Below are 55,562 nucleotides of genomic sequence, written 5' to 3'. Positions count from 1 at the left end.
GCGCCGCGCCCGGGCGGCGGCACGCAGGACGACCATCCAGTCCGGGCCGGGGACGACGTAGGCCACCATGACGACTCCGGCGAACGCCAGCAACACCCCGATGCTCATGTCCCGCCCTCCCGCGGTACCGGATCCGATACGGTCCGTAATCGATTACCCACGTTCGCGGATCTCAATCGCGCGGTTCGGCGAGCGGGAACCGGTAGAGGACTTCGGGGTCGTGCCCGCCGCCGAGGTCGGCGCTCTCGAACAGCGTCGACACCTCGGGGGTGCCGCCGTGGTGGCGCGCGAGCTTGCGGATCAGCATGATGACCGCCCGGTTGCCGGGATTGACGGTGGTTTCGAACCAGCGGGCCCCGGCCCGCCGCGCCCGCCCGGCCACCTCGGTCATCATCGCGAACGCCAGCCCGGGCCGGGTCAGCGCGGGATCGACGGCCGACTGCCAGGCGAAGTAGGTGCCCGGATCCCGCGGCGGCCGGTAACCGGTGACGAACCCGGCCAGCCGGCCGTCGTACCGGGCGACCACGGACGTCTCGGCGAAGTCCCGGCACCAGACAAGGTAGGCGTAGAGCGAGTTGACATCGAGCGGCGGCGACCGCACGACGAGCTCGTGGATCGCGGCCGCATCGGCGATCGTGGGCGGGCGCAGCTCGATGCCGGGCAGCGCCGGGGTGTGGAGGTCGGGCGTGGTGGACACGGGGGGGGTCACCTTTCCGGTGGTAGGGGTTTCGGGCAGAGCGTGCGGGCGATGGTGGTTGGCTGTGGCGAGTTCGCCGACGGCCACCGAAGCGGGGCTGTCGCGCGCGCGGCGGTCGTGACGAGTGGCCAGCCACGCCGACGCCACCGAGGCGGAGCCGTCGCGCGCGGCGCTGGCGAGCGCTAACGGCCGCCGAGGCGGGCCGTCATGCGCGTGGCCAGCCCGTCCAGAGCGTGCTCGGTGTTCCAGCGGACCGCCCGGTCCAGGCCGGTCGCCAGGCTCTCCTCGTGCGGCGCGTCGAGCTCGCGCTTGAGCTGCGCCAGTACCGCGCCGGGCTGGGCCCGGACGCGGCCCGAGAACGCCGTCAGGTCGGCCGCTCCGCCGTTGACCAGGCCGATCCGCTCGGCCCGGGCGGCGCCGATCCGGCCGCCGCCGAGGACCAGTTCGCGGACCACGCCTTCGCCGAGCAGGCGGGGCAGGCGCTGGAGCCCGCCGAGGTCCGCGACCAGCCCCAGCTCAGCCTCCGGCAGCGAAAACCAGGCGCGGGCCGAGGCGTACCGGACGTCGCAGGCGCAGACCAGCTCCAGGGCCGCCCCGGTGCACTCGCCGTCGATGTCGGCGATCACCACGCGGCCGCTGCGGGCCAGCCCGGTGATCGCGTCCTGGAGACGCCGGGCGTCGGCGGCGAGCACGTTCCCGCCGCGCCGGGCTGCCCGGCGCAACCGGGTGACGTACCAGCGCAGGTCGAGGCCGCGGGAGAACACTCCGCCGTGGCCGCGCAGGATGAGGCTGCCCGGCCGGTCGGTGGCCTCGGCGAGCGCCACGACCTCGGCCAGCTCGGTCCAGAACGGGCCGCCGAGGACGTTGCCCGCACCGGTCCCCCGGATCGTCACCCGCAGGTCGCCGCCCGGCGGCCAGGTGACCTCCAAGGTCTGCCACTCCCGCGAGGCCGGCGCCGCGAGCGCGACGCTCACCGGACGCCCGCCCGGTCGACGATCGCGGCGAGGTCGCCGACGCGTTCGAGCGTGTCGAGGTCCTCGTCCTCGACGACGCAGCCAAACCGTTCCTCCAGCTCCGAAAGCAGGTCGACCACCTGGGCCGAGTTCAGCCCGAGGTCGTCCTCGAGCCGGGACTCGGCGGTGATCCCCGCGGGCGGTGTCCCGTCGAGATGGCGGGCGAGCAGGTCCGCCACCTCGGCCACAGCTGTCGTCATGTCGTCCTCCTCGGGAGTCAGTCGCTCGCACCGGCGGCCACGAGCACGGCACCGGTGAGGGCTTGGGCGGCTTCGTGTTCGCGCTCGGCGAGTTCGGTGAACGCCGCGCGCACGAGCGTGGGCCGGGATCGGCCGCGTCGTGCCGACGTCGCGGCGAAGCGCAACGTGCGCGGCAGCTTTTCCCAGCACTTCATGGCTTCTTCGAGCGCCGAGCGCCGCTGTTCGCTCGTGGTCCGGAACCCCAGGTGCCGGCCGAGGCGCCGGTGGCTGCAGAGGTGGTGCTGCGCCGCGGCCCAGCAGTCGTCGACGACGTCGGGGTCGCGGACCAGCGCGTCGCTGTCGGCGAGGTGCGTTCCCAGAGCGCCGAGGGCCTTGACGGTCCCGGTCACCCAGTGCGCGGGCAGCGGGTTCGGGTGCACCGGCCGGGACTTCCGGCGCAGCAGCAGGTGGCGGCAGCCCGCCGGGGCCGGGTTCTCGAAGCCGAACGCGAGGGTGTTGCGCAGGTGGTGCTTCGCCGGTTCCGGCCCGTCCCGGCGCGTCAGGCGGTCCAGGTCGGGCTCGCCGATCCAGCCGGTGAACGGTTCCTGGTGCTGCCCCGACGTCATCAGGCCGGTGAACCGGTCTTCGACGTGCCAGCGGCCGTCTTCGAAGCCGTCGACCAGCAGGAAGTGCGGGGCCGCGGTTCCCTCCCGCTGCGCCGCCCAGGGCAGCTGGGTGCTGTAGCCGACGACCAGGGCGCACCCGTAGTCCCGCAGCTCCCGGTCCAGGTCGGCGCGGAACCCCGCGAAGTCGTCGTGGCCGCGGTAGGTGAGCCGGGTGCCGTCGCCCATCCGGTCCAGCGGGCGGTCGTGGTGCGAGACCGCGACGAGCCCGTCGGGCCGGCGCAGGTCGACGGCCAGCCGCACGGACACGGCGATCGCGTCCGCGGCGCCCGGGGTGCCGTGGTGTTCCAGGTAGGCCGCCAGGTTGGCGGTGTAGCAGCTCAGGCCGTCGGTCATCGCCCCTCCGTTCGATCGGCGTAGGCGCAGCAGAGGGCGAAAGCGCTGGCGCGGTCCCGCAGCTGCGTCCACGTGAGGTCACGCCAGCGGCCGGACGCGGCGGCCGCGGTGACGGGAATGCGCCAGGGCCGGCCCGCGATCCCCTGCCCGGTCGCCTTGACGCAGGCCTCCTGGGCGGCCCACACGCGGGCGAAGTCCCGCCCGCCCGCCGCCGGTTCGGCCGCCATCCGCCCGGCTTCGCCCGGGCAGCACCGCCGCAGCATCGCCGGCCCGGGCAGGCCCGCCTCCTGCACGTCGACGCCGACGTCCCGGCCGCGGGCCAGCGCCACCGCGACGACGTCGTCGGAGTGCGCCAGGCTGACGTGCAGGTCCGGTCGGCCGGACACGACCGGTCTTCCGCGGTCCGTGCGGTCCAGCGGGTGCGCCGAACCCTCCACTTCGGACAACAGAAGCACGTACAGCGCCCGCACGGCCAGGTATTCGCGGGCCCGGCGCGGTGCCATGGCCCGGGCCTCGCGCTCGGCCCAGGCCGGCACCGGCAGCTCCGCCAGGGCCGCATCGGCCGGCGTCGCCGCCAGGTGCACCCCGGGCGCCACCTCGACGGCGGTCACGAGACAGCCTTGAGCTCGCGCCGGTGCACCAGCAACGGGTCCCGGTCCTCGCGGATCTCCGTCCAGGTCGGCGCGCCGACCAGCAGGACGTGGTCCGCGTACGGCAGCTCGTCGTCGAGTTCGCAGGTCAGCGCCGCCACCCCGCCGGTCGGCAGCGGCAGCCCGTCGACCTCCCGCAGCTCGGTCGCCGAGAAGCGTTCGGTCAGCGGCAGCCGCGCGAAGTCGGCGCACAACCCGGCCTGGGCGGAGCTGAGCACGGTGATCGCGAAGCGGCCCGCCCGCCGGATCGCCGCCAGCGTCGCGCTGCGGGCCAGCAGCGAGACGACCACCAGCGGCGGACTGTCCGAAAGGGACATCAAGGCGCTGACCGTGCAGCCGGCCGGGCCGGTGCCGTCCGAAGTGGACACGATGGTGGCACCGGTCGGCCACTGGGCCATCAGGGTCCGGAACGCGAGCCGGTCGCCCGCCACCGCGGTCACCGCCGGCCCGCCCAGGCCAGTGTGACGCCCCGGTCCAGCAGCGCGATCGCCCCGTTGGCGTCGTAGAGCCGGTCGTTCGCGTAGTTGAGGCTCGCCGAGCGCAGGTCCCGGTGGACGCGTTCCAGCGGCAGCGCGGAGTCCCGCATGTACCCGTGCCGCAGGCCGGTCAGCTCGACGAGCTCGTCGACGACGGCGGCGCAGCGTTCCGCCGCGTGCACCTTCAGGCCGTTGAGCCGCAGCTGCACGTCCGGTGCTTCGGCGTCGGGAGCGTCGGCCGCGTCGCGGATCACCTGCGCCAGCAGCGCCGCCACGGTGTCCAGGTCGAGCCGGGCCCGCGCCAGCCGCCGCCGCAACAGCTCCGACGTCGGGTCGAACGACCCCCGCGTGCGCGGGTCGCGGATCATGCCCAGCACCGAGCTGAGCGCGCCGCGCGCGGCGCCGAGCCAGCAGGCGGCCCAGCCGATGTGCCCGGCCGGCACGAACGTCCGCGTGGCCACCGTCCGGAACCCGCCGGGCTCGCCGACGAGCTGGTCCGCCGGGACGTCCCCGGTGATCCCCAGCGGGACGCTGTGCGTGCCCCGCATGCCCATCGGGTTCCAGCTGCCGCGACCGGGCTCGGCGGTGACCTGCCCGCGGTCGGCGTAGACGAGCGAGACGTCGTCGTAGCCGGCCTCGGGCGAGGCCCGCATGGTGATCAGGAACCCGTCGGCGACCGCGCCGCCGGTGACGATCGGGGCGTCGCGGTCGATGCCGAGCCGGTCACCGTCCGGGCGCAGCGGCGCTTCCGCGGTGAGCAGGTGCCCGCCCTTGCCGCGTTCGCTGGTGACCGAGGCGACGTAGACCTCGCCGCGGGCGATCCGCGGCAGCAGGTCCGCGCGCAGCCGTGGTCCGGCGTGGGTAGCGATCGCGGCGACCTGCTGGCCGTGCATCGCCCAGATCATCGCCGTCGACAGGCACGCGCCGCCGAGTTCCGCGGCGGTCCGGGCCAGGTCGGTGAGGTCGCCGCCGAGGCCGCCGTGCTCCACCGGCACCAGCAGGCCCATCAGCCCGCTTTCCCGCAGTGCGTCGAGGGAGGCGACCGGGAACGTGGCGCTGTCGTCGACCGCCCGCGCGTGCTCGGCGAGCACGTCCACGACCCCGGCCGTGCGCTCGGCGAGCGTGGGCGCGGCGGGGGCGAGCGCCGTCACCGCGCACCCGCCGTGGTGTCCTGGGCCTCCCGCACCCGGTCCAGCAGGGCGTCACGGGTGGCGAACGTGTCGTCGGTCATCGCGTCGTCGGGCAGTTCGACGCCGAATTCGTCCTCGAGGTCGAAGAGCAGGTCGATGGCGCGCATCGAGTTCAGGCCGAGGTCCTTGAGCCGGGCGTCGGCGGTCAGTTCCTGCTGCGGGGCGAGGTTCTTGAGGTACTTGCGCAGGATCGTGTCGAAGCGTGCGGTGTCCATGGTCTTTCCTTTCGTCAGAGCGGGTTGCGGGTCACGTGCAGCCGGGACGCGGACTCCAGGCGGCCGCCGTCGACGACCGCCTCGGCGGGTGCCGGGTGGCCGAGGAACGCGAGCAGGCCGGCGGTCGGGCCGTAGGCGCCGGCGTTGGGCACGCCGACGAGGTCCCCGATGCCGGTGCTCGGCAGCCGGGCACCGCGGGCGAGGACGTCGAGCGGGGTGCACAGCGGGCCCGCCACCGTCACCGGCTCGTCCTCGACCTCGACCTCGCCGGAAGCCAGCACGTCGGCCGAGATCGACGGGATCCGGCGCAGGCCGGACATGCCGCCGAGGTGGTGGACGCCGGTGTCGAGCAGGACGTACCGGGTGCCTTTGGACTCCTTGACGTCCACCACCCGGCTGAGCAGCACCCCGCAGTCGCCGACGAGGTAGCGGCCCGATTCGAAGGACACGCGGGGCGCCCCGTCCCGCCACCCGGGCAGGCGGTCGTCGAGCAGCGTCTCCAGCGCCGCCGCGAGCCCGGTGAACCGCGGCCGCTCCCCCGCCCGCGCGTACGGCAGGCCGAACCCGCCGCCGAGGTCGATTTCGCCGAGGTCGGGGAAGAGCACGGCGAGCTTCTCCGCGATGCCGATCCCGACCTCGAACTGGGCCAGCAGATCCTTCTCCTCGGTCAGGTTGGTGCCCATGTACAGGTGCAGCCCGGTGACGCGGGCGTGCCCGAACCCGGTGAACCGCGGCGTCTCGGCCAGCACCCACGACAGGTCCGCGCCGAACTGCGACGACGTCCCGGTCATGCTGAGCCCCGCGCCGGGCACCGGCTCGTCGGCGTTGACGCGCAGCGCGCACCGGGCTTCGGTCCCCGACCGGCGCGCGAGGTCGTCGACGCGGGCGAGGTCGTCCGGCGAGTCGACCGAGAAGCGCGTGACCCCGTGGGACAGGGCGTGCGCGACCGTTTCCGGGGTCTTGGCCGGACCGGTGAGCAGCACGGCCTCCGGCGGCACCCCGGCGCCGAGCGCGGCGTCGATCTCGCCGGTCGAGCTGACTTCGGCTTCGCAGCCCAGTGCGTGCAGCAGCGCGATGATCCGCGGGTGCGGGTTGGCCTTCACCGAGTAGTACACAGTGGACGGAGACGGCAGCGCGGCGGTCAGGTCGGCGTGGGCGCGGCGGACGGCGTCGAGGTCGTAGACGAACGCGGGCGTGCCGTGCCGGTCCGCGATCTCCTCGTGCAGGGGCGTGATCACAGGGCGGCCTCCAGGGCGCGCTTGTCGATCTTGCCGTTGACGCCGTGCGGGAGCGCGTCGACGACTTCGATCCGGTCGGGGATCTTGTGCGGTTCCAGGCGTTCGGCGAGCCCTTCGCGCAGTTGCCCGGGGTCGAGGGTGCCGGTGACCGCGAGAACGGCCGGCCGGTCCCCGGCGGGCGGGAGCACGGCGGCTTCGGTGACACCGTCGACGTCGGCCGCGGCGCCTTCCACCTCGACCGCGCTGACCCGGAAGCCGTCCTGCTTGTACTGGTCGTCGTCGCGGCCTTCGAAGTACAGGTAGCCCTCTTCGTCGACGCGGCCGCGATCGCCGGTCAGCAGGGTCGCGCGGCCGTAGGCGTCCCGCGGGAATCGGCGCGCGGTCTGCTCGGGCGCCCGCCAGTAGCCGGCCATCACGTTCGGCCCGCGGACGGCGAACTGGCCCACCTCGCCGGGCGGCAGCTCGGCGCCGTCGTCGTCGAGGACCAGGACCTCCGTGCCGGGCAGCGGCCGCCCGACCGAGCCAGGGCGGTCCAGGTACGCGTTCGGCTCCTCGATGGAGACGCGCTTGCACTCGGTCAGCCCGTACATGGCGACGACGTCGAGGCCCGGCGAGAACTCCCGCAGCCTGGCCGACAGCGAGGCCGGCAGGGCGGCGCCGGTGTTGGTGACCAGGCGCAGCGCGGCCGGGAACCGCCCGGCCCGCGCGGCCAGCCGGGCCAGGGTGGCGCCGAGGCCGGGCACGAGCGGCAGCACGGTCACCCCCTCGCGCTCCACAGTGGACAGCAGGGCCGGCCCGGCCGCGGCGTCGTCGCCCAGCACCAGGCAGGCACCGGCCTCGGCGGCGAGGAAGACCTGGTAGAGGCCGTAGTCGAAGGACAGCGGCAGGCAGCAGAACACCCGGTCCTCGGCCCGGTAGCCCAGCCGCTCGGCGATGGCGGACACCGCGAACAGCACCTGCTCGTGCGTCGAGACCACGGCCTTCGGCATGGCTGTGCTGCCCGAGGTGTAGATCAGGCTGAGGATGTCGACGCCGGTGGCGGGGGACGCGGGGACCTCGGCGTCGCCGGTGGCCGGGAGTTCGCTCAGCTTGTGCACCTTCGCCGTGCTGCGCGAGACGGTTTCGGCCGCGGCGTCGGCGGCCAGCACCAGTTCGGGCTCGCTGTCGGCGAGGATGTGGTCGAGGTGGAACGGCCGGATCCGGTCGCTGACGACGACGTAGGCCGCGCCCAGCCGTGAAACCGCGTAGAGCAGCGCCACCGTGTCGGGGTCGTGTGGCGCGGCGACCAGCACCCGGTCACCGCGGCCGACACCCTTGCCGCCGAGCCAGGCGCTGAGCGTCCGCGACCGGCGGGCGAGGTCGGCGTAGGTCCAGCGCAGGTCGTCGCGGGCCAGCGCCGGGGCGTCCGGCGTGGCGGCGGCGCGCCGGTCGAGCAGTTCGTGCAGCAACCGCGGGATCACGGGTGTGCTCCTTCCGGGAGGGCGGTGTCGAGCAGCGACCGCAGGGCGGTGAGGCTTTCGAAGGCCTCGGGCACGATCTCTTCGGCCGGCACCTCGACGCCGAGGTCGTCTTCGAGGCGTTCGAGGACCGAGACGATGGCGATCGAGTCGAAGCCGGGCAGGTCGAACAGGGAATCGGCGGACAGGACGTCGGTGGCGGGAACGCCGAGCACGTCGGCGACGGTCCGGGCGAGGGTGTCGGTCATCGCGGGTCTCCCTCGAGCGTTTCGGCCAGCACCCGTTTCGCCGTCTTGCCGGTGCTGGTGGTGGGCAGGGCCGCCAGGACGTGGACCCGGGACGGCACCATGTAGTGCGGCAGCCGGGCGCGGCAGTGGCGGAGCAGTTCCGCGGGCAGCGTCTCGTGGTCGGCGCCGGCGCGCGGGACGACCGCGGCGTGCAGCCGGTGGGTGGTGGCCGGGTCGGGCAGGGCCACGACGGCGACGCCGTCCACGCCGGGGTGCGCGGCGAGGTGGGCTTCGACGTCGCCCAGTTCGACCCGGTAGCCGCGGGTCTTCACCAGCCCGTCCGCGCGGCCCAGCAGGTGCAGCGTCCCGTCGGCGTCGCGGCGGGCGATGTCGCCGGTGCGGTAGCAGCGCAACTGTCCGGAGTGGACGATCGCGGCGGCGGTCAGGTCCGGCCGGCCCAGGTAGCCCGGGGTCACGCAGTCGCCCGCGACGACCAGCTCGCCTTCGCCCTCGCCGTCGAACCCGACGTGCCCCTCGGTGTCGCGCAGGCCGATGACGGCGCCGGTGACCGGCCGGCCGATCGGGAGACGGCTGTCCGGGTCCGGCGGGCCCGGGAGCCGGTGCGCGGTGACGACGTTCGTCTCGATGGGGCCGTACAGGTTGGCCGCGGCCGCGCCGGGGACCAGGGCCATCAGCTCGGCGAGCGCGGCCGTCCGGAACTCCTCGCCGGCGAACAGCAGCTGCCGCAGCTCCGGCAGGTCGCCCGCGGCGAGGCCGCCGCGGCGGGCGAGCGCGGCCAGCGCGGTCGGGACGGCGTAGATGCTGGTGATGCGCCGCTCGCGCAGCAGCCGGGCCAGCGCCGCCGGGAAGAGCGCGGCCCGCTCGGGCACCAGGTGCAGGGCGGCGCCGCCGCGCAGGCCGGCGTAGAGGTCGTAGACGGGCAGGTCGAAGTGCAGCGGCGCGTGCACCGCGACCCGGTCGTGCGGGGTGAGCGGGAATTCGGCGGCGGCCCAGTCGGTGAACGCCGCCGCGTTGCGGTGGGTGATCACGACGCCTTTGGGGGTGCCGGTCGAGCCGGAGGTGTAGAGGACATAGGCCTCGTCGTCCGGGCCTGGTGCCGCCGGCTCGCTTTCCGGCTTTCCTTGCAGCGCATCGAGGTCTTCGAGGTCCAGGAGCGTTTCGCAGCCGGCGTCGGCGAGGACGAAGTCGCGGCGGTCGGCCGGGTGGGCGGGGTCGATCGGGACGTAGGCGCGGCCGGCCCGCAGGCAGGCGAGGAAGGCGACGACGGTGCCGATCCGCTTGCGGCTCACCACGGCCACCCGGCCGGGCCGGTCGCGGAGCTGCCCGGCCAGCCCGGCGGCGGCGCGGGCGAGCTCGCCGTAGGTGATCGACGGGCCGTCGTCTTCGACGATCGCCACGGCGCCGGGCGTGCGCCGGGCCTGGGCGAAGAAGTGCTGGTGGATGAGCATCAAGCGCGTCCTTCCGGGTGGTCGAGGGAGGTGCCGGCCAGCTCGGCTTCGGCGGCCAGCGCGGCTTCGAGGGCCGCGTGGACGGCCGGCGGCGCCGAGCGGCCGGCTTCGACGCGGCGGATCGCGACGTAGGTGAGTTCCTGGAGCTTCTGCCAGCGCGGGAGGACCGTTTCGTCGAAGGCGCGGGAGAAGCCGGGTGCGGGGGTGCCGGGCAGTTCCCGCAGCCAGAGGCCGTGCAGTTGCCGGTCACGGGTGATCAGCCAGCTCTGCAGGGCCAGCCGGTGCAGCGCGACGGCGTCGGGCTCGCGGTACTGCCCGGCGAAGGCGGCCGCCGTGCCGTCGGCGTGGGAGGCGAGGATCGCTTCGCAGTTGGCCCGGACCTCGCGTTCGGCGTCCAGCGGTTCGGCGGGCCCGCACGGTTCGAGCACCGCCCAGGCGCCCTGGTCGAGGGCGTGGCCGAGGTCGCCGAGGACCACCTTGGTCGTCGTCGGCCGCGCGTGCCCCCACCGTGTCCGGTTTTCATAGGGATCGACGACGTGCAGGACGGATTCCCGCCCTCCTTCGACGCCTTCGACGACGAATCCGTGCTCCATGTGCTCATTTCCGCAGTACGGAAGCCACGGCAGGAAAAAGGCATCCGCGGTGACGGCGACGGCGTTGCCCCGGCCGATCTCGGCCGCCCACGAATCAACGCATTCCGCCGCCGTCCCATTGGCCGTCCATTTCGGACGAAATCCGGTGAACCGCGCAACGGACCGATCCCGCGCTCGCGGCGGCAGGTCGGGCTCGAGCACGCCATCGATTCCGCCGACGACCCGAAACGCCCACTGGTAGGCGAAAGGGGTACGCACATCGGCCACCCCGGCGTGCGCCAGCAGCAGCGCCACGACGTCCGACACGCAGTCCATACAGGCGGAATCGACCCGTCCCATGAGACGGGCACAGGAAACGAAGGCGTGGCGATTCGACACGGATCCCCCAGGGAGGCAGCGATGGTCAATTGCATTCATTCGCCATTGGCGAAGCGGTGTGCAATTACTTTCTACCGCACCGGAAATTGCCGGGCAACGCGGCCCATTTGCCGGTCAACCGACCGGAACCGAGGTGGATCCCCACGCATCGGAAGCCCCAAACCCGGGCAAGCGCAGCAACCCGGGCGGCAAACGGAGTAATTTCGCGACGCTGTCCGGCCCAGTGGCGTTTCAGAGTTCACCCGCTCGGCGGACGCTCCGCTGGAGGTGTACACGTCAGCGCTCCGACGACGTCCACGCGTCCGGCCCAGCCCCTCGGTGACCGAGCCGGCACACGCTCCTCACCATGACTTTGGCCACGCAGGTCGGCGTCGACCCTGATGTCGTAGAGGTTTCCGGACACTCTGTCCGGACACGATGTCTTGACAGCGCGTCCGAACGAGCTCATCCTGGTCGGGACCGACAGGGAGGCGGCGATGAATTCCATGGTGTTTCGTTGCACAGCAGGAGAAGCCCGGTGACCGCGGTGCTCTGGGTGGTACTCGGCTTGGCCTGGCTCGCGTTCGCCGGCACCACGTGGCTCTGGATCCACCTGGCGCGGCAAAGCCGGCGCGGAGACACGGCAGCCGACATGATGGCGCTCAGCCTGTCGCCCTTGTGGGCAGTCGACTTCCTCCTCGCCGTGCTGGGCACGGCTGCGGGCGGCTGGCTCACCGTCCGGCTCGACGGTCTCGGCGCCCGGCTGACCGCCGGCATCGGGGCCGCGGTGCTGCTGGCCCGCATCGCGCTCGGAGCGGTGCAGACGTGGCGGGCTCGCTCGGCCGAGTGACTCGCCGCGCAAACGTCACCGCGGCAACGTCTGCTTCTGCCGACGTGCGTGTTGAGGCGAGAACGGCTTGGCAACCCGCGGTCAATCGCCGATGAACCACAGATACCAGTGCGTTCCGCGTTCGACGACCTGGCACAGCTCGCGGGCATGCCTCACCCAGTCACCAGCGCACCGTGCAGGAACCCGGTCAAGTTCGGCCAGCAGCAGTGGCACCTGCCGCTGGTTGAACACCGCATCCCCGTACGGTGTCAGAGCCCAGAGCATCGGGAACTCGACCGGGTTCAGCTCCGCGAAAGCGGCAGTTCACTCCACCCCGCCCTCGGCCCGGGCAACGACCCTGCCGCTGTCACCGCGCACTGCCATATCGATCACACGCCAACCATAACCGCACTCATCCGGACACCGGCACGGTCACGATCGGTGGACCCGCTGCGACCGCATCGGCCCCTCAGCTGGACACCACCGACGCCGGCCAGGTGCTGTCGAAATCGGCCCGCCGCAACCTTCCCCGGAATCGTTGGTCCATCCGGCGGAACATCGTTCCTCCCGTGTCACGTTTTCTTTGATCGAAGCGAGTCACGATGGGCGAGATCTCTCGAATAACGAGACAGAGGCGAATATGACACCGATCCACCGTCGAGCAACCAGTGCTCTCGTGGCCGTGATCGTCCTCCCCTGGCTGACCGCAGAAAGCTGCGAACACGACACACAACCCCACCCGGACCCCTCGGCGCAGCAGAGCACCGGAACACCGGCCGCTCCCGGCGGTACCCGTGATATCGGCGGCGATTCCGTGACCACGAGTCCGCTGGTGGGAACTCCGCCTTCCGAGGACAGGCCTGAAGCCACCGGTCTCACGATCACCCAGCCACCGGCGAGCAGCACCTCGCCGTCTCCGACGACACCTTCTGCCGTGGAGTCGTCGATTGCCGGTACCTCGTCGGCGCCATGACGAACCCGACGACGAAGAAGCACGCTGATCAAAGCGGTCCGTGGGCCCGCATCTCGACGTTGCTGTCGCAAACAGTGCTGCTGTCAGCCCTCTTGTACTACTTCGGCTGGGTTCGCACTCAGGCCGTGTGGGACTACTTCGGGATAGACACGAGCCTGTTGGGATTCTCGACGCCGGACTACGCCTTGCGGAGTATCAACTCGACCATTCTGCCGCTGATCGGCTTCGGCATCCTGGCTTTGTTCCTGGTGGCACTTCACCGAACGGTGTTTCTCCCGGCGGCCACCGCGGCACGGTCGACCTCTCGGCGAAGAGTGGTCGACTATGCAATCATCGCCTGCTACACCGTGGGCGGCCTGACACTTGCGGCGATCGGGATCGGCTTCCTGATACCCGCAAGTGTGAACTGGGTCCCGACCAACGCTCTCGCCCTCATGTTGCTGACAGGCACCGGCCTCGTTGCCTACCTGGATCACCTGCGATCCCTGCAGACACGGATGACCAGCCGCCGCCCACGCGAGAAATCATCGGTCCGGCCGTCCGTACTCGCCGCTTTGGCCATGATCGGCGCACTGTGGTTGGTCTCCTCGTATGCCCGGACCAATGGCGAGCAGTCTGCCCGTGACATCGCCGGCCACTTGGATTCACGCCCAGCGATCGCGCTCTACAGCGTGGGCCGGCTTGCCGTATCCGGCCCGGGCATCTCGGCCACCGAGATCAGCCAGAAAGACTCGAAGTACAAGTTCTGCTACACGGGCCTCGTCTCCTTGATCCACACCACGGACAAGTATCTGCTGATCTCGCAGCGATGGAGACACGGACGGGACGCCGTGTACGTGATCCCGATCAGTGGTGATGTACGAATTGACGCGATCGCACAGTGAGTTGTCGAAGAGCGGCCATGACCACAGCCGTGGATGTCCAGCGCCTGGTAGAAGCCGCCACGGGGCTCGACATCCAGCCGCGCGCCCGCCGGTGGGCGCATCTGCCGGTGTGCGTGCTGGACGCGGTTTTCTCGATCAACGCCCGGTACTCCAGCACCATCGCCGTCTGCGACCGGTACGCGACGCACCAGGGTCTCGTACCCCACCTCGTCGACGTCGCCGACTTCGCCACCGTGGCCGGCACCCCCGCCGAGCAGCCCGTCGACGCGCTGGCGGAACTGGGCCGTCGGCTGGGACCGGACCAGCTCACCGCCGACGTCCTGGAGAACCGGAGCCGCACCAGCACCCGAGGCGGCGTGCTCAAAGCGGAAGCCGCGGTGCGCTACGCCGAATTCCTCGCCGCCTCCGGCGTGCACACGCTCGGCGACGTGACCACGCTCCTGTCCGACCTCACCCGGCTCGGCGCCGTGGAAAGCCGGCTGCGGGCCGTCCCCGGCAACGGCGGGCACGACGTCCGGCTCGGCTACCTCTGGATGCTGGCCGGCGCCGACGAGCAGGTGAAGCCGGACCGGAAGGTGCTTCGCTGGTTGAGTCGCCACCTCGGCCACCAGGTCGACGTCCCATCCGCGCGGCGGCTGCTCGCCGACGCCGCCGCCGAACTGGGCCGGACGCCCTGGGAACTCGACCACGCCATCTGGAAGGCCGTCTGACCGGAGAACCTCGGCCAACGGACGAACAAGCTGCCGAGTACCAGTCGTCGGCAACCTGCAAGAGGCGCACTGCGTCCACCTCCAGGACGAGGTCGACCGCCCGCTGGTCACCGACGACCGGCCGACCGTGTTCCGGCCGCTGCGAGACGAATGCTTCCGACCGGGCAGGAGAAGTGATGCGAACGTGGTGGTCGAGGCGTCGACGTGCGCCGCAGCCGTCCGGGCTCGGGGTGTTTCTGCTCGGGATCGGGATCGGAGTGCTCACCAACCTGGTGACCGCGAGCCCGGACCGGTGGCCGGGGTGGGCTCAGCCGATCGTCAAGTGGTCGTGGCTGATCGGCGCGGCGGTGGTCGCGGCGGTCAGCGTGCGTGCGGGATGGCTGTGGTGCCGGGCGCGGTCACCGGCACCGGAATGGACCGGCGAGAACCCGTACCCGGGCTTGGACTCGTACGACCGTGACCGGGCGCCGGTCTTCTTCGGACGTACGGACGACCGGCGTGACCTGGCGCGACGGGTACAGGGGGCCACTGCGCCCTCGCTGCGGTTCGTGCCGGTCGTGGGGCCGTCGGGCAGCGGCAAGTCCTCCCTCGTGCTGGCCGGGTTGCTGCCGGCGCTCGGCAACCGGTGGACGGTTCTCGGATCGATCACCCCGGGCACATCCGGTGTGGACGAGCTCACGAAGCTGCTGGGGACGGAGGTTCGCGGGGCGGCGGAAACCGTGTTGGCGGCGGTTCAGGACGGCGGGCCCGCACCGGGACCGGAGCCCGTGTTGCAGGCTCTGCGGGCGGCGAGAGGGACCCGGCCGCGCGTGCTGCTGCTCGTCGACCAGTTCGAGGAAGCGGCGGTCCGGCACACCGAGAAAGAGCGAAACCTGTTCCTGGCGCTGCTGTACGCGCTGGTGACGCACGATCACAGGCTGCACGTGGTGGCGACACTGCGCTCGGAATGGGTCGGCCGGTTCCAGGACGGCCCCGGCGCCGGACTGTTCACCGACCCGTTCATGGTGAACGTGCTCGAACCCCAGCGGATCCGCCAGGTCGTGGCCGGACCCGCCCGCCTGACCGATACGACGTTCGAGCCCGGCCTGGTCGAGGAAATCGTGCGCGACACCGGCCGCGGTGACGCGCTGCCGCTGCTCAGCTCGCTGCTCAGCGAGCTGTACGACGGCCTCGGCCGCGACCGATACATCAGCCGGGCCGACTATCTGACTGCCGGCAAGGTGGGCGGGTCGGTCGCCGGACGCGCGGAGGCGGCCGTGGCCGCATCGGGACACGATCTGGACACGACGCTGACCACCCTGCTGCTGTTCGTGGACCTGCAGGGTGAGGAAGCCACCCGCCGACCGGTGTGGGACGACGCGCTGGCCGCAGCGCAGCGCGAGGTCGTGATCGCGTTCGTCCAGGCGCACCTGCTCACGAGCGACACCGGCAGTGGCGGTCGCGTTCGCTACGACATATCGCACGAGGCATTGCTGCGACAGTGGCGACCTTTGGCCGACCACATCACGACACACCGTGGCACGCTGCAGCGGGTCACCGAACTGCTGGCGCTCGCGAAGGCGTGGGTGAACGCCGGGAGGTCCGCCGGCTACCTGGTCCCCGCCTCGCGGTTCGCCGACCTGACCGCGAACACGGCGGTGGCGCTGCCCGAGCCGCTCGCCGAGTTCGCCGCCGCATGCACGGACAACGACGAAACCGATCACCGGCGCCGCGCGGACGTGGCAGCCGAACGAGCTCTGGAAGTCCTCGACCACGACCCGGCGACCGCGATCAGCCTGTCGCTGGCCGCGTGCACCGAACTGACCCCGACCGCGGCCGCGAGCACCGCGCTCTACCGGTCGCTGGCCACCGGCCTGCGGCACGTCCTCACCGGGCACACCGCGGACGTCTGCTGTGCCCGCGTCGCCCAAGACGGTCGCGTCGCCACGGCGGACGAACACGGCACGATCCGGATCTGGTCCGCGGATGGCACCCTGCTGCACGACCTGACCGAAGACCGGGAGCCGGTCAGTGCGCTCACGTTCGCGCCGGACGGCCGGCTCGCCTCCGGGAACACGGCGGGACGTGTCACCGTGTGGGACGCCCACGGGAAGGTGATCCACCACCTCGACGGCACCCTCCACCAGGTCACCAGCCTGGTGTTCGCCGCCGACGGCCGGCTTGCCGCCGCAGGCCGGCACGCGCTGTGCCTGTGGGACCCCGATGGACAGCTGATCCGCCGGTTGACCAGTGACGGAGAGCGGACAGCAGTCGTGTTCGCGCCCGACGCCCTGCTGATCACCACCGGCGAGGACGGGGAGATTCGGATCTGGGGCAGCAGCGGCCCGGAACAACGCTGCTTCCAGCCGACCGAGGGGTCGTTGGTCACCGCGCTGGCGGTGAGCGTCGATGGGTGGATCGCTGCAGGTCACCGGAACGGTGCGGTGCGGGTCTGGGCGCCGGACGGCGCTCTCCCCTTGTCTGACGGCTCAGAAGCGGGCATCTTCGTGAAGGTTGCCGGGCCGGTGCGTGATCTCGCCTTCTCCGAAACAGGTCATTTGCGCACGATCAACGGCATCGGGAGCGTGGTCACTTGCCGACCGAACGGCCCGTACCCCAGGGTCGCCGAACCCGGCTATCCCGACATGACGGGGTTCGCTTCGGTGGTGTGCGGACCGGATGAGCTGCTGGCCGCTGCCACGAACGGCGAGGTGCGGTTGTGCGTTCCCGAGGGCATGGTCGCTCGCATCAAGATGGCGGACACGGCTTACCTGACCGTCCTCGACTTCAGCGCGCACGGCTGGTTGGTGACGGCGACGTCCAGCACGGTGCACGTCTGGGACGTCAGTCGGCTCGCGCGGTTGCTGACCCGAGCTGAAGGTACCGCTCGGTTCGAAGAGCTCGCCGTATCGGATCCCGGCCTGATGACGGATGCGGTCAGCGTTCTCCGCGCCGGTTTCGGGCCGTGGGCAGTCGGCCCGGGACGTCGCCGCGCCGATGCCGATGGCACGAACGTGAAAGTGCGGGGCGCCGACGGCACCCTGATCCACACGCTCGCCGGACACCGGAACCTGAGTGTGCGGCACTTGGCCTTCGCCCCCGACGGGCGCCTCGCCGCGGCGTTCGACCGCACGGTGCAAGTCTGGGACTGTGCCGGCAAGGTGCTGCACGTCCTCGACGCGCACGAATCGGCGGTGGGCCGGATGGGCTTCGCGCCGGACGGCCGGCTCATCACCGCCACCACCAGCGGAGCGCTCCGGATCTGGAACACCGCGGGTGAGGTCCGCGTGCTCGAAAAGGCCGAAGACAACAAGGGAACTCTCGCTTTCACGTTCGCCGAAGACGGTCGGCTGGCGGCCGCATCGGCCGGCAACACCGCCCGCATCTGGGACCGCGACGGTGTCCCGCAACACGTGCTCACCGGTCACACCCAACCGGTTGAACACCTGGCCTTCGCCCCGGACGGCGCCCTGATCACGGCAACCGGGGACGGTGACATTCGCCGCTGGAGCCGAGACGGGTCTTCCACACGGATGCTCGGCGGCGGCAGGATCGGCGCGCTCGCGGTCACCGATGAGGGATTGGTCGTCGCCGGCGGCGGCTGGGATCACACCACGTGGGTCTGGGACTCAGCCGGAGGGCTGCTGTACGAGCTGCTCCCCCGCGACCGCAGCCTCGGAATCAGCCTGCTGGCGTGTGGCCCGAGCGGCCGGCTCATCACGGCCGGCGTCGACAGAGTCCGATACTGGCCAGGCGTGCTTCCACTGGCAGATCTCATCGCCGACGCCAGGCGACGCACCCTGCCGCCCCTCGCGCCGGCCCTCCGTCACCGTTGCATGTTGCCGGACACTGAGCACTCCGTGCGCCCCTAAAACAACGTCGCGGGCTCCACCGGCTCCGGCTCCGGCAACGCCGCGACGCCGGGCACCAACGCCCGCACCTCGTCGTGGAACCGCCGCGCCAGTTCACGTGCCTCGTTGTTGTCCGGCGTGTGGACGAACACCGTCGGCGAGCGGCCCTCGCGCAGCCAGCCCGCCACCACCTGCGTCCACGGCTGCCACCCCTCGACCGTCTCCGCCACCGCGTCGCGGCCCAGATACCGGATGATCGGACGGTCGGTCAGGGCTCGCGTCCGGCGGGGCAGGCGCGGCTTCTTCGCCCACGCCTCCTGCTCCGCCTCGCTGACCGGCGGGGTCCCGAAGAACACCGTCGTGTCGAACGGGACCCACTCCGCGTCCGCCACCCCGAGAGCCCGCTCCAGCAGCGATGTCGACGCCGCCTCGGTGAAGAACTCCGGGTGGCGCACCTCCACCGCACGCCTCAGACCGGGCGGCAAGCGGCGCAGGAACCGGACCAGCGCCTCGACGTCCGCGGGGCCGAACGAGCCCGGCAGCTGGGTCCACAGCACCGCCCGGTCGCCGAGTGGCTCGATCGCGTCCAGGAACGCCCGCATCTCCGTCTCGACCCCGGTGAACCGGCGCTCGTGCGTGACCAGCTTGGGCAGTTTGACCACGAACCGGAAGTCCGGGCCGGTCTGCTGCGCCCACGTCTCGACGGTGGTGCGAGCCGGGGTCGCGTAGAACGTCGTGTTGCCTTCGACCGCGTTGCACCAGCCCGCGTAGGCGCGCAGCCGCTCGCGGGCCGGCACCGAGGGCGGCAACGGCCACGCCTTGTGGGTCCACATCGCGCACCCGACGTGCAGGGCCGGCACCGAGCTCATGCGGAAAACCTACCGGGCCGGCACATCGGGATCGACCAGGCCGAGGAGCCACGCGCTCCACGCCGTGTCGGCGCGCTGCTCCGGCAGCTCCAGTGCCGTCGACACCGTCTGGACCAGGCCCGTCGCGAAGAACGTCCGCACCCGCAACGCATCCGCGCCCGTCAGACGCGCGATCGTCGCCATCAACGCCAGGTGCCGGCGGCGGACCGCCTCCCGGACCGGCTCGTCCGCCGACGCCGCGTAGCCTTGCAATACCACCAGGCCGACCGTCGGATCGCTTTGCAGGAGCCGCACATACGCCACACCCAGTGCGGACAGCGTCGGCTCGGCGCCGGCGAAGGCCGCTTCGATGCGGTCGTACGCCGCGTGCAGCACCTCGAGGAACAGCTTCCTCTTGGAGCCGAACATCTGCACGATCCGCGGGTGCGAAATCCCGGCCCGGCCGGCGATGGCCTCCAGGCGGGTGCCCGCCAGGCCGTTCGCGGCGAACTCGGCGTCGGCCGCCTCGATGATGCCCGCCCGGCGGGCCGCGGCGGGCAGCCGGGCCGGGCTCGCGTCACCCACCGAGCTGGCTCAGCACGAACTTGTTGTCGTACAGGCAGCGGTACGCGTGGATCAGCCCGTCCTCGCCCAGTTCCAGCCGGTCGTCGCCGTGGAACTCCACGACCTGGCCCGTCTTGGCGAACGTGCCGGTGAAGCGCCACGCGACGAGCACCGCGCGGCGGGTCACCTCGGTGTAGAGCCCCCTGCGGGCGAACGAGTAGTCCGGGTAGGCGTGCGCCATGCGCGTCACGAACCGGCGGATGGACTCCGGCCCGTGGGCGGTGTGCCCGAGCGCGGGTTCGTCGTAGACGAGGTCGTCCGCGCACATCGCGGCGACCGCGTCGGCGTCGTGGCCGTTCCACGCCTTCTCCCACTGGGCGCTGAGCGCCTCGGCCTCGTCGGCCGTGAACGTCGTCATGCGTTCTAACTTACAAGTAAGTAAGAACCCAAGACAAGACATCACATGTCTCCTGGTCGAAACTGGTGAATCAGCCACCCTTGCGCAACACCGATGCCTCCTTAGCACGCATACATCATATGACTGCTAGACTGATTCCCTAGACGAGGAGGGCCATGGCGAAGTCGCTGACCGACGAAGCGATCGACCGGATCCGGGAGTTCGTCCGGTCCGGCCGGTTCCCGGCGGGCGCCAAGCTGCCCCCGGAACACGAACTGGCCACCGAGCTGGGGATTTCCCGCAGCCCCACGCGGGAGGCCGTGAAAGCGCTCGCGCTCGCCCGGGTGCTCGAAGTCCGCCGCGGCGACGGCACGTACGTCACCAGCCTCGCGCCGAGCCTGCTCCTCGAAGGCCTCGGCAACGCGGTCGCGCTCATGCAGGGCGGCAGCGTCCTCGAGCTCACCGAGGTGCGCCGGCTCCTCGAGCCCGCGGCGACCGGCCTGGCCGCCACCCGGATCACCGACGCGCAGCTGCGCACCGTCGGCGAGCTGCTCGACGCCATGCACGAAGCGGTCGAGGACGTCGAACGCCTCACCGTCCTCGACGCCGCCTTCCACCGGGCCGTCGTCACCGCGACCGGCAACGAGACCCTCACCGCGCTGCTGGACGGGATCTCCTCCCGCACCCTCCGCGCGCGGGTCTGGCGCGGCACCGTCGAACGCGGCGCGACGCACGTGACGCTGTCGCAGCACAAGGCCATCTACGACGCGCTCGCCGACCGCGACCCAGCGGTGGCCACCGCCGCCGCGCTGATGCACGTCGACACGTCCGAACGCTGGCTGCGCGCGCACCTGGCCGAGGTCCGGGAGCTCGACGGCGGAGCGCCGTGACCGGAGCCCGGTCACGGCGCCCGGGAATCCGTCAGGCAACGGAGATCGACCAGCGGAGGTTGGGACTGCCGTCGTCGTTCCACACCTTCAACGGCGAACCCGACGGCACGTTCCCGCCGCCGTCGAGCACGAGCCCGGTGACCCGGTTGGCGAGCACGAACACGCCGCCGCCGGAGTCGGTGACCGACCACTGCTGGCTCGCCGCGCCGGTGTAGGCCGACTGCACCGGGTTGCCGCCCGCGGTGGTCGCCCCGGCCCCGTCGATCACCAGGCCGTTGGTGCGGTTGGTGAGCTTGACGAATCCGTCGCCGATGTCCTCGATCCCGAACTGCAGGTTCGGGCTGTCGTCCGGGGTCCAGATCTTCAGCCTGCTGCCCGCCGCGACCGCTCCCCCGCCGTCCACGGCCAGGCCGTTGGTGACGTTGACGATCCGGAACCACCGGGCGGGGTCGAACGCCACGCGCAGCGAGACGATGGCGGACGCCGGCACGTCCGGGGTAACCACGGCGAACCGGCTCGGCGTCCCGGTGAAGTCGTCGGCCGGGTAGCCCAGGGCCTGGTAGCCGTCCCCGGGCCAGATCGCGGAAATCGGCGCGGCCAGCGCGCTCTTCAGCCGGGCCGCGGGGTAGCTGCCGACGCCCAGCGTCGCACTCGCGCCGCGGAAGCCGCGGTCGGCGAACACCTTCGCGCCGGACGCGGGGCCCACCACCGGGATCTTGCCCGCGAACGTCAGCTTGAGCACGTAGGCGGGCGAGTCGTACGGCTTCGCCGGCAGCGTGACGTGCAGGGCACCGGCGTCCTGCGTGTACTTCAGCGCGCCGGGGGCGCCGAGCAGTTCGACGCGCTCGAGGCTGCTCAGGTCGATCCGTTTGCCGGACAGCGTGGTGAGGTCCGCCGTGGCGCCGGGCCAGGCCAGCACGGTCGCGTACAGCACGCGGCCGGCCTTGTCGCGGGTGAACCGGAAGTCCTTGGCCGTGCCCACCTTCGGCGAGACGAACGAGCCGCCGCCCATCTTGGTCGGTCCCTCGCCGTAGACGTCCCAGACGCGCGTGGCGTAGATCGACTCGCCGACGCGGCCGAGGTAGGTGCCGATGTCGGCGAGCACCGCGCGCTGCTCGGCCGGGATGGTGCCCTCCAGCGTCGGGGAGATGTTGAGCAGCATGTTGCCGCCCTTGCTGACCCGGTCGATCAGCGCGTGGATCATCTGCGTGCTCGAGTAGTAGCCGATGCCCTGGGTGTAGCTCCAGCTGCTGCTGGAAATCGCGTCGTCGGTGAGCCAGTACGGCGTGACGATGTCGGCCGGCCCGCCGCGCTCGTAGTCCGCGACCTCACCGCTGGTGTTGAACCCGTGGTCGAAGTGCTTGAACGTCGAGACGACGTCCTTGCCCCACTTCCGCGCCTGGTTGTAGTAGTAGGCCAGGAATTCGAGGCGCTGCCGCTCCCCCACCGCGCACGGGCCGCTGTTGATGCAGTAGCCCGGCGAGTTCAGCGAGAAGTCCTGCCAGAGGACGTCGGGCTTCGCCCGGTCGATCACCTCTTTGAGCTTGGCCAGCCAGAGCGCGTCCTCCTCGGCGCGCGGCAACTGGCCGTACAGCTTGCGCAGGGTCGGGGTGGCCTGCGGCGGGGCGAAGTCGTAGAAGCCGTTGTAATTGAACGCGTGGTGCATCGCGACCAGCAGCTTCAGGCCCTGCCCGCGGATCGCGTCGGAGAACAGCTTGAGCAGGTTCAGCCGCGGCCCGCGGGCCACCGAGTTCCACTCGTTGACCTTGCTGTCCCACATCGAAAACCCGTCGTGGTGCTCGGCGACCGGCCCGGCGAACTTAGCCCCGGACGCCTTGACCACGCGCGCCCACTCCTCCGGGTCGAACTGCCCGCCCCGGGAAACCAGTTCCGGGGCGAACTGGACGTGGTTGCCGGCCACGTCCGTGCCGCCGTCGATGAACCGGTCGTAGCCCCACACCGCCGGGTCGCCGTAGGTCGCCTTGTGGTGTTTGTTCTCGCCGCTGTCCGGGATGTACATGTTCCGGCCGTACCATTCGCTGCCGTACTCCGGCGTGGTGAACGCGCCCCAGTGCCAGTAGATGCCGAACTTGGCGTCCTGGAACCACTCCGGCGCGGGCGGGTGCCGGTCGACCGACGGCCAGGTGGGCTCGTAGCACCGCGCGGCGGCCGCTGCCGGACCGGCCAGCGCGGGCGGGACGGCGGCCGCGGCGAGCCCGGCGGCCGCGAGGGCACCGAACTGCCGGCGCGACAACGGATTCTGGGCAGGGAGCGTCATGGCACTCTCCAAGGGGTGCTGGGGAGCTAACAGGAAACCAATCGGGACAACAGCTCCGGCGGGACCTCGCGGCGGAAGGCGTCGAGGTTCGCCCGCACCTGGCCGGCGCTCGTGGCGCCGACCAGGACGGAGGTGACGGCCGGGTGCGCGGCGGCGAACGCGAGCGCGCACGCGGCCAGTTCGTACCCCGCCGACGCGGCGGCGTCGCGCATGCGCTGCGCGCGGGCCAGCAGGTCGGCCGGCGCCGGGGCGTAGTCGAACCAGGCACCCGGCCGGGGGTCGATGAGCAGACCGGAGTTGAACACCCCGCCGAGCACGACGTCCACCCCGCGTTCGCCGCAGAGGTCGAGCAGGCGCTCACCACCGCGGTCGAGCAAGGTGTACCGGCCGGCGAGCAGGACGACGTCGACGTCGAGCCGTTCGACGAACCGGGCGGGCATCTGCCACTGGTTCATCCCGACGCCGATCGCGGAGACCACGCCTTCGTCGCGCAGCCGGCACAGCTCCGGCCACGCCTCGGTCGCGGCCTGCTCCTCGTGGTCGTCGGGGTCGTGCAGGTAGACGACGTCGACGCGATCGCGGCCCAGGCGGTCGAGACTGCCCTCGATCCCCCGGCGGACGGCGGCCGCGGAGAAGTCGAAGTGGCAGCCACCGCCGGTGAGCGTCCGGCCCACCTTCGTCGACACCACGAACGGGCCCGCGGGAAGCGCCCGGCCGAGCCGGCGCTCGGCCAGCCCGAAGCCGTAGTACGGCGCGGTGTCGAAGGAGCGCACCCCGGCGCCGGCCGCCGCGGTGACGATCTCCGCGGCGGCTTCGGCGCCGACCTCCCCGAAGACGTTGCCCAGGCCCGCGGTGCCCAGGCCGAGGTCCGCCATCAGGTCTGCCGCTTGCCGCTGGTGATGCGGGACATCACCAGCGCGATGAGGATGATCGCGCCGTTGAGCGCACCGATCCACTGGGCGGGCACCCCGGCCAGGGTCAGCACGTTCTGGATCATGTACAGCAGCAGGATGCCGGTGAACGCGCCGAAGAGCGTGCCGCGGCCGCCGTTCAGGCTCACGCCGCCGATGACCGCGGCGGCGAACACCGTGAAGATGTAGCCGTTGCCCTGCGCCGCGGCCACCGACGCCAGCCGGCCCGAAAGCAGCAGCCCGCCGAGCGCGGCCAGCACGCTGGCCCCGATCAGCACGATCCACACGATCCGGTCGGTCCGGATGCCGGCGGCCTTCGCCGCGTCCTCGTTCCCGCCGATCGCGTAGAGGCTGCGGCCGAACCGGGTGTAGCCGAGCAGGACGATCCCGCCCGCGAACAGGAGGACGCAGATCCAGATCGACGCCGGGATCCCGGCCCACAGCGTGGTGCCGAGGTAGAGCATCGAATCGGACATGCCGAAGAACGTCTGGCCGCCGGAGATGCCGGTGAGCAGGCCGCGCAGCACGATCAGCATGCCGAGGGTGACGACGAACCCGCTCAGCCCGAACCGGACGATCAGGAGGGCGTTGAGGGCACCGACCACGACCCCGACGAGGAGCACGATGGGGACCCCGGTCCAGGACGGCAGCAGCCCGAGGGAATGGCCGCCGGTGATCGTCAGCCAGGCCGCCACGCCGGGCGCGAGCCCGAACGTCGATTCCAGCGAGAGGTCCATCTTGCCGACGACCAGGACCATCGTCTGGGCGAGCACCAGCAGGGCGATCTCGGACATCGTCTGCAGGATGTTGATCACGTTGTCGTACTGGAGGAACACCGGGTTCACCAGCTGGCCGACGACGGCGATCGCGATGATCCCGGGCACCAGCGCGAAGTCGCGCAGGCGGGCCAGGGCGATGCGCCGGGGCGCGGCGGCCGGTCCGGTCCGCGGCGGGGCGCCCACCGCGGCGGGGCTTTCAGGCATCGAGGTCGACTCCTTCCATGGCGGCCACGACCTCGCGGTCCTGCCAGCCTGCGGGCATTTCGGTGGTGAGCCTGCCGTGCACCACGACCAGCAGCCGGTCGCACAGGCGCAGGTCGTCGAGTTCGTCCGAGGCGATCAGCACCGCGGTGCCCGCCGCGGCGGCCTCCGCGACCTTGCCCAGGAGGAACTCCTTCGACCGCACGTCGACCCCGGCGGTGGGCGTGATCAGCACCAGCAGCCGAGGGTCGCCTGCGAGGGCACGGGCCATCACGACCTTCTGCTGGTTGCCGCCGGACAGCGCGGACACCGGCAGCTCCGGGCCGGGCGTCTTCACCGCCAGCCGGTCGATCATCTTCCCGGCGAGCCGGTCACGCAGGCCCGACCGGACGAAGATGCCGGGACCGAGCCGGTCCATGACGCTCATCGTCGTGTTGTCCGCAATGGACATCTCCGGCACGAAACCCTGGTGGTGCCGGTCTTCCGGGACGAACCCGACCCCGGCGGCCAGCGCGGAGGGGACGTCGCCGGGCCGCGGCCGCCGGTCGGCGACGAAGACCGTGCCGGAGGTGGGTTTGCGCAGCCCGGCCAGCGCCTCGGCCAGCTCGGTCTTGCCGCTGCCACCCGAGCCGGCCAGCCCGACGATCTCGCCGGGGGCGACGTCGAACGACACGTCCTCGAAGAACGGGGCGAGGCTCAGATCGTCCACGCGGAGGACGGGTTCGTCGCCGTGCCGGACCGAGGACGCGCGTTCCTGCACCGTGACCGCGTTCTCGCCCGTCATCGCCGCGACGAGGTCGGCCTTCGGCAGCTCGGCGACCGGCGCGGTGAGGACGTGCCGGGCGTCCCGGTACACCGTCACCGTGTCGCAGATTTCGTACACCTCCTGCAGGTGGTGGCTGATGAACAGGAAGGTGACGCCTTGGCGCTGCAGCTCGGCGATGTGCCCGAACAGCCGGGTGATGGCGGCCCCGTCGAGCTGCGCGGTCGGCTCGTCGAGGATGACGAACCGGGCGCCGAACGACAGGGCCCGCGCGATCTCCACGAACTGCCGCTGCTCCACGCTCAGCTCCCGGGCCGGCCGGTGCACGTCGACGTCCACCGACCAGCGTTCCAGCAGCTCGGCGGCCGAGCGGCGCAGCGCGGCCCAGCGGACGAACCCGCCGCGGGTCTCCTGCCGGTTGAGGAACAGGTTCTCCGCCACCGACAGCTCGGGGATGATCGTCGACCGCTGGTACACGCAGGCCACCCGGGACCGCCAGGCGTCCCGGTCGGCCAGGGCCGGGGCCGGCTCCCCGGCCAGCCGCACGGTCCCGGCGTCCGGCTCGGTCAGTCCGGTGAGGACGGACACCAGGGTCGACTTGCCGGCCCCGTTGCGGCCGACCAGCGCGTGCGTCTGTCCGGGCAGGACGGTCAGGTCGGCGTGGTCGAGCGCCACGGTGGCGCCGTAGCGCTTGACCACGCCGCGCGCCTCGACGACCGGCACGGTGCTCATGTTCGCTTCCTCTCGCCAACCGGATCAGCTCTTGCTGTTGCCCCACAGGGACTGGTCGTCGACCTTGACGCTGCTCACCGGCCCGAACGTGGCACCGTCCGCGGTGACCAGCGGCGCGGCCAGCTGGTCCTCCATCAGGCCCTCGCGGACCTGGATGATGGTGCTGTCGTGGTCGGTCTTGCCCGCGGCCGGCGTCTTGCCGTCGATGGCGTCCTTGACGTACTGCAGGGCGTACTTGGCGAACAGGTCCGCGGGCTGGGACACGGTCGCGTCCATTTCGCCGGCCCGGATCTTGGCGAGCTCCTCGGGGATGCCGTCGTTGGACACGATGAACACGTGCTTCGGGTCGCTCGCCGGGACAGCAAGGCCACGCTGCTTCAGCAGCTGCAGCGTGCCGGAGAGGGCGAAACTGGACTGCATGTAGACGCCCTTGATGTCCGGGTTCGCGGTCAGCCGGGTCTGCAGCTTCTGCGCGGCGGTGTTGGCGTCCCAGTTGGTGGCCTCGCCGAAGACCGTGATGCCCGGGAAGTTCTTCTTCATGCAGTCGTTGAAGGCTTCGGTGCGGTCGCGGCCGTTGATCGAGGCGAGGTCGCCCTGCAGCATGACGACCTTGCCCTGGCCGCCGAGCTTGGTGCCGAGGAACTGGCAGGCCTTCTCGCCGTAGGCGCGGTTGTCGGCCCGCACGACCATGTAGACGTTGCCCTGGTCGGGCCGGGTGTCGACGGAGACGACCGGGATCTTCTTGGTCGCGAGCTGCTGCAGGGTCGGGATGATCGCCGCGGTGTCCTGCGGGGCCATCACCACGCCCTTGACGCCCTGGCTGATCATCGTCTGCACGTTGGCGGTCAGGTTGGCGACGTCGTTCTGCGAGTTGGTGGTCTTGAGGTCGAGCCCGAACTGCCCGGCGAACTGGGGCACGTACTTGATGTAGGCGTTCCAGAAGTCGGTGTCCGAGCGGGGATAGTCGACCCCGACGACGGTTTTGCCGCCCGGAGCGGCGGTCGTGCCGCCGCCGCTGCAGCCGGCCAGTGCGGCCGCGGTCAGGACGCCGGCGGTGACGACGGCGGCGGCGCGCAGGTGCTGGAACTTCATGACCTCTCCTCGTTGACAGGTTTCGGGCGGAGACGGAGGCCGGACATCCCGCCGTCCACGGCGAGATCGGTGCCGGTGGTGGCGCCGGAGTGCGGGCCGGCCAGGTAGCAGATCGCCGCGGCGACCTCGTCGGCGGTGACGAGCCGGCCGGTGGGCTGACGCGCGGCGAGCGCGGCCAGCTCGGCCTCGGGATCGTCGGCTTTCGAGAGCAGCCGGTCGATCCACGGGGTGTGCGCGGTGCCGGGGTTGACGCAGCACACGCGGATGCCTTCGGCCAGGTGGTCGGCGGCCATCGCGCGGGTGAGCGCGAGGACCGCGCCTTTCGTGGCGCTGTAGAGCGCTCGTTGCGGCAGCCCGGCGGTGGCCGCGATCGAGCAGGTGTTCACGATCGCCGCCGCGCCCGACTCCCGCAGGTGCGGCAGGGCCGCGCGGGTCACCCGCACCATGCCGACGACGTTGACGTCGAAGACGCGGTGCCACTCGGCGTCGTCGTTGTCGGAAACCGTGCCCTGCGCGCCGATCCCGGCGTTGTTGACCAGGACGTCCAGGCCGCCGAGGTGCTCGACCGCGGCGGCGACCGCGGCCCGGACCGACCCGCCGTCCGAGACGTCGGCCCGCACCGCCGTCAACGGTTCCCCGACCTGGTCGTTCAGATCGAGGCAGACGACCCGGGCGCCCCGCCCGGCCAGCATCCGCGCGGTGGCGAGCCCGATTCCGGACGCGCCGCCGGTCACGACCGCCCGGACGCCGTCGAACTCCCCGCTCACGCGACCACCACCGCGTCCCGCTGCCAGACCGGGCCGTCGGGGAACCGGTACTGCGCCACGGATTCCGCGTGCAGCCGCGCCCCGAGGCCCGGTTCGCGCGGAGCCAGGTAGCGGCCGCGCTCGATCCGCACCGGGTCGACGAAGTGCTCGTGCAGGTGGTCGACGTATTCGATGACCCGGTCCTGCTGGGTCCCGCTGACCGCGACGAAGTCGAACATCGACAGGTGCTGCACCATTTCGCACAGCCCGACCCCGCCGGCGTGCGGGCACACCGGGACGCCGAACTTCGCGGCCAGCAGCAGGATCGCGATGTTCTCGGTGACCCCGGCGACCCGGCTGGCGTCGAGCTGGAGGACGTCGATCGCCTCCGCCTGCAGCAGCTGCTTGAACATCACCGCGTTGTGGGTGTGCTCGCCGGTGGCCACCTTGATCGGCGCGACCGCCCGGCGGATGGCCGCGTGGCCGAGCACGTCGTCGGGCGAGGTCGGCTCCTCGATCCAGTACGGGTCGAACTCGGCGAGCGGACGCAGCCATTCGATGGCCTGCCCGACGCCCCAGGCCTGGTTGGCGTCGATGGCGATCCGCACGTCCGGGCCGACGACGTCCCGCGCGAGCCGCAGCCGGCGGACGTCTTCGTCGAGGTCGGCCCCGACCTTGAGCTTGATCTGGGTGAAGCCGTCCTCGACCGCCTCCTTGGACAGGGCCGCCAGCTTCTCCGGCGAGTACCCGAGCCAGCCGGGAGTCGTGGTGTAGGCGGGAAAACCGGACTCCAGGAGTTCGGCCTGGCGGGCCGCGCGGCCCGGTTCGGCGCGGCGGAGGAGGTCGAGGGCTTCGTCGCGGGTCAAGGCGTCCTGCAGGTACCGGAAGTCGACGAGAGCGACCAGTTCTTCCGGGGGCATCTCGGCGAGCAGGCGCCAGACCGGCTTGCCTTCGCGGCGGGCGCGCAGGTCCCAGGCCGCGTTGACGATCGCGGCGGCGGCCATGTGGATCGCGCCCTTGTCCGGGCCCAGCCACCGCAGCTGGCTGTCCCCGGTGAGCCGGCGGGAGAAGGCGCCGAGGTCGGCGAGCGCGTCGGCCACCGGCATCCCGATGACCAGGGGCACGAGCGCCCGGACCGCGGCAACCTCGACGTCGTTGCCGCGGCCGACGGTGAAGGCGAGCCCGTAGCCCTCGTCTCCGGCGCTCGTGCGGATGGTCACGTACGCCGCCGAATAGTCGGGTTCCGGGTTCATCGCGTCGGACCCGTCCAGGCTCAGCGAAGTCGGGAAGCGCACGTCCACGGCGTCGATGGCGCTGATCACTTCGGCCAACGGGGCCACCTCTCCTTCGGGGCAGACAACATATGTATGGCTACGCGTCGGCACGCGGAATGTCCAGAGTCGATCCGTAACACGGCAATAACTTGGACTCTCGGTAGCAGCTGACTACTTTCCGCACTTTTACGTATGATGACTGATCGGAGTTTTGAACAAGACATCATATGTCTGCTACCGTCCCCGGCCATGCGCTTCCAACGCCTCGGCGACCCCGGCCACGAGATCCCCGTCGTCCTCGACGAAACCGGCGCGGCGCGGGACCTGCGTGCGCTGACCCCGGACGTCGACGGCGCCTTCTTCGCCGCCGACGGCGTCGCCCGGGCCCGGACGGCGCTGCGCGAAGGCACCTTGCCCGTGCTGGACGCCACGGGCCTGCGCGTCGGCGCCCCGGTGGCCCGGCCCGGCCTGCTCGTCTGCATCGGGCTGAACTACTCCGACCACGCCGCGGAAACCGGGGCCGAACCGCCCGCGGAGCCGGTGGTGTTCCTCAAGGCCACCAACACGATCGTCGGCCCGGACGACACCGTGCTCATCCCGCGCACCAGCACGCGCACCGACTACGAGGTCGAACTCGCCGTCGTGCTCGGCGGGCGCGCGCGGTACCTGTCGTCGCCGGAGGAGGCCGACGCGGTCATCGCCGGGTACGCCGTCTCGAACGACGTCAGCGAGCGCGAGTTCCAGCACGAACGCGGCGGCCAGTGGACCAAGGGCAAGTCCTGCGAGACGTTCAACCCGCTCGGCCCGTGGCTGGTCACCCCGGACGAGGCCGGCGACCCGCAGGACCTCGCCCTGCGGCTGGCCGTCAACGGGCAGCCGCGCCAGGACGGCACCACGAAGAACATGCTCTTCGACGTCCGGCACGTCGTCTGGTACCTCAGCCAGTTCATGGTGCTCGAACCGGGCGACGTCGTGAACACCGGCACGCCGGCCGGGGTCGCCTTCGGTGCCAACGACTTCCCCTATCTGTCCGAAGGGGACGAAGTGACCGTGGAGATCGACGGCCTCGGCCGCCAGCACCACCGGATCGGCCGGGCGTGACCGGCCGGCGCGTCGACGCGCACCACCACCTGTGGCAGACCTCCGTCCGCCGGCACGCGTGGCTGGACGGCGACGGCACCGCGGCGATCCGGCGCGACTACACCACGGCCGACCTCCGGGCGGCCGCCACGGGGATCGACGCGACCGTGCTCGTCCAGGTCCTGCCGGACCTCGGGGAATCGGTGGAGTTCCTGGCGATCGCCGCCGCCGAACCGCTCATCGCTGGTGTCGTCGGCTGGCTCGACCTCACCGGTTCGCCGACACGGGACATCGAACGGCTGCGCTCGGCCCCGGGCGGCGAACTGCTGACCGGCATCCGCCACCTCGTCCAGGCCGAGCCCGACCCGCGCTGGCTCGAGCGGGACGACGTCCTGGCCGGGCTCGCGGCGGTGCGGGACGCCGGGCTGGTGTACGACCTGCTCGTGCTGCCCCACCAGCTCCCGGCGGCCACCGCGGCGGTCCGGGCGCTGCCGGACCTGACCTTTGTGCTGGACCACCTCGCGAAACCACCGATCGCGAGCGGCGCTCTCGAACCCTGGGCGACCGAACTCGCCACGCTGGCCCGGGAACCCAACGTCGTCGCCAAGCTGTCCGGCCTGGTGACCGAAGCCGGCCGGCCGTGGCGCGTCGAGGATCTGCGGCCGTACACCGACACCGCGCTCACCGCGTTCGGCCCGGACCGGCTGATGCTGGGCTCCGACTGGCCGGTGTGCCTGCTCGCCGGGACGTACGCGGAAGTCATGGACGCCGCCGAAAGCCTCTTGAACGGCCTGACGCCGGCCGAACAGGACGCCGTCCGCGGCGGGACCGCGACCCGCGTCTACGGGCTGGCGTCATGAGAGTCCGGCTCGCGTACGGGGAAACCGGCCTCGACCTGACCATCGACCCGGCGGTCACCACGGTGGTGACGCCGGTGCACCACCCGGTCACCGAACCCGCGGACGTGCTGCTGCGCCGGGCGCTGCGGGAGCCGGTCGCCGGGCCGCCGCTGCGCGAGCGGGTGCGGCCGGGACAGACGGTCGCGATCTCGGCGTGCGACGGGACCCGGCCGCAGCCGCGCGACCTGATGATCCCCGCCATCCTCGCCGAACTCGACGGCGTCGTCCGCCTCGAGGACGTCGTCATCCTGGTCGCCACCGGCACCCACCGCGGCAATACCGACGCGGAGCTGCGCGCGATGTTCGGCGACGAAGTCGTCGACACCGTCCGGATCGTCAACCACGATGCCCGCGACCGCGCGAGCCTGACCTGGCTCGGGCGCCACGGCGACGACGTCCCGGTGTGGTTGAACAGCGAGTGGGTCGCCGCGGACGTGAAGATCACGACCGGGTTCGTCGAACCGCACTTCTTCGCCGGCTTTTCGGGCGGCCCCAAGCTCGTCGCGCCCGGGCTGGCGGCCCTGGAGACCGTCTTGGTACTGCACGACGCCCGCCGGATCGGGCACGGCAACGCGACCTGGGGCATCACCGAAGGCAACCCCGTGCACGACGACGTCCGCGCGATCGCCGCGGCCACCGGCGTCACCTTCGCTTTCGACGTCATCCTCAACCGCGACAAGGCGGTCATCGGCGCCTTCGGCGGCGATCTCCTGGCCATGCACGCGGCCGCGGCCCGCGCCGCCCGCGACGTCGCCATGCGGCCGGTGCCGGCGCCGTTCGACGTCGTGGTGACCACCAACTCCGGCTATCCCCTCGACCAGAACCTGTACCAGGCCGTCAAAGGGATGTCGGCGGCGCACCGGATCACCCGGGCGGGCGGGACGATCGTCTGCGCCGCGGAGTGCCGGGACGGGTTCCCCGACCACGGCTCCTACCGGGAAGTCCTCGCTTCGGCGAGTTCCCCGGCGGCGCTGCTCGCGGAGATCGCGGCGCGCCCGGTGACCGTGCCCGACCAGTGGCAGGTCCAGATCCAGGCGAAGATCCAGGACGACTGCCGGGTCGTGGTGCACACCGATTTCCTGACCGAGGCCGACCTCGCGACGGCCCACCTGACCCGGACCACCGACATCGCGGCGACCGTGGCCGAGGCGCTCGGCCGGGCCGGGCCGGGCGCCTCGGCCTGCGTCCTCCCCGAAGGTCCCCTGACCATCCCGTACGTGGCATGAGTGCCGCCGACCTCGGGTTCGCGCGCGTCGACCTGGACCGCGAACAGCGTCAAGGACTCCCGGAAGTCGTGTACGGGCCGGGGAAAACCCCGGCGCAGATCGCGGCCATCGTGCGGACGCTGCTCGCGCACAACACGGGGCCGGTGCTGGTCACCCGCGCCGAAGCCGAGCCGGCCCGTGCGGTGCTGGCCGAAGTCCCCGGCGGCCGCTACTCCCCCGGCGCACGGCTGCTGGTCTGGCGCCCGGCCGCCGCGACCGCGTTCACCGTCGCCGTGACCGCGGCCGGGACGTCCGACGGCCCGGTCGCCGGGGAAGCCGCGGAAGTCGCGGCGGCCATCGGCCTCGCGGTGCGGGCGGTCACCGACGTCGGGGTCGCCGGGATCCACCGCCTGCTCGCCGAGCGCGACCGGCTGCGCGAGGCGGACGCGGTCATCGTCGTCGCGGGCATGGAGGGCGCGCTGGCTTCGGCCGTCGGCGGGCTGGTCGCCTGCCCGGTGATCGCCGTCCCGACCTCCACCGGGTACGGCGCCGGCCTCGAAGGCGTCACGGCGTTGCTGGCCATGCACGCCTCCTGCGCGGCCGGCATCACCGTCGTCAACATCGACTCCGGGTTCGGCGCGGCGATGGCCGCTTTCCGGCTCGCCCAGGTGCTGCGGAGGACCCGGTGACGATCTGCGTCATCTCGCCGTTCACCGGCCTGGCCGGGGACATGCTGCTGGCCGCCCTGGTCGACGCCGGCGCGCCGCTCGAACGCATCCGCTCCGCCATCGCCTCCAGCGGGCTGACCGGTGGGAGCTGCGCGTCCAGTCCCTGCTCACCCACGGCCTGATGGCGGCCCGCGCGCTCGTCGACGTCACCGACGACGCCACAAGCCGCTCGGCGGCCGAGCTGATCGCCATGGCCGGGCGGGTCGAACCCGCGCCGGTCGCGGACCGGGCGGTCGCCGCGGTGCGGGCGATCGCCGAGGTCGAAGGCCGGCTGCACGGGGAAGATCCCGGGCGCGTCCACCTCCACGAACTCGGCGGGCACGACACGCTGGTCGACGTCATCGGCGTCTGCGCCGCACTGGACGCCCTGAAAGTGTCCACTGTGTACTGTGGCGCGCTGCCCCTCGGCACCGGCACCGTCCGCACCGCGCACGGGATCCTCCCCTGCCCCGCCCCCGCGACCGCGGCGCTGCTGGAGGGCGCACGGACGGTCGGGAGCGACCTCGACGGCGAGACGGTCACGCCCACCGCGGCCGCGCTGCTGAAGGCCGTCGATGCCCGCTTCGAGCCACCGCTGGAATCCCGGCTGCTGGCCACCGGCTACGGCGCCGGCACCCGGTCGCTGCCGGACCGGCCGAACATCGCGGTCGTGCACCTCGGCGAGCCGGTCGGCGCCGGGCCCCGCACGCTGGTGGTGCTCGAGACGAACCTCGACGACGTCACCGGCGAAGTGCTCGGGCACGTCGTCGGCGAGCTCCTCTCCGCCGGCGCGCTCGACGCGTGGATCAGCCCGGTGACCATGAAGAAGGGCCGGCCCGCCCACGTCCTGCACGTGCTCGCCGAGCCGGAACACGCCCCTCGGCTCGCGGACCTGGTGCTCGCCGAGACCGGCAGCCTCGGCGTCCGCGAATACCCGGTCCGCCGCACCGCGCTGGCGCGGGAAACCGAAACGGTCGATGTCCTCGGCATGCCGGTGCGCCGCAAGCGCGGACCACACGGCGCGAAGCCCGAGCACGACGACGTCGTGGCCGCCGCCCGCGAACTCGGGCTGCCGGCCCGGGTCGTCGCGACGATCGCCGCGGGACGCTGATGGACGGCACGCGGCTCGTCACCCACCTCGCCGGGCTCGGCCGGCTCGCGGTCGCCTTCTCCGGCGGCGCCGACTCGGCGCTGGTCCTCGCGGCCGCCGTCCGCGCGCTCGGCCCGGCGGACGTCCTTGCCGTGACGGCGGACTCGGCCAGCCTGGCCGCGGTGGAACTGGCCGCCGCGCGGCAGATCGCGGCCGAGCTCGGGGTCCGGCACCTCACCCCGCCGACCGGCGAACTGGCCGAGCCAGATTACGCGGCCAACGGACGACGGCGTTGCTACTTCTGCAAAACGACCGTGCTCACCACGATCGCCGAAGTGGCTTCCGCCCACGGGTTTCCGGCGCTGGCCACCGGCACCAACGCCGACGACGCCGTCGACCCGTTCCGTCCCGGCATCCGCGCGGGCGACGAACTCGGCGTGCACACGCCGCTGCGCACCCTCGGTCTGTCCAAAGAGGACGTCCGGGCCATCGCCCGGCACTGGGGATTCGCCTGGGCGGACAAACCGGCGGCCCCCTGCCTGGCGAGCCGGGTCCGGTACGGCATCCCGATCACCACGGCCACGCTGGCCCGGGTGGAACAGGCGGAATCGGCGGTGCGTGCGGCCCTGTCCCGGTGTGGCCTGCACTCCCACGACGTCCGGGTCCGCGACCTCGGCGGCACCGCCCGAGTCGAACTCGACCCCGCCGTGGCCGCCCGGCTCCAGGACGACCCGCGGCTGCTCGGGGCCGTGCGGGCGCTGGGGTTCGCCGAGGCCACCGTCTCCCCCTTCCGCTCCGGCGGGCTCAACCACGAACGGGACTGACCGATGCTGCGCTACCCGCTGATCCACCCCCCGCTGCTGCGCGCCCTCGCGGCGACCGGCCACGGTTCCCGCATCCTCATCGCCGACGCCAACTACGCGCACGCGACCAACGTCTCGCCCGGCGCCGAGCTGATCCACCTGAACCTGCGGCCCGGGCTGGTCACGGTCGACGACGTCCTCGAACCGCTGCTGACCGCGCTCCCGGTCGAATCGGTGACGGCGATGCTCCCGGGCGACGGCGACGCACCCGAGTGCTGGCGTGGTTACGAACGGCTGCTCGGCCCGGAACTCCCGGTGCGGCCGATGGAACGGTTCGAGTTCTACCGCACGTGCCGCGAGCCCGAGGTGGCCCTGTGCATCGCCACCGGCGACGACCGCCTCTACGCGAATCTCCTGCTGACGGTGGGTTTCCTGCCCCCGGCGGGGTGAGCCGCGGTCAGCCGCCGGGGTTCGCCGCGCGGGTGGCCCGGCCGGCCAGGTCGGCGAAGGCCGCCCTCAGCTGCGGCGGGCCCACCACCTCGATGTCGCAATCGAACCGCAGCAGGCCGGCGGCGAGCGCCGCCCACGACCAGGAGCCGGTGACCAGCCGGGTCTTCCCGGGCGCGGCTTCCTCGGCGACGCCGTCACCGGCGAACGGCGCCACGCCGGCCACCGGCAGGTCGAGGACCACTTCGCCCCGGCACGGCCAGGCGTCGGTGCCGGAGCCCTTGAACCGGGCGGAAAGGAACCTCGCGACGTCGCCGCCGGGCACCTCCCGCGGGGCGAACCGCGGCCCGTTCGGCACCCGAAGCGTCATCCGGTCGACGCGGTAGGTCCGCCAGTCCGCCCGGACGGCGTCCCACCCGAGCAGGTACCACCGTCCACTCCGGACCACCAGGTGGTGCGGCTGCACCCGCCGCGGCGCGCCGTCCGGCGGCCGTGACGGTGTCTCGTAGTCGAACCGGACCTCCTCGGTGGCCCGGATCGCCGAGCTCAGCGCGAGCAGGACGGCCGTGTCCACCTGGACGGTGCCGCCGCCGGCCGCGGCGATCTCCAGCACGTCGACGCGCTGCCGCAGCCGTGACGGCATCACCTGCCGCACCGTCGCCAGCGCCCGCGCGGCGGCCTCCTCGATGCCCGCCCCGGTCTGGACGGCGATCCGCAGCGCCACGGCGAGCGCGACCGCCTGCTCCTCGTCGAACAGCAGCGGCGGCATCCGGCTGCCGGCTTCGAGCCGGTAGCCGCCCTCGGGCCCCTTGACCGCCTGGACGGGATAGCCGAGCTCGCGCAGCCGGTCGACGTCCCGGCGCACGGTCCGTTCGCTGACGCCCAGCCGGCCGGCGAGCAGCGAGCCCGGCCAGTCCCGGCGGGCCTGCAGCAGGGACAGCAGCGAGAGCAGGCGACCCGAGGTCGCCGTCGAGGAAGCGACCGGCACGACTTTCATGGTGCCACGAGAAGCGGACGTTCCCTGACCGCTACTGCTGACAGCGTGGCTCTCGTCGGATCACCCACGAAAAAGGACCAACCATGTCGCTCAGCGCTGTCGCCCACCTCAACTTCACCGGCCAGGCCCGCGAGGCCCTGGAGTTCTACCGGTCGGTCTTCGGCGGCCAGGCCACGATCGTCACCTACGGCGACTTCGGGATGCCCGCCGAGCTGCCCGACGCGACCAAGGTGGTGTTCGGCCAGGTCACCGCGGACACCGGCTTCAGCGTGATGGCCTACGACGTCCCGGGCACCGACGGCCCGGCGCCGGCCGCACCCGCCACCCACCGCTCGAACGGCACCACGATCACCGAGGAGAAGTTCTTCCTGTCCGTCCGCGGGACGACGGTGGACGAGGTCGCGCCGGTGTGGAAGGGCCTCGCCGAGGGGGCCACGGTGATCGAGGAGTTCGGCCCGGCGCCGTGGGCGCCGGCGTTCGGGATGCTGACCGACCGCTTCGGCGTCACCTGGATCATCGACGTCGCGGCCGGGTACCAGGCCTGATCCCGGCGGGGTGCGGCCTGCCGCACCCCGCCGGTCACCGCGACCGGAACGTCTTCCGGTACGCGCTCGGGCTGACCCGCACCGTCTGCGCGAACTGCACCCGGAAGTTGCTCGGCGACGGGAACCCCACCTGGCCGGCGATCCGGTCGATCGTGTGGTCGGTCAGCTCCAGCAGCTCCTGGGCGTGCCGGATCCGCACCCCGGTCAGCCACTGGATCGGGCTTTGCCCGGTCTGCGCGTGGAAGTGCCGGGTCAGCGTGCGCGTGCTCATGCCCGCCGCGTCGGCGATGTCGGCCAGCGTGAGCGGGCGGTGGGCGTTCTCCTCGATCCAGCCGAGGGCCTTCTCCAGCGTCGCGGTCCGGGACGTCGGGCGGTTGCGCAGGATGTACTGCCCCTGCCCGCCGGTGCGCTGCAGCGGCGCGACCGCCAGCCGGGCGGCGTCGGCGGCGACCGCGGCGCCGTAGTCACGCTCGACGATGTGCAGGCACATGTCCAGGCCGGCCGACGCGCCCGCCGACGTCAGGATCTGGCCGTTGTCGATGTAGAGCGCGTCCGGGTCGACCTCGACGGCCGGGTACCGGCGGGCCAGCTCGTCGGTGGCGAGCCAGTGCGTGGTCGCTCGCCGGCCGTCGAGCAGGCCGGCCTCGGCGAGGGTGAACGCGCCGACGCAGATCGAGGCGACCCGCGTGCCGCGCGCCACCGCGGCCCGCAGGAACTCCGCCACGCCGTCCGGGGTCGGCCGGTCCGGGTCGTTCCGCCCGGGGACGACCACGAGGTCGGCGTGCTCCACCTCGTCGAGCCCGGTCTCGACGGTGAGCCGCACCGGGCCGGCCCCGACCACCGGGTCCGGCCCGGCGACGACGACCCGGTAACCGCCCCGGCCGTCCGGCAGCCGGACCCGCCCGAGCGTCTCGATCGGGGTGGCCAGATCGAACGCGATCACGTCGTCGAGGGCCAGCACCGCCACGGTGTACATGCCCCCAACGTACGCCGGGTGGCGTGATCCAGTCGTTCGGCTAGCTTCCGGCCATGCGTCGGCGGACGGTGCGCTCGAGGATGCCGAGGGTGGCCTTGAGCGCGGACGCGGGAACCACCGGGAAGGTGAGGCGCCGCTTCCACTCCTCGCCGATCTCGGACCAGTCGTAGTAGGACGTGACGCGGGTGCCGCCCTCGACCGGCTCCAGCCGGTAGCCGTAGAGGTGGCGGACGTGCGTCCCGGTCCGGCCTTCGACGGTCCAGGCGATTTCCTCGCCCGGGACGAGCTTGGTGATGACGACCTCGACGTCGTACTTGCCGAGGGGCACGTCCCCGAGCGCGTCCCGGTCCATGTGCACCAGGAACCGGTCGCCCGCCTGCCGCACCGGTTCCCCCTCGGCGGCCATGAGCATGCCCGACGCGTCGATGTCCACGTGCCCCTGCGGGTCGGCCAGGACCGCGAAGACGGCGCCGGCGGGCGCCGGGACGAACCGGGAAACCTCGAGGCGTTCGGCGCCGGGGGTTTCCGCCGTGGCGGTCAGGACCGCACGGCCGAGAACGTGCCCGGCCATGGTGAAGCCGAGCACGGCCGGGGTGGCCTCGGCCGGGACACCGATCGAGGCGACGTCGAGGGCGTGCACCACGAAGAAGTAGCGGTGCGGGCCGTGGCCGGCCGGCGGGGCCGCCCCGACGAAGCGGGCTTCGCGCGTGTCGCCCGGGAGCTGGAAAGCACCTCCCGGGAGACCCGACCCCGCCGCGTCGCCGGCGCCTTCGGGCAGCTCGGTGACCGTGGCCGGGATGTCGGCGACCGCCCAGTGCCAGAACCCTGAGCCGGTCGGTGCGTCGGGGTCGTAGACGGTGACGGCGTAGCTCTTCGTGCCCGCCGGAGCACCGCTCCAGGACAGCTGCGGGGAAACGTCCTTCCCGGACCGGTGCTCGGGCGGCAGGACGGCGCCGTCGGCGATCGTGGTGCTGGTGACGGTGAAGGAAGCCACTGCGGGCAGGCGGGCGAACGGGTCGTTCATCGGATCACTGGTCTCCCTGGTCGGATCGCGGTCACCATCGACCATAGCACCAATAATCGATTATCTGGCCGATCGTCTATGCTGACCGGGTGACCGAGACGGCCCCACCGGGGCGGCAGATGCTGTCCGAGCAGGTCCACGCGCATCTGCGGGACGCGATCATGCGCGGGCGGTACGCCCCCGGCGAAGCCCTCAAACCGCAGGACCTGGCCCAGGAACGCGGCGTGAGCCTGGCCGTCGTGCGCGAGGCGCTCGTGCGGCTGGTCGGCGAGGGCCTCGCCGACCGCTTGCCCAACCGCGGCTTCGCGGTCCCGGCGGTTTCCGACCGCCGCTGGCAAGAAGTCGCCGAGGCCCGCCGGACGGTCGAACCGCTCGTGCTGCGCCTGTCCCTCGAGCGCGGCGACCTCGCCTGGGAAGCCCGGGTCCGGGCCACGCACCACCGGCTGGCCCGCACCTCCCCCGGCGAAGGCCGCCACTACAGCGCCGAATGGGCCGAGGCCCACCGGATCTTTCACCGCACCCTCCTGGAGGGCTGCGGCAACCCGGTGCTGCTGGAGACGTTCGACCGGATGTGGACGGCGAGCGAGCTGGCCCGCCGCTGGTCGGCCCACCACACGCCGGGCCGCGACCACCTGGCCGAGCACGCCCTGCTGGAGCAGACGGCGCTGGCCCGCGACGCCGGCGCCGCGACCGAGGCCCTCACCCGGCACCTCACCTTGACCGCGACAGCCTTGCGGGGCGACCCGGCGCAGGAGTGAGACCGGCCCTCAAAGGAGGCTGGCGTCCATCGGGCGGACCGGGATCTCGTCGAGCGCGGCCAGCGTCTCGGCGTCGAGGGTGACGTCCGCGGCGGCGAGGTTGCCTTCGAGGTGCGCCGCGCTCGCGGTGCCCGGGATGAGGTGGACGTTCGGGGCGCGGTGCAGCAGCCAGGCCAGGCCGACCTGCGCCGGCGTGCGGCCCAGGGCCTGCGCCGCCGCCCGCACCGCAGGCTCGTCGGTTACCTTCGGCAGGCCGGGGAACGCGCCGCCCAGCGGGAAGAACGGCACCCAGGCGATGTTCTCCGCGACGCACAGTTCGAGCATGTCCTCGTCCTCGCGGCTGACCAGGCTGTAGGCGTTCTGCACGCAGGCGATCCCGGCCGGGAGCGCGCGGCGCAGGACGTCCGAGGTCACCGCGCTGAGCCCGATCGCGCCGATCTTGCCCTCGTCGCGCAGGGCCGTCAGCACGGCGAGCTGGTCGTCGAGGTCGACGAGCTGCTCGCCCTCGGCGACCAGGCCGGGCCGCCGGTCGCCGCGGCGCAGGTTGACCAGGGGGATCCGGTCGAGCCCGAGCGCGCGGAGGTTGTCCTCGACGCTCGCGCGCAGCTCTTCCGGGCGTTGCGCGAGGCGGAGCGGGATCGGGCCGCCGGGGTCCGGGTCGGCGCCGACCTTGGTGGCGATCAGCGCGTCGTCACCGGATCCGAGGGCCTCGCGGATGACGTCGTTGACGAAGCCGTTGCCGTAGAACTGGGCCGTGTCGACGTGGTCGACGCCGAGGTCGATGGCGTGGCGCAGCAGGGCGACGGCCGCCGCGCGGTCGTCGTGCAGGCGCTCGAGCTGCATCGCCCCGTAGCCGACGCGGCAGACGGTGCGGCCGGCGAGCGCGCCGCGTTCGGGAGATGGCATGGGTGTCCCCGTCCTTGTGCGATGATGACTAAGCGGAGGAACCTCCGCTAAAGCCGACCGTAGCACAACCGGAGGTGCCTCCGCTTTGCCTTCGCCCGACCCTGCCCGCCCGGTGCGTTCCGACGCGCGCCGCAACCGGGACAAGCTCGTCGCGGTCGCCCGGGCCGCCTTCGCCACCGGGCCCGTCGCCCTCGAAACCGTCGCCCGGGAGGCCGGCGTCGGGATCGGGACGCTCTACCGGCACTTCCCGACGCGCGAAGCGCTCGTCGAAGCCGTTTATGCAGCGGAACTCGACGACGTCACGGGAAGTGCGCCGGCTTTGCTCGAGGCGTTTTCACCCGAGCAGGCGCTTCGTGCGTGGATGGACCGGTATGCGGCGTTCGTGGCCACCAAACGGGGAATGGGAGATGCTTTCCGGGCCAGTGTCGCGTCGGGGCGGATTGCGACGCCGGCGACCCGGCAGCGGATCACCGCCGCGATCGGCTCCATCCTCGACGCCGGCGCGAAGGGGGGCACGCTTCGCGCCGACGCCGACCCGGAAGATGTGACGGTGCTGCTGCTCGGGGCCTTCTTGTCCACAGTGGACGACCCCGACCCGGAGCGGACCGGGCGGCTGCTCGACCTGATCGCCGACGCGCTGCGGCCTCAGGAGGCCGACACGGAATAGCTGTTGGACGTGAAGTTCAAGCCACCCGAGGCCGAGGTGATCTCGAAGCCGAACTGCACTTCGCCCAGGGTCACGTCCCCGAACCAGCCGCGAGCCTTGATCCAGTTCAGCACGGCCAGCACGTCCACCGTTCCGGCGTTCGTGTTCGACGTGCGCAGGAACGAGAACACCGCGTTCGAGCCGTTCGATCCCTGGTAGACGTCCCACGTGTGGCCGCCGACGCTCGCCGTCGCCTGCTTGGTTCCGATCGGGCCGACCGCGCCCTGCTTGTTGACCCACAACATGATTTCGTACGCGTTGTTGTTCGCCCAGATGTCATACGCGGTCTCGTACGCCCCGCTGCCCGGACGGCTCACGTTGAAACTGCTGGACACCTGGCGCAGCGAACTGAGCGTCCGGCCGACGTTCTTCGCCGAGTGGGGGTACGACTTGACCCCGCCCGTGTTCGGGTGGTCGGCCCACACCCCCCAGTTGCTGTAGGAGTTCGCCCAGATCGTCTGCGGGCCGGCGCCGCCGCCCCAGACGTCGTTGCGGACCGTGTAGCCGCCGTTGGACCAGGTCGCCCACTTGTCCGAAGACGACCAGGTGGCCGCTTCGGCCACGCCGGCGGTGGTGGCCACGACGGCGGCCGCGGTGAATGAGACGAGCAGGGAACGCACCACGTTGTGCATCGATTCGTCCTTTCCCGGTTGACTCTTTGTCGAATCGTTTCGACGACTATTCGCCGCCGGTGCGGCGTGAACGGAAGTGGGACGACTATCGCAGGCGAGTTGCGTACCGGTCAAGATACGGTGGGTGATTCACCGGCATTCGACCAGCATCGATCGAAACACAGCCAACAATACTTCGATGATTTCGACCTGACCCGGTGTTTCGATTCTGTCGAATCGCGGCTCGTTTTCGCACGCCACCAGAAGTCCATCGTGAAGACGCCATTGTCGATGCGGTTCGACAGAGCGCACCGCCCCGGCTTGACTCATGTCAGGTTCCTGACATACTGTGTTCCATGTCAGGAACCTGACACTGAGAGAAGGAGCAGCAACCCATGCCCGTCACCGGCCCCGACTTCGTCTCGCTCCAGGCGCGCGACCTCGCCGCTTCGCAGGCGTTCTACGAGCAGTACCTCGGCCTCGTCCGCTCGCCGGCCGGGCCTCCGCACGCCGTCGTCTTCGAGACGAAGCCGATCGCGTTCGCCCTCCGGGACGTCGTGCCCGGCACCGATCTCGGCTCCGCGGCGCGGCCCGGCATCGGTGCCGCGATCTGGCTCCACGCCACCGATGTCCAGGCCATCCACGACGCGCTCGCGGCGGACGGGCACCCGATCGTCTCCGCGCCGATCGACGGCCCCTTCGGCCGGACGTTCACCTTCGCCGACCCCGACGGCTACCACGTCACGCTGCACGACCGCACCTGACGTGCGGGGCGCCGCCTACCGCCGCGAACGCTCTTCGGCGTCGCCGGCGAGCACCAGGTAGGCGGCGGCCGTCCACGTGTAGGCGCGGTCGCGCAGGCCGTCGCCGGTCAGCGCGTCGAAGTTCTCGGCGAACCCGGACTTCTCGCACACCGCGCGGAACCGGGCGCTGACGCGGTCGGCGAGCTCCGTGGCGCCGGCGCGGCGGAGGCCGTCTTCGATGAGCACGGTGACCGGGGCCCACACCGGGCCGCGCCAGTAGCCGTCGGCTTCGTAGAACGGGGATTCCGGCCGCTCGGTCGCCAGCCCGATGTCGGTCAGGTGCGTCTCCAGGCCGGCCACGACCCGGTCGCGGACGTCCGGCGGCAGGTGTTCGCCGAGCACGATCGGCATCAGCTCCAGCAGGCTCGCCCCGGCGTGCCCCTCCCCGGTCGCGGCCACCCGGCTGACGAACTTCGTGCCGTCCCAGAGCTCGCCCAGCAGGGCCGCCAGCATCCTGTCCGCTTCTGCCTCCCACCGCGCGGCCGCGCCCGGCTCCCCCTGCTCGGTGGCCAGCACGGCCAGTTCCTTCAGCTGCAGCACCAGGAACGCGGCGAGGTCGGGGGTCTGCACGAGCCGCCGCTGCGCGAACGGCGTCGCGTTGTCCCACCCGCTGTCGTTGCCGTGCTCGTAGTGGGCGAACGGCCCGCCGGGCACGCGGCGGTGCTCGAGCCAGAACGTCGTCCACGCCGCCAGCTGCCGGTAGGTGCGCCCGGGTTCGGGCAGGCCACCGGGCAGGCGGCGGCGCAGGCGGCCGAGCGCCCACCCGTGGATCGGCGGCTTGACGAAGTTGCGCAGCACCTCGGCGTGGGTGATCGAGTCGGGCAGCGCGCCCCGGTCGTCCTGGTGGTCGAAGACGACCTGGACCTGGTGCCAGGCCAGCTCGGGCCGCCCGCCGGCCAGCGCGAGCGCGGTGAAGCAGTGGTCCCAGCTCCACACCTTGTCCATCCAGTGCTTGGACATCAGCACGGCCGGACGGCCGACGAACCCGGCGGGCGCCACGATGGCCGACCAGAGCACGTAACAGGCGAGCTCGGCCGCCGGCGTGTGCTCGCCGCGCCACGGCGCCACGGCGTCGGCGAACGCGGCGAACTCCGCCCGGGCCGCGGCGGCCACGTCGTCGAACGCGGAGGCCGCCGAGTACGGCTCGCGGGCGCCGGGGACTTCCTCGATCGCCACCTCCCAGGTGTCGCCGCTCACGACGACGGCCCGCTCGGCCGTCCCGAGCGCCTCGGCGCCGACGTGCCGCGTGTGTCCGGAAAGGACGGTGACGCGGTAGCGGTGGCCGGTCTCGTAGGAGGTGAAGACGGCCGAGCCGTCGACCGGGTCGGCGAAGAAGTACGTGCCGGTGAACGGGGTCAGGGTGAGCTCCGCCGCGCGGATCCTCAGGTCGAGGCCGCGCCCGGCGATCCGGAGCACGTCGGGCCCCGCGAAGGCCGCGGTGATCCGCCGGTCGCCGGTCCCCCAGGTGAGCTCGGCCGGCGTCGCGGCGGCCGGGACGTCCGCCCGCTGCCCGCCGCTTTCGGGGACCAGCGCCAGGACGGCGTGCATGCCGTGGCGGTGCGACACCAGGTGCAGGTCGCCGGCGTAGGTGGCCTGGGCCACCACCGGGGAGACGTCGAACCACGATCCCGGGTGGCTGAACGGGATCTCCCGCAGCGAAAATTCGCCCGTGGGCACAGAAGCGTCCTTTCCGAGAGGGGGCTCAGTCCTTGACGGCACCCGCGGTGACGCCGGCGGCGACGAACCGCTGCGCCAGCACGAGGAGCACGGCGGCGGGCACCGAGGCGACCACCGCCGTCGCCATGATGGAGTTCCACTCCTGGTTGTTGTTGCCGATGTAGCGGTAGATGCCCAGGGTCAGCGGCCGCAGCGAGCCGCCGCCGTCGAGCGTCGCCGCGAAGACGAAGTCCGACCAGGCCCACAGGAACGAGAACAACCCCGCGGTGACCACGCCGTTGCGGCTCGCGGGCAGCACCACCGACCAGAACGTGCGCAGCGCGCCCGCGCCGTCGATGGTGGCTGCCTGGACGAGCTCGTCCGGCACCGAAGCCATGAACGAGGTCAGGATGAGCACGGCGAACGGCACCGCGATCGTCGAGTCGGCGAGGACCAGGCCCCAGGCGGTGTTGGTGATGCCGAACGAGACGTAGATGCCGTAGAAGCCCAGCGCCATGATGATGCCGGGGATCATCTGCGCGACCAGCAGCACGAACCCCAGCGCCCGGCCCCCGCGCGGGCGCAGTTTGGCCAGCGCGTAGGCCGACGGAGCGGCCAGGGCCAGCGTCAGCGCCACGGTGCCGAGTGCGACGAACAGGCTGGTGGCGAAGTACGGGAGCTGCTCGCGCAGCACCCGTTCGTAGCCTTCGAACGTCGGCGCGGCGGGGAACCAGTCGGGCGGCGACTTGCGCATCCGCCCGGCCGGGGTCAGCGACACGTTGACCATCCAGTAGACGGGGAACAGCATCACGGCGGTGAGGACCAGCCCCACCGCGGTGCGCCAGCGGCGGATCACCCTTCCCCCTGCCTGCGCTGGGCGCGGATGTAGAGCAGCCCGGCGACCAGGGCCAGCAGGATGAGCACGTTGCCCACGGCCGCGCTGGGCCCGAAGCGCGGCAGCAGGCTGCCGAAGCCGAGCTGGTAGGACCAGGTGGCCAGGGTGGTCGACGCCCCGCCGGGCCCGCCCTTGGTCATGATCCAGATGACGTCGAACACCTTCAGCGTGTAGACCAGCCCCAGCAGCAGGGTGATCGCCGAAACCGGCCGCAGCAGCGGAAACGTGACGTGCCGGAACCGCTGCCACGCGCCGGCGCCGTCGAGCGACGCCGCCTCGTACACCTCGGCCGGGATGTTCTGCAGGCCGCTGTGCAGCACGACGAGGTTGAACGGCACGCCGATCCAGATGTTGGCGATGATCACCGAGACCAGCGCCCAGGACGGTGACGTCAGCCAGTCGATCCGGCCGGCGCCGAACCAGCCCAGCACCGCGTTGACCACGCCGGATTCGCTGTTGAGCAGCCACGCCCAGGTCGAGCCCGAGACGATCAGCGGGAGCAGCCAGGGCACGAGGAACAGCGCGCGCAGCGTCGGGCCCAGCCGGAAGTGGCGGGCGAAGAACACCGCCATCGCCAGTCCGATGCCGTACTGGAAGAGCAGCGACGCGGCGGTGAAGACGAACGTGTCGAGCAACGCCGTGCGGAAGGTCGGATCGGTGAAGACGCCCGCGTAGTTGTCGAACCAGACCAGCGGCGCCCCGCCGTGCACGAAGGTGCGGACGGTGTAGTCGCGCAGGCTGAGATCGATGTTCGTGACCAGTGGATAGCCGTAGCACAGCACGAGGTAGGCGACGAGCGGCGTGAGGAACGCCCACGCGAGCAGCTGCGGCCGGCGGCGCCGCCCGGCCCGTCCGGGTGCTCGCGCGGCCGGACGGGCGGTGGCCGTCTGACGGGTGTCCAGCACGAGCGGCCTACTTCGCCGACGCGGCGGTCGCCTGCGCGGCCGCCAGGGCGACGTCCGGGGTCTTCGCACCGGTCAGCGCGGCCTGCACGGCACCCCAGAGCGGCTCGGAGATCCGCGGGTACCGGGTGCCGAGGTTGTCGCCGGTGCGGCCCTTGGCGACCTTGACCGCGTCGACCCACACCTTCAGCTCCGGCTGGGCGGCGACCTGCTTCTCCTGCACCGACGGCACGGCGGAGACGTAGGTCAGCGCGGTGTCGGAGTCGAGCACGTTGGCCGGGCTGGTCAGGCAGGACGCGATCTTGCCCGCGGTCTTCTCGGCGTCCGGGCTGCTCTGGGCGGGCACGGTGACGAACTCGCCGCCGGTCGGCGCCGGAGCCGCTCCCCCGGTGCGCGCCGGGATCGGGAGGACGCCGTACTCGAAGCCGGCCTTCTTCGCGTTCTGCAGCTGCCAGGTGCCGTTCTCGGCGAAGGCGTACTCGCCGGTCGCGAACTCCTGCCAGCTGGTGGTCTGCGTGTTGCCGACCACCGAGTTGGGGGCGTACTTCTTGTCCAGCCACGACTTCCACTGCGCGAGCGCGGCGACGGCGTCGGCCGAGGCGAGGTCGGTCAGGTTGGCGCCCGAGCCCCAGAACCACGGCAGGAACTGGAAACTGCCCTCTTCGGTGCCGATGGCGGAGAACGTGATGCCCTTCTTGCCCGCGGCCTGCACCTTGGCGAGCGCCGCGTCGAGACTCGCCCAGTCCCGCACCGACGCCGGGTCGACGCCGGCCGCGGTCAGCACGGCCTTGTTGTAGTAGAGGGCGAGCGTGTTCGCCCCGATCGGAACGCCGTAGCCCTGGCCCTTGACGTCGCCGGCGGCGAGCAGGTTCGGGGCGACCTGCGCGGTGTCGAGCCCGGTGTCCGCAGTGGACTTGAGCACCCCGCCCTCGGCCAGCGTGGAGACGACCGGGTTGTCGACCACGAGGACGTTCGGCGCGGTGTTCTGCTGGGCGGCGAGCAGCACCTTGTTGGTGAGGTCGGTCGTGTCGAACGCCTGCCGCGCGATCTTGACCCCGGCGTCGGCACCGCACTTGTCGACGACCTTCGCCCACGCGGAGCTCGCGTCGAACTGCGGGTAGGGGTCCCAGACGGTGAAGGTGCCCCCGGCCGAGCCGGGCGCCGGGCCGGAGGAGCAGGCGGCCAGTGTCGTCGCGGCGACGGCCACCGACAGCAGCCGGATGAGGGGGTGACGCTTCATGGGAGGTCCTTCCTGTCGGCACCGGCGACGACGGCTTCGCCGCCATCGAACCGGTTCGACGCAGGCGGCGGGCGTCACCGTAAACCGCGAGAGCACTCCTGCGCAATACTGCGTGTACTACGATCGAACCGGTTCTGAGCACCGGGGTCAGGAGCAGCATGAACATCGGGGAGATCGCGCGCCGCGCGGGGGTTTCGCGCAGCACCGTGTCGTACGCGCTCAGCGGCAAGCGACCGGTGTCGGCGGCCACCGTGCAGCGCATCAACGACGTCATCGCCGAGCTCGACTACCGGCCCAACGCCAGCGCCCGCGCCCTGGCCGAGGGCCGCACGCGCACCCTGGGCCTGGTGGTTCCGCCGGCCAGCCGCCGGTTGACCGACGTCCAGCTGGGCTTCGTCGGCAGCGTGGTCGACGCGGCGGCGGCCCACGACCTCGACGTCCTGCTCTCCCCCAGCGGCGGCGACCACGACCGGTCGTTCGAGCGCATCGTCAACGGCCGCCGCGTCGACGGCGTGATCCTGATGGAGATCCTCCTGGAGGACCCCCGAGTCGAGCGGCTGAGCCAGGCGAGCCTGCCGTTCGTGACGATCGGCCACGTCGAGCACCCGGGGGCGTCCTGGTGGGTCGACGTCGACTACGGCGCGCTGATCACGCGTTGCGTCCACCACCTGGCGGATCTCGGCCACGAAGAGGTGGTGCTGATCAACCGATCGGCGGAACTCGTCGCGGCGGGCTACGGCCCGGCCCTGCGCTCGGCCACGGGCTTCCTCGACGCGACAGCGGCCCGCGGCCTGACGGCCCGGACGGTGTGCTGCGCCGACGAAGCGGCGGCCGGCCTGGCCTGCTTCGAGCAGATCCGCACCCAGTGGCCTTCGGTGACGGCGGCGGTGACGATCAACGAAGCGGCCCTGCCGGGCGTGCAGCGCGCGTTGCACCGGGCCGGACTCGAGGTGCCGCGCGACTTCTCCCTGACGGGCGTGATCGCGGAGCGCCTGGCGGAGGACTTCCACCCGCCCCTGACGGCGGCGGACGTCCCCGCGGTGGAGCTCGGCCGGCTGGCGGTGGACCTGCTGCTGGCGCAGATCGCGGACGCGGGCGCGGAGCCGCGGCACGCGCTGCTGGAGCCGCCGATCTCGCTGCGGTCGAGCACCGGGGCCCGGCGCCACCACTGACCGGACAGCCCTCCGGGTCGAACCGGTTCGACAGCCACACCACCGGAGATCGCGCCGCTCAGGGGCGTCGCTACGCGGTACCGGAACGCCGGCCGCGCGGCGACTTCGGCCCCGGCCGGCCGGCCTGCCGCGGGGTGGGACGGCGCTCCTCGGCCCGGGCCCGGCGGGCGCCGATGACGGTGACGATCAGGTGGTCGATGGGCGACATCGAAGCCTCCCCGCGAAAAGTCGGGTCAGCCCCCTCCGGGGTTCGAGGTGCCCGCGGTGCGTGCGCCCGAAACCCGGTGGGAGGGCCCCACCGGGTCCCGGGTCGCTCAGCGGGCGAACACCTCGAGGTCGATCGAATCCCCGAGCCGCCGGTCGCCGGCCGCGTTCGGGTGGTAGCAGTCGGTGCGCCAGTCCGCGCGGATCACCGCCGGGTCCGCCGGGTCGCGCAGCACGGCGTCGAAGTCGAGCACCGCGTCGAACGCACCCGAAGTGCGGATCCACGCGTTGACCGCGAGCCGCGCCTGTTCCTTCGGGCTGCCCGCCGCGTTGCACATCGGCAGGATCGTCGCGCCGACGATCCGGCGGCCGGACGCGTGCACCCGCTGGACGATGGTGCGCATGGCGTCGATGACCTGCGCAGCCGGCGCCGGTGCCGCGTTGTCGCCGCCGCCGAGGTCGTTCGTGCCTTCCAGGAGCAGGACGTACCGCACGCCGGGCAGCGACAGCACATCCCGGTCGAGGCGGACCGGCGCGGGCGGGCCGCAGCACTGGCCGGTGGGGTCGTACGGGTTCGGCTGCACGCTGACGGTGTTGCCACTGATCCCCGCGTTGGCCACCGACAGCCGCCGCGACGGCGGCAGCGTCCCGATGCGCTCGGCGAGCACGTCGGTCCAGCGCGGACCGCCGCCGAACGCGTTGTAGCCGTCGGTGATCGAGTCGCCGAGCGTGACGATCGTGCCGCGAACGGGCGAAGCTGCGCTGATCGCGTCGGCCCACCACAGGACACCGGGCGCGAAGGGCCCATACGCACTCCCGGATTCGTCCGCACCGGCGTCCCCGGGCCCGGCCGAGGTGAACGACCCGGGCGTGTCCGTGTCCGGCGGCGGGAAGGTGTGGTCGTTGATCGGGGCACCCGGCGCGTGGATGCTGACCGCGACGTGGTCGCCGCGCCGGACCGAAAGCGGCAGCGGGTCGGTCCACACGCTCTTGCCCGGCGGGATGGTCACCGCGTGCCGGAAGCCGAACGTGGCCCGCCGGTTCGATCCCGGCACGAGCGCGGGCGAGTTCGTCGACGGCTGCTTGCCGACCCACACCGACCGCACGGTCATCGCGGTGCTGCCGAACGGGTTGCTCAGCCGCACCCGCAGCGCCGCCCCGGTGGCGGTCACCGTGAGCACGTTGCGGACGGTGACGTCGGGAGCGGTGCCGTGCACCCCTTGGAGGGCGGACTCGGTGAGCGTCACCCGACCCGGTGGGGCCCCGCCGGACGGCGAGGCATCCGCGGTCGCCGGGGTCAGCAGCGACGCGGAAACGGCCAGGACCACAGCGGTTCGGCGGAAACGCATCCGGGAAGTCCTTTCTCCGGGGTACCGGTGGAGCAGGCGGCGAGCACGGCCTGGTGCCCGGCCCGTGGATGCTCCCGTGGCCGGCCGGGACTCCGGTACCGCCGCCGGAGTAGAGGCTGTCACGTGCCCCGCCCGCGGGCAGGGCACGTGACGGCGATGGGGATCAGGACGCCCACGGTGAGCTGACGAGCCAGCTCACGTCATCGCTGTAGGCGTTGGCGTTGTCGAAGGTGTTCGACCCGCCGTTGGCGGCGATGTAGACGATGTTGTCGTAGTGGCGCACGTACCGGTCGGGGAAGTTGAGCGATCTCAGCGAGGCACCCTGGCCGTTGCGGCCGGCCTCCGGGCAGAAGGTCGCGTCCTGGGCGAACAGCGAGCTGCCGTCGTTGGCCTGCAGGTACAGCCGGTAGTTCTGGTGCCGCAGGTACTGCCCCGCCACGTTCTTCGACTCGAACGACACGCACGAGCTGCTGCCGAGCCCGGCCCGGACGGTCCAGGACGCGTTGCCCTTCTCCGTGGCCGAGCTGCCGCTGCCGATCACCACGCTGTCCACAGTGGACCCGGTGTGGTGGATGTAGCGGTCGGTGTAGCCGGGGGTGGTGGCGCGCAGCGAGACGGACGTGCCCGGTGTCAGGCCGGTGCCCGCGGAAGTCGTGGCGTAGCCGGCCGCGGTGATGTTGGCCTGCACCGCGTTTTCCGTGGCGTCCGAGGGATAACCGGACGTCATCACGCCTTCGTAGAAGGTGCCGCGGGCGCCGACGCTGTTGTCACCGCCGATGCCCAGGATGATGGCGCCTTCCTTCTTCATCGGGTTGTAGCCCGAGACGTTCGGGCGCACGCCGTCGTAGAACGTCGACACCCCACCGGACTGGGCGTTGCCGCCGCGGATGGCCCACCGGTTCTGACCGCCCTTGACGATGGCGGTCAGGAAGCGGTGGCTGATGCTGGGGTCGCCCGCGTTGTAGTGCTGGTTGACGCCGGAGAACAGGCCGTTTTCGAGGTCGGCCATGATCCACGGGCCGTTCCCGGCGCCGTAACCCCAGACCTTGTTGTTGCCGAAGTAGATGGCTTCCATCGTGCCGTTGCCGTTGTCGCGGCTGTTGCGCTCGGCGTTGCCGTAGTCGAAGCAGCAGCCGCCGTTGTAGTGCGTGCCGTCGAAGATCGCGTACATGCCTTCGGGCTGGTCGCCGGTCGCGACGCCGTTGGTGTTGTTGTTGCGGTAGCCGGTTCCGGGCGCCACGTAGACGCCGTAGGCCTTGTGGCCGCCGACGCTGATCGGCGCCGCGGTGGCGTTGGCGAGGTTGTCGTAGCCGCCCGCGGCCGGCCCTTGGAACCCGCCGGGCGGCGCCTGCGTGAGGCGGTTGTTCCGGCCGGACTGGTCGTAGATGACCGTGATCAGGCAGGTGGTCCCGGCGCAGAACGCATCCTGCGTCGCGGCGTTGGCGACACCCCCCGCGGTCAAGGGGGCGATGTCGCGCGTGGTGTTGTCGGAAGCGCGCCGGACTTGGTACAGCGGCCCGGTGTAGGCGCCGTACAGGGCCCGGGTCGTGGAATGCGCGGCGACGCAAGGAGTTCCGCCGGCCGCGTAGATGTCGCACGGCCCTTGGGTGGCCGCCAGGGACGTGCCGCCGGCGGCGAGCAGTCCGGTGACGAGCGTGCCGGCGGCGAGCAGGGCCTTGGCGATGAGGGCATATCTCGGCTGTCGTGCCATGGTGATCTCCCGCTGGGGTACGGAAATCGTCGAATCGACAGGTGCGCGGGCCGGCGACGGTGCCAACCTCCTCCTCGATCACCGACACGCAGGAACGGCACAAGCGGAGCGATTGTGAGCGCTAACATAACCCTCGGGCCGACGGAGTGCAATGGCCGGTTTTCCCGCCGGAGCCGGACCCGGACATTCGGAATCCCTTGGACCCCTTGCCGTCCGGGACGGTAAGAGTTCGGTAATCGCCGGACGGCAACGGTGGCCGGTACCGTCGGGCGATGCTTCGCTCACGTTGGACGCGCGCCGCCGGTTACGCCGCGCCCGCACTGGTGCTGGCCGGCTTCGGCCTGGCGCACCCGCTCGCGCTCGGCCCGGCGAGCGCACCGTGGTGGACCACCCTCCACATCGTCCTCCTGCCGGTGTTCCCGTTGCTCGCGGTGGCGCAGTGGCTGCTGCTCTCGCCGGCCCCCGCGGCACTTCGCCGCCCGGGCCGGCTCGCGGCGTTCGGATTCGCGGCGTTCTACGGCGGGCTCGACGCCGTGGCCGGCATCGCGGCCGGGACCGTGGTCCACGCCCAGCACGCCGTCACGCCCGTCACCGGAGCGGTCTTCGGCATCGGCGACACGCTCGGCCAAGCCGGCGCTTTGTGCTTTCTCGCAGCCAATGTCGCAGTGGTCGCGACGGTCGCGCGGGAAGCGTCGTGGCGTGCCGCACCGGGCGCCGTGGTGCTGCTCGCGGCGAGCGTTTCCTTCTTCGACAGTCACATCTTCTGGCCACGGGGCGTGCTGACGATGCTCGGCGTCGCGACGGGCATGTTCCTGCTGGGCGCGCTCGCGAATCCCGTGCCCGCCCGGCCCCCGGCCCGCTAGACGAATGATGCGTAAGTCGCGGCCGCCGTGTTGTTCGAGGTTGAGCTGGCCTTTGAGGGTGTCGTTGACCGATTCAATGAGCTGGCGGATCGACTTGAGCTGCGGCTCACCGGGGTGAGGCTTGCGGTTGCGGTGGGACGGGCGGATCAGCCGGACCCCGCGCTCGATGAGGAAGCTGTCGGGTTCACGGGGGACGTAGCCCTTGTCGGCGATGATCAGCAGGCCGGGCGCAGTCCCCAGAACCAGCGCGAGGGTGAGCGGCAGAAGCCGTACTTGGCCCAGCCGGCCAGCTCCGAACGTGTGACGGACTGGCCGGGCAGGTAGCGGAACGCGCCGGGCATCCGGGCGGGCAGGAACCGCAGCCAGCGGGCCTCGGAGGTGAACCCCGGCAACGCCTGGGCCACGACCAGGGTCAGCAGCTCGGCATCGGTGAGCTTCGGCGGTCGTCCCTGGACTTACGCATTACTGGTCCAGCCTGTCACGCGCTCGCGGCTTTTGCCGCGTCATAGCGGGCTTGCGCCGCCACCACGTCGGGCACGCCGGCCTCGAGGACTTCGATCAGCCCCAGCAGCCGCCGCGCGACTTCCTGCCCCGAGGGCGTGAGGCTGTACTCGACGTGCGGCGGGATCGTCGGGCGCGCCTCCCGGTGCACGAAGCCGTCGCGCTCCAGCGCCTGCAGTGTCTGGGCGAGCATCTTCTCACTGACGCCCTGCACCCGGCGGCGCAGGGCGTTGAACCGGAACACGCCGTCGTTGAGCGCGACCAGGGCGAGCACACCCCACCGGCCGGTGACGTGCTCCAACACGGCCCGGGACGCGCACGCGGCACTGAACACGTCGGCGACCAGCGCTTCGTGCTCGGCGTCAGCTTGTTGTCCGTCCACGCCCCAATACTACCCGAGAGTTTGCACAATGGATGTGACTGCACTAACAATGAGTTGGCACTTTCTAAAAGTTAGTACATCCTTCGAGTACTCGGTACTTGAAACTTCAAGGAGTCCTCATGATCGTCGTCACCGGCGCCACCGGCCACCTCGGCAAGCTCGTCGTCGAAGGCCTGCTCGAGAAGCTCCCCGCCGACCAGGTCGTCGCCGCGGTGCGCACCCCGGAGAAGGCCGCGGACCTGGCCGAACGCGGCGTCGAGGTCCGCCGCGCGGACTACACCGACCCGGACAGCCTGGTCACCGCGCTCAAGGGCGCCGACAAGGTGCTGCTGGTTTCGAGCAGCGAGGTCGGTCAGCGCGTCGCGCAGCACGAGGCGGTCATCGAGGCGGCCAAGCAGGCCGGGGTCCGCCACCTCGTCTACACCAGCGCGCCGCGGGCGACGACGTCGAAGCTGGTGCTGGCCCCGGAGCACAAGGCGACCGAGGAGCTGATCGAGGCCTCCGGCCTGACCGCCACGATCCTGCGCAACAACTGGTACAACGAGAACTTCGCCGACACGATCAAGCAGGCCGTCCAGACGGGCAGCTTCGCCGGCAGCGCGGGCGACGGCCGGGTCGCCAGCGCCACCCGCGCCGACTACGCGGCGGCCGCGGTCGCCGTGCTGACCGGCGAAGGCCACGAAGGCAAGATCTACGAGCTCGCCGGGGACGTCGCCTGGACGTATGCGGACCTCGCCGACGAGATTGCCAAGGCGACCGGCCGCGAGGTCACCTACGCCGACCTGCCGGCCGACGAGCACGCCGAGGTGCTCACCCGGGCGGGCCTGCCGGAGCCGGTCGTCGGCCTGCTCGTGACGCTGGACGCCGACACGAAGGCCGGCCTGCTCGCCGAGACCACGGACGACCTCCGCGCCCTGATCGGCCGGCCCAGCACGCCGATCGGCGCGACCGTCGCCGAGCTCGCCGGCTGAACCGTGACGGGGAGCCTCCTCGCGGGGCTCCCCACCGGAGTCACCCCGGCCGGCCGGGCTTCCGCTGCGAAACGCTGTTCTCCCGCAACGGCGGCTGCCACACACGGGGTTCCGGCGACGCGGCGTCGTCACCCGGCTGGTCGAGCGGGTCGGTCCCGTTCTGCCAGCGAGCCCAGTGAGCCGCACACATCCTCCGCCAGAGGGCCGGCTCGTCGCACTGGTACCGCCGGCAGGCCGGCACCCGCTCCTGGTGATCGCTCACGTATCGCTCCACTCGCCATCGAACGTTCCGCGTTCAACTACCACAGCGACGGTGGCGTTGTCGATCCTCCGCCGTCCGGCGCGGGCCGCCGGGAATCGGGTCGGTTAACCCTCCGCTAACCGGGAAAGCCCCTTCCGACCGCCACCCGGACGACGGAGGGAATGTCGTGTTCCGTCACACGAAGCTGCTGCAGTTCGAAGCCAAGCCCGAAAAGCCCGACCCCGTGTACGCCCACAAGCTCCAGGAACTCATCGGCGGCGCCTACGGCGAAATGACCGTCACCATGCAATACCTGTTCCAAGGCTGGAACTGCCGCATCGAAGGCAAGTACAAAGACCTGATCATGGACACCGCGACCGAAGAAATCGGCCACGTCGAAATGCTCGCCACCATGGTCGCCCGCCTGCTCGAAGGCG

59 protein-coding genes (1 of these 59 running past the window's edge) are annotated in these 55,562 nt (G+C 71.9%); 21 read left to right on the top strand and 38 right to left on the bottom strand.

All coding sequences use genetic code 11. From position 1 onward, the window contains the following. The 14 genes from H5965_RS42465 to H5965_RS42400 all read right to left on the bottom strand — a co-directional run. Positions 1-108: the 5' end (the start) of a LysE family translocator gene (locus tag H5965_RS42465; protein ID WP_310976916.1), read on the bottom strand. It extends 531 nt beyond the left edge of the window; the window shows 108 of its 639 coding nt (coding positions 1-108); the start codon lies at positions 106-108; its stop codon lies off the left edge, out of view. 64 nt (positions 109-172) lie between these two features. Further along, a complete protein-coding gene (gene ectA / locus H5965_RS42460; RefSeq protein ID WP_310976915.1) occupies positions 173-697 on the bottom strand; it encodes a diaminobutyrate acetyltransferase in 525 nt (174 codons plus the stop codon). 182 nt (positions 698-879) lie between these two features. After that, positions 880-1,671, bottom strand: coding sequence for an enoyl-CoA hydratase-related protein (locus tag H5965_RS42455; protein WP_310976913.1), 792 nt, complete (start codon positions 1,669-1,671; stop codon positions 880-882). After that, the gene (locus H5965_RS42450; RefSeq protein WP_310976912.1) at positions 1,668-1,910 is read right to left on the bottom strand and encodes an acyl carrier protein; all 243 of its coding nucleotides are present in this window, start codon (positions 1,908-1,910) and stop codon (positions 1,668-1,670) included. The genes H5965_RS42455 and H5965_RS42450 overlap by 4 nt, the downstream gene beginning before the upstream one ends. A 17-nt stretch (positions 1,911-1,927) precedes the next feature. Then, positions 1,928-2,908: a hypothetical protein gene (locus H5965_RS42445; protein WP_310976911.1), complete on the bottom strand. Its 981-nt coding sequence runs from the start codon at positions 2,906-2,908 to the stop codon at positions 1,928-1,930. Further along, positions 2,905-3,519, bottom strand: coding sequence for a 4'-phosphopantetheinyl transferase superfamily protein (locus H5965_RS42440; RefSeq protein ID WP_310976910.1), 615 nt, complete (start codon positions 3,517-3,519; stop codon positions 2,905-2,907). Before H5965_RS42440 ends, H5965_RS42445 begins: the two co-directional genes overlap by 4 nt. Beyond that, entirely contained in the window at positions 3,516-3,998 is a 483-nt protein-coding gene (locus H5965_RS42435; RefSeq protein WP_310976908.1) for a flavin reductase family protein, read from the bottom strand. Before H5965_RS42435 ends, H5965_RS42440 begins: the two co-directional genes overlap by 4 nt. Next, positions 3,995-5,185, bottom strand: a complete 1,191-nt coding sequence (locus tag H5965_RS42430) for an acyl-CoA dehydrogenase family protein (RefSeq protein WP_310976906.1) — start codon at positions 5,183-5,185, stop codon at positions 3,995-3,997. The genes H5965_RS42435 and H5965_RS42430 overlap by 4 nt, the downstream gene beginning before the upstream one ends. Next, complete coding sequence (locus tag H5965_RS42425) at positions 5,182-5,439, bottom strand: phosphopantetheine-binding protein (RefSeq protein WP_310976904.1); 258 nt, start codon at positions 5,437-5,439, stop codon at positions 5,182-5,184. Before H5965_RS42425 ends, H5965_RS42430 begins: the two co-directional genes overlap by 4 nt. Before the next feature lie 14 nt (positions 5,440-5,453). Then, on the bottom strand, positions 5,454-6,677 hold the full coding sequence (locus tag H5965_RS42420; protein ID WP_310976901.1) for a type III PLP-dependent enzyme: 1,224 nt from the start codon (positions 6,675-6,677) through the stop codon (positions 5,454-5,456). Then, positions 6,674-8,137, bottom strand: a complete 1,464-nt coding sequence (locus H5965_RS42415; RefSeq protein WP_310976898.1) for a class I adenylate-forming enzyme family protein — start codon at positions 8,135-8,137, stop codon at positions 6,674-6,676. The genes H5965_RS42420 and H5965_RS42415 overlap by 4 nt, the downstream gene beginning before the upstream one ends. Further along, positions 8,134-8,382 (bottom strand): acyl carrier protein, encoded by a 249-nt coding sequence (locus H5965_RS42410; protein WP_310976896.1) that lies wholly within the window; start codon positions 8,380-8,382, stop codon positions 8,134-8,136. The genes H5965_RS42415 and H5965_RS42410 overlap by 4 nt, the downstream gene beginning before the upstream one ends. Further along, positions 8,379-9,830: an amino acid adenylation domain-containing protein gene (locus tag H5965_RS42405; RefSeq protein ID WP_310976894.1), complete on the bottom strand. Its 1,452-nt coding sequence runs from the start codon at positions 9,828-9,830 to the stop codon at positions 8,379-8,381. The genes H5965_RS42410 and H5965_RS42405 overlap by 4 nt, the downstream gene beginning before the upstream one ends. Continuing rightward, positions 9,830-10,423 carry a hypothetical protein gene (locus H5965_RS42400; protein WP_310976892.1) on the bottom strand — a complete coding sequence of 198 codons (594 nt, stop codon included), beginning with the start codon at positions 10,421-10,423 and terminating at the stop codon, positions 9,830-9,832. Before H5965_RS42400 ends, H5965_RS42405 begins: the two co-directional genes overlap by 1 nt. A gap of 874 nt (positions 10,424-11,297) precedes the next feature. Between H5965_RS42400 and H5965_RS42395 the strand changes: the two genes are divergently transcribed. The 4 genes from H5965_RS42395 (at position 11,298) to H5965_RS42380 (ending at position 18,027) form a co-directional block, all read left to right on the top strand. Next, positions 11,298-11,630, top strand: a complete 333-nt coding sequence (locus H5965_RS42395) for a hypothetical protein (protein WP_310976891.1) — start codon at positions 11,298-11,300, stop codon at positions 11,628-11,630. Between the two features lie 948 nt (positions 11,631-12,578). Beyond that, the gene (locus H5965_RS42390) at positions 12,579-13,466 is read left to right on the top strand and encodes a hypothetical protein (RefSeq protein WP_310976889.1); all 888 of its coding nucleotides are present in this window, start codon (positions 12,579-12,581) and stop codon (positions 13,464-13,466) included. 17 nt (positions 13,467-13,483) lie between these two features. Continuing rightward, on the top strand, positions 13,484-14,176 hold the full coding sequence (locus tag H5965_RS42385; protein ID WP_310976888.1) for a hypothetical protein: 693 nt from the start codon (positions 13,484-13,486) through the stop codon (positions 14,174-14,176). A 272-nt stretch (positions 14,177-14,448) separates the two neighbouring features. Beyond that, positions 14,449-18,027, top strand: a complete 3,579-nt coding sequence (locus tag H5965_RS42380) for an AAA family ATPase (protein WP_310976886.1) — start codon at positions 14,449-14,451, stop codon at positions 18,025-18,027. On the opposite strand, the gene H5965_RS42375 is transcribed toward H5965_RS42380, so the two are convergent. Genes H5965_RS42375 through H5965_RS42365 form a run of 3 tightly spaced genes read right to left on the bottom strand, consistent with a single transcriptional unit; the run spans position 18,024 to position 19,836 of the window. Beyond that, a complete protein-coding gene (locus H5965_RS42375) occupies positions 18,024-18,839 on the bottom strand; it encodes a DUF72 domain-containing protein (RefSeq protein WP_310976974.1) in 816 nt (271 codons plus the stop codon). The two genes, H5965_RS42380 and H5965_RS42375, sit on opposite strands and share 4 nt — an antisense overlap. Before the next feature lie 45 nt (positions 18,840-18,884). Further along, a complete protein-coding gene (locus H5965_RS42370) occupies positions 18,885-19,439 on the bottom strand; it encodes a helix-turn-helix domain-containing protein (protein ID WP_310976884.1) in 555 nt (184 codons plus the stop codon). Continuing rightward, positions 19,432-19,836: a nuclear transport factor 2 family protein gene (locus tag H5965_RS42365; RefSeq protein WP_310976882.1), complete on the bottom strand. Its 405-nt coding sequence runs from the start codon at positions 19,834-19,836 to the stop codon at positions 19,432-19,434. Before H5965_RS42365 ends, H5965_RS42370 begins: the two co-directional genes overlap by 8 nt. Before the next feature lie 155 nt (positions 19,837-19,991). Between H5965_RS42365 and H5965_RS42360 the strand changes: the two genes are divergently transcribed. Next, entirely contained in the window at positions 19,992-20,705 is a 714-nt protein-coding gene (locus tag H5965_RS42360) for a FadR/GntR family transcriptional regulator (RefSeq protein WP_310976880.1), read from the top strand. A gap of 31 nt (positions 20,706-20,736) precedes the next feature. Here the strand turns inward: H5965_RS42360 and H5965_RS42355 are convergent, their stop codons facing one another. Genes H5965_RS42355 through H5965_RS42325 form a run of 7 tightly spaced genes read right to left on the bottom strand, consistent with a single transcriptional unit; the run spans position 20,737 to position 29,547 of the window. Continuing rightward, positions 20,737-22,983, bottom strand: a complete 2,247-nt coding sequence (locus H5965_RS42355; protein WP_310976879.1) for an alpha-L-fucosidase — start codon at positions 22,981-22,983, stop codon at positions 20,737-20,739. A 26-nt stretch (positions 22,984-23,009) separates the two neighbouring features. Further along, positions 23,010-23,858 (bottom strand): aldo/keto reductase, encoded by an 849-nt coding sequence (locus tag H5965_RS42350; protein ID WP_310976877.1) that lies wholly within the window; start codon positions 23,856-23,858, stop codon positions 23,010-23,012. Beyond that, positions 23,858-24,877: an ABC transporter permease gene (locus tag H5965_RS42345; RefSeq protein ID WP_310976876.1), complete on the bottom strand. Its 1,020-nt coding sequence runs from the start codon at positions 24,875-24,877 to the stop codon at positions 23,858-23,860. The genes H5965_RS42350 and H5965_RS42345 overlap by 1 nt, the downstream gene beginning before the upstream one ends. Beyond that, positions 24,870-26,369 carry a sugar ABC transporter ATP-binding protein gene (locus tag H5965_RS42340; RefSeq protein WP_310976875.1) on the bottom strand — a complete coding sequence of 500 codons (1,500 nt, stop codon included), beginning with the start codon at positions 26,367-26,369 and terminating at the stop codon, positions 24,870-24,872. Before H5965_RS42340 ends, H5965_RS42345 begins: the two co-directional genes overlap by 8 nt. Before the next feature lie 24 nt (positions 26,370-26,393). Beyond that, positions 26,394-27,461 (bottom strand): sugar ABC transporter substrate-binding protein, encoded by a 1,068-nt coding sequence (locus tag H5965_RS42335; RefSeq protein WP_310976873.1) that lies wholly within the window; start codon positions 27,459-27,461, stop codon positions 26,394-26,396. Next, positions 27,458-28,228: an SDR family oxidoreductase gene (locus H5965_RS42330; protein ID WP_310976871.1), complete on the bottom strand. Its 771-nt coding sequence runs from the start codon at positions 28,226-28,228 to the stop codon at positions 27,458-27,460. The genes H5965_RS42335 and H5965_RS42330 overlap by 4 nt, the downstream gene beginning before the upstream one ends. Further along, positions 28,225-29,547: an enolase C-terminal domain-like protein gene (locus H5965_RS42325; protein ID WP_396136997.1), complete on the bottom strand. Its 1,323-nt coding sequence runs from the start codon at positions 29,545-29,547 to the stop codon at positions 28,225-28,227. The genes H5965_RS42330 and H5965_RS42325 overlap by 4 nt, the downstream gene beginning before the upstream one ends. 183 nt (positions 29,548-29,730) lie before the next feature. On the opposite strand from H5965_RS42325, the gene H5965_RS42320 reads away from it, so the two are divergent. The 8 genes from H5965_RS42320 to H5965_RS42285 are packed head-to-tail and all read left to right on the top strand — an operon-like array spanning position 29,731 to position 35,715. Next, the gene (locus tag H5965_RS42320) at positions 29,731-30,582 is read left to right on the top strand and encodes a fumarylacetoacetate hydrolase family protein (RefSeq protein WP_310976867.1); all 852 of its coding nucleotides are present in this window, start codon (positions 29,731-29,733) and stop codon (positions 30,580-30,582) included. Next, positions 30,579-31,421 (top strand): amidohydrolase family protein, encoded by an 843-nt coding sequence (locus H5965_RS42315; protein WP_310976866.1) that lies wholly within the window; start codon positions 30,579-30,581, stop codon positions 31,419-31,421. The genes H5965_RS42320 and H5965_RS42315 overlap by 4 nt, the downstream gene beginning before the upstream one ends. Continuing rightward, positions 31,418-32,686, top strand: a complete 1,269-nt coding sequence (larA, locus tag H5965_RS42310; protein ID WP_310976864.1) for a nickel-dependent lactate racemase — start codon at positions 31,418-31,420, stop codon at positions 32,684-32,686. Before H5965_RS42315 ends, larA begins: the two co-directional genes overlap by 4 nt. Beyond that, positions 32,683-33,354: a nickel pincer cofactor biosynthesis protein LarB gene (gene larB / locus H5965_RS42305; RefSeq protein WP_310976862.1), complete on the top strand. Its 672-nt coding sequence runs from the start codon at positions 32,683-32,685 to the stop codon at positions 33,352-33,354. The genes larA and larB overlap by 4 nt, the downstream gene beginning before the upstream one ends. Next, entirely contained in the window at positions 33,351-33,515 is a 165-nt protein-coding gene (larC, locus tag H5965_RS42300) for a nickel insertion protein (protein ID WP_310976860.1), read from the top strand. The genes larB and larC overlap by 4 nt, the downstream gene beginning before the upstream one ends. Continuing rightward, positions 33,515-34,483, top strand: a complete 969-nt coding sequence (locus tag H5965_RS42295; RefSeq protein ID WP_396136996.1) for a LarC family nickel insertion protein — start codon at positions 33,515-33,517, stop codon at positions 34,481-34,483. Before larC ends, H5965_RS42295 begins: the two co-directional genes overlap by 1 nt. Next, positions 34,483-35,286 carry an ATP-dependent sacrificial sulfur transferase LarE gene (gene larE, locus H5965_RS42290; protein ID WP_310976859.1) on the top strand — a complete coding sequence of 268 codons (804 nt, stop codon included), beginning with the start codon at positions 34,483-34,485 and terminating at the stop codon, positions 35,284-35,286. Before H5965_RS42295 ends, larE begins: the two co-directional genes overlap by 1 nt. Before the next feature lie 3 nt (positions 35,287-35,289). Further along, positions 35,290-35,715 (top strand): RbsD/FucU family protein, encoded by a 426-nt coding sequence (locus H5965_RS42285; RefSeq protein WP_310976858.1) that lies wholly within the window; start codon positions 35,290-35,292, stop codon positions 35,713-35,715. 7 nt (positions 35,716-35,722) lie between these two features. On the opposite strand, the gene H5965_RS42280 is transcribed toward H5965_RS42285, so the two are convergent. Further along, positions 35,723-36,700, bottom strand: a complete 978-nt coding sequence (locus H5965_RS42280; RefSeq protein WP_310976972.1) for a WYL domain-containing protein — start codon at positions 36,698-36,700, stop codon at positions 35,723-35,725. Between the two features lie 92 nt (positions 36,701-36,792). Between H5965_RS42280 and H5965_RS42275 the strand changes: the two genes are divergently transcribed. Then, positions 36,793-37,254, top strand: coding sequence for a VOC family protein (locus H5965_RS42275; protein WP_310976857.1), 462 nt, complete (start codon positions 36,793-36,795; stop codon positions 37,252-37,254). A 34-nt stretch (positions 37,255-37,288) separates the two neighbouring features. On the opposite strand, the gene H5965_RS42270 is transcribed toward H5965_RS42275, so the two are convergent. Together H5965_RS42270 and H5965_RS42265 are read right to left on the bottom strand one after the other, a co-directional pair. Continuing rightward, a complete protein-coding gene (locus H5965_RS42270; RefSeq protein WP_310976856.1) occupies positions 37,289-38,230 on the bottom strand; it encodes a DJ-1/PfpI family protein in 942 nt (313 codons plus the stop codon). 40 nt (positions 38,231-38,270) lie between these two features. Next, positions 38,271-39,254 carry a YbhB/YbcL family Raf kinase inhibitor-like protein gene (locus H5965_RS42265; protein WP_310976855.1) on the bottom strand — a complete coding sequence of 328 codons (984 nt, stop codon included), beginning with the start codon at positions 39,252-39,254 and terminating at the stop codon, positions 38,271-38,273. Positions 39,255-39,373: 119 nt separating this feature from the next. Between H5965_RS42265 and H5965_RS42260 the strand changes: the two genes are divergently transcribed. After that, a complete protein-coding gene (locus H5965_RS42260; protein ID WP_310976970.1) occupies positions 39,374-40,012 on the top strand; it encodes a GntR family transcriptional regulator in 639 nt (212 codons plus the stop codon). 9 nt (positions 40,013-40,021) lie between these two features. Here the strand turns inward: H5965_RS42260 and H5965_RS42255 are convergent, their stop codons facing one another. Next, on the bottom strand, positions 40,022-40,918 hold the full coding sequence (locus H5965_RS42255; protein ID WP_310976853.1) for an aldo/keto reductase: 897 nt from the start codon (positions 40,916-40,918) through the stop codon (positions 40,022-40,024). Positions 40,919-41,003: 85 nt separating this feature from the next. Here H5965_RS42255 and H5965_RS42250 point away from each other — a divergent pair, with 85 nt between their 5' ends. Continuing rightward, positions 41,004-41,585 (top strand): TetR/AcrR family transcriptional regulator, encoded by a 582-nt coding sequence (locus H5965_RS42250; protein ID WP_310976852.1) that lies wholly within the window; start codon positions 41,004-41,006, stop codon positions 41,583-41,585. Here H5965_RS42250 and H5965_RS42245 read toward each other — a convergent pair. Next, on the bottom strand, positions 41,564-42,256 hold the full coding sequence (locus H5965_RS42245; protein ID WP_310976851.1) for a GH12 family glycosyl hydrolase domain-containing protein: 693 nt from the start codon (positions 42,254-42,256) through the stop codon (positions 41,564-41,566). The genes H5965_RS42250 and H5965_RS42245 overlap by 22 nt on opposite strands. A gap of 374 nt (positions 42,257-42,630) precedes the next feature. Between H5965_RS42245 and H5965_RS42240 the strand changes: the two genes are divergently transcribed. After that, on the top strand, positions 42,631-42,999 hold the full coding sequence (locus H5965_RS42240) for a VOC family protein (protein WP_310976850.1): 369 nt from the start codon (positions 42,631-42,633) through the stop codon (positions 42,997-42,999). 15 nt (positions 43,000-43,014) lie between these two features. Here the strand turns inward: H5965_RS42240 and H5965_RS42235 are convergent, their stop codons facing one another. From H5965_RS42235 to H5965_RS42220, 4 genes are read right to left on the bottom strand one after another with little or no spacing between them, the layout of a single operon-like run. Then, positions 43,015-44,715, bottom strand: coding sequence for an MGH1-like glycoside hydrolase domain-containing protein (locus H5965_RS42235; protein WP_310976849.1), 1,701 nt, complete (start codon positions 44,713-44,715; stop codon positions 43,015-43,017). A gap of 25 nt (positions 44,716-44,740) precedes the next feature. Further along, positions 44,741-45,550 (bottom strand): carbohydrate ABC transporter permease, encoded by an 810-nt coding sequence (locus H5965_RS42230; protein ID WP_310976847.1) that lies wholly within the window; start codon positions 45,548-45,550, stop codon positions 44,741-44,743. Next, positions 45,547-46,494, bottom strand: a complete 948-nt coding sequence (locus H5965_RS42225; RefSeq protein WP_310976845.1) for a sugar ABC transporter permease — start codon at positions 46,492-46,494, stop codon at positions 45,547-45,549. The genes H5965_RS42230 and H5965_RS42225 overlap by 4 nt, the downstream gene beginning before the upstream one ends. Positions 46,495-46,501: 7 nt before the next feature. Continuing rightward, positions 46,502-47,731 (bottom strand): extracellular solute-binding protein, encoded by a 1,230-nt coding sequence (locus tag H5965_RS42220; protein ID WP_310976844.1) that lies wholly within the window; start codon positions 47,729-47,731, stop codon positions 46,502-46,504. Positions 47,732-47,889: 158 nt separating this feature from the next. Between H5965_RS42220 and H5965_RS42215 the strand changes: the two genes are divergently transcribed. Continuing rightward, positions 47,890-48,903: a LacI family DNA-binding transcriptional regulator gene (locus H5965_RS42215; protein WP_310976842.1), complete on the top strand. Its 1,014-nt coding sequence runs from the start codon at positions 47,890-47,892 to the stop codon at positions 48,901-48,903. A gap of 70 nt (positions 48,904-48,973) precedes the next feature. Here the strand turns inward: H5965_RS42215 and H5965_RS42210 are convergent, their stop codons facing one another. The 3 genes from H5965_RS42210 to H5965_RS42200 all read right to left on the bottom strand — a co-directional run bounded on the left by H5965_RS42210 (position 48,974) and on the right by H5965_RS42200 (position 52,167). Next, on the bottom strand, positions 48,974-49,111 hold the full coding sequence (locus H5965_RS42210) for a hypothetical protein (RefSeq protein WP_310976840.1): 138 nt from the start codon (positions 49,109-49,111) through the stop codon (positions 48,974-48,976). 106 nt (positions 49,112-49,217) lie between these two features. Next, positions 49,218-50,456, bottom strand: a complete 1,239-nt coding sequence (locus H5965_RS42205; RefSeq protein ID WP_310976839.1) for a GDSL-type esterase/lipase family protein — start codon at positions 50,454-50,456, stop codon at positions 49,218-49,220. 163 nt (positions 50,457-50,619) lie between these two features. Continuing rightward, positions 50,620-52,167: an alpha-L-arabinofuranosidase B gene (locus H5965_RS42200; protein ID WP_310976838.1), complete on the bottom strand. Its 1,548-nt coding sequence runs from the start codon at positions 52,165-52,167 to the stop codon at positions 50,620-50,622. 272 nt (positions 52,168-52,439) lie between these two features. Between H5965_RS42200 and H5965_RS42195 the strand changes: the two genes are divergently transcribed. Then, entirely contained in the window at positions 52,440-53,030 is a 591-nt protein-coding gene (locus H5965_RS42195; protein ID WP_310976836.1) for a hypothetical protein, read from the top strand. 215 nt (positions 53,031-53,245) lie between these two features. On the opposite strand, the gene H5965_RS42190 is transcribed toward H5965_RS42195, so the two are convergent. Both H5965_RS42190 and H5965_RS42185 read right to left on the bottom strand, forming a co-directional pair. Continuing rightward, positions 53,246-53,434 carry a hypothetical protein gene (locus H5965_RS42190; RefSeq protein WP_310976834.1) on the bottom strand — a complete coding sequence of 63 codons (189 nt, stop codon included), beginning with the start codon at positions 53,432-53,434 and terminating at the stop codon, positions 53,246-53,248. Between the two features lie 74 nt (positions 53,435-53,508). Then, positions 53,509-53,913, bottom strand: coding sequence for a helix-turn-helix domain-containing protein (locus tag H5965_RS42185; RefSeq protein WP_310976833.1), 405 nt, complete (start codon positions 53,911-53,913; stop codon positions 53,509-53,511). 119 nt (positions 53,914-54,032) lie between these two features. On the opposite strand from H5965_RS42185, the gene H5965_RS42180 reads away from it, so the two are divergent. Beyond that, complete coding sequence (locus H5965_RS42180; protein ID WP_310976831.1) at positions 54,033-54,884, top strand: SDR family oxidoreductase; 852 nt, start codon at positions 54,033-54,035, stop codon at positions 54,882-54,884. A gap of 428 nt (positions 54,885-55,312) precedes the next feature. Further along, positions 55,313-55,562: manganese catalase family protein (locus H5965_RS42175; RefSeq protein ID WP_310975246.1), on the top strand; the 250-nt coding region annotated here is incomplete at its 3' end.

The sequence above is a fragment of the Amycolatopsis sp. 505 genome (assembly GCF_031625235.1).
Taxonomy (GTDB): Bacteria; Actinomycetota; Actinomycetes; order Mycobacteriales; family Pseudonocardiaceae; genus Amycolatopsis.
Note: the sequence above shows the minus strand (reverse complement) of the source record. Positions and strands in the feature narration are given on the sequence as shown.

Coding starts and splice junctions, on each gene's coding strand:
- H5965_RS42450 (WP_310976912.1), bottom strand. CDS start 1,910: ATGACGACAGCTGTGGCCGAGGTGGCGGACCTGCTCGCCCGCCATCTC.
- H5965_RS42445 (WP_310976911.1), bottom strand. CDS start 2,908: ATGACCGACGGCCTGAGCTGCTACACCGCCAACCTGGCGGCCTACCTG.
- H5965_RS42425 (WP_310976904.1), bottom strand. CDS start 5,439: ATGGACACCGCACGCTTCGACACGATCCTGCGCAAGTACCTCAAGAAC.
- H5965_RS42410 (WP_310976896.1), bottom strand. CDS start 8,382: ATGACCGACACCCTCGCCCGGACCGTCGCCGACGTGCTCGGCGTTCCC.
- H5965_RS42405 (WP_310976894.1), bottom strand. CDS start 9,830: ATGCTCATCCACCAGCACTTCTTCGCCCAGGCCCGGCGCACGCCCGGC.
- H5965_RS42400 (WP_310976892.1), bottom strand. CDS start 10,423: ATGGAGCACGGATTCGTCGTCGAAGGCGTCGAAGGAGGGCGGGAATCC.
- H5965_RS42390 (WP_310976889.1), top strand. CDS start 12,579: ATGACGAACCCGACGACGAAGAAGCACGCTGATCAAAGCGGTCCGTGG.
- H5965_RS42385 (WP_310976888.1), top strand. CDS start 13,484: ATGACCACAGCCGTGGATGTCCAGCGCCTGGTAGAAGCCGCCACGGGG.
- H5965_RS42375 (WP_310976974.1), bottom strand. CDS start 18,839: ATGTGGACCCACAAGGCGTGGCCGTTGCCGCCCTCGGTGCCGGCCCGC.
- H5965_RS42365 (WP_310976882.1), bottom strand. CDS start 19,836: ATGACGACGTTCACGGCCGACGAGGCCGAGGCGCTCAGCGCCCAGTGG.
- H5965_RS42360 (WP_310976880.1), top strand. CDS start 19,992: ATGGCGAAGTCGCTGACCGACGAAGCGATCGACCGGATCCGGGAGTTC.
- H5965_RS42355 (WP_310976879.1), bottom strand. CDS start 22,983: ATGACGCTCCCTGCCCAGAATCCGTTGTCGCGCCGGCAGTTCGGTGCC.
- H5965_RS42350 (WP_310976877.1), bottom strand. CDS start 23,858: ATGGCGGACCTCGGCCTGGGCACCGCGGGCCTGGGCAACGTCTTCGGG.
- H5965_RS42345 (WP_310976876.1), bottom strand. CDS start 24,877: ATGCCTGAAAGCCCCGCCGCGGTGGGCGCCCCGCCGCGGACCGGACCG.
- H5965_RS42340 (WP_310976875.1), bottom strand. CDS start 26,369: ATGAGCACCGTGCCGGTCGTCGAGGCGCGCGGCGTGGTCAAGCGCTAC.
- H5965_RS42335 (WP_310976873.1), bottom strand. CDS start 27,461: ATGAAGTTCCAGCACCTGCGCGCCGCCGCCGTCGTCACCGCCGGCGTC.
- H5965_RS42320 (WP_310976867.1), top strand. CDS start 29,731: ATGCGCTTCCAACGCCTCGGCGACCCCGGCCACGAGATCCCCGTCGTC.
- larA (WP_310976864.1), top strand. CDS start 31,418: ATGAGAGTCCGGCTCGCGTACGGGGAAACCGGCCTCGACCTGACCATC.
- larB (WP_310976862.1), top strand. CDS start 32,683: ATGAGTGCCGCCGACCTCGGGTTCGCGCGCGTCGACCTGGACCGCGAA.
- H5965_RS42295 (WP_396136996.1), top strand. CDS start 33,515: ATGGCGGCCCGCGCGCTCGTCGACGTCACCGACGACGCCACAAGCCGC.
- larE (WP_310976859.1), top strand. CDS start 34,483: ATGGACGGCACGCGGCTCGTCACCCACCTCGCCGGGCTCGGCCGGCTC.
- H5965_RS42285 (WP_310976858.1), top strand. CDS start 35,290: ATGCTGCGCTACCCGCTGATCCACCCCCCGCTGCTGCGCGCCCTCGCG.
- H5965_RS42275 (WP_310976857.1), top strand. CDS start 36,793: ATGTCGCTCAGCGCTGTCGCCCACCTCAACTTCACCGGCCAGGCCCGC.
- H5965_RS42270 (WP_310976856.1), bottom strand. CDS start 38,230: ATGTACACCGTGGCGGTGCTGGCCCTCGACGACGTGATCGCGTTCGAT.
- H5965_RS42265 (WP_310976855.1), bottom strand. CDS start 39,254: ATGAACGACCCGTTCGCCCGCCTGCCCGCAGTGGCTTCCTTCACCGTC.
- H5965_RS42260 (WP_310976970.1), top strand. CDS start 39,374: ATGCTGTCCGAGCAGGTCCACGCGCATCTGCGGGACGCGATCATGCGC.
- H5965_RS42255 (WP_310976853.1), bottom strand. CDS start 40,918: ATGCCATCTCCCGAACGCGGCGCGCTCGCCGGCCGCACCGTCTGCCGC.
- H5965_RS42245 (WP_310976851.1), bottom strand. CDS start 42,256: ATGCACAACGTGGTGCGTTCCCTGCTCGTCTCATTCACCGCGGCCGCC.
- H5965_RS42240 (WP_310976850.1), top strand. CDS start 42,631: ATGCCCGTCACCGGCCCCGACTTCGTCTCGCTCCAGGCGCGCGACCTC.
- H5965_RS42220 (WP_310976844.1), bottom strand. CDS start 47,731: ATGAAGCGTCACCCCCTCATCCGGCTGCTGTCGGTGGCCGTCGCCGCG.
- H5965_RS42215 (WP_310976842.1), top strand. CDS start 47,890: ATGAACATCGGGGAGATCGCGCGCCGCGCGGGGGTTTCGCGCAGCACC.
- H5965_RS42210 (WP_310976840.1), bottom strand. CDS start 49,111: ATGTCGCCCATCGACCACCTGATCGTCACCGTCATCGGCGCCCGCCGG.
- H5965_RS42205 (WP_310976839.1), bottom strand. CDS start 50,456: ATGCGTTTCCGCCGAACCGCTGTGGTCCTGGCCGTTTCCGCGTCGCTG.
- H5965_RS42200 (WP_310976838.1), bottom strand. CDS start 52,167: ATGGCACGACAGCCGAGATATGCCCTCATCGCCAAGGCCCTGCTCGCC.
- H5965_RS42195 (WP_310976836.1), top strand. CDS start 52,440: ATGCTTCGCTCACGTTGGACGCGCGCCGCCGGTTACGCCGCGCCCGCA.
- H5965_RS42180 (WP_310976831.1), top strand. CDS start 54,033: ATGATCGTCGTCACCGGCGCCACCGGCCACCTCGGCAAGCTCGTCGTC.